Annotated in this window: 45 protein-coding genes and 1 riboswitch (2 of these 46 running past the window's edge); of the genes, 37 read left to right on the plus strand and 8 right to left on the minus strand. The window is 35.8% G+C overall.

Annotation, left to right across the window (positions count from 1 at the left end; all coding sequences use genetic code 11):
* The 9 genes from ACHRV5_RS09465 to ACHRV5_RS09505 all read left to right on the plus strand — a co-directional run.
* On the plus strand, positions 1 to 862 hold the 3' portion of the coding sequence (locus ACHRV5_RS09465; protein WP_395426574.1) for an alpha/beta fold hydrolase. Its footprint begins 122 nt before the window's first position; only the last 862 of its 984 coding nucleotides appear in the window; the start codon falls outside the window, past its left edge; it ends in the stop codon at positions 860 to 862.
* A gap of 1 nt (position 863) precedes the next feature.
* Entirely contained in the window at positions 864 to 3,278 is a 2,415-nt protein-coding gene (gene thrA / locus ACHRV5_RS09470) for a bifunctional aspartate kinase/homoserine dehydrogenase I (protein ID WP_395426575.1), read from the plus strand.
* A gap of 231 nt (positions 3,279 to 3,509) precedes the next feature.
* On the plus strand, positions 3,510 to 4,202 hold the full coding sequence (locus tag ACHRV5_RS09475) for a hypothetical protein (protein WP_395426577.1): 693 nt from the start codon (positions 3,510 to 3,512) through the stop codon (positions 4,200 to 4,202).
* A 203-nt stretch (positions 4,203 to 4,405) separates the two neighbouring features.
* A complete protein-coding gene (locus tag ACHRV5_RS09480; protein ID WP_395426578.1) occupies positions 4,406 to 5,041 on the plus strand; it encodes a LysE family translocator in 636 nt (211 codons plus the stop codon).
* Positions 5,042 to 5,068: 27 nt separating this feature from the next.
* Complete coding sequence (locus ACHRV5_RS09485) at positions 5,069 to 5,500, plus strand: OsmC family protein (protein ID WP_230004429.1); 432 nt, start codon at positions 5,069 to 5,071, stop codon at positions 5,498 to 5,500.
* Between the two features lie 137 nt (positions 5,501 to 5,637).
* Entirely contained in the window at positions 5,638 to 6,810 is a 1,173-nt protein-coding gene (locus tag ACHRV5_RS09490; protein ID WP_047772866.1) for a PLP-dependent aspartate aminotransferase family protein, read from the plus strand.
* A gap of 91 nt (positions 6,811 to 6,901) precedes the next feature.
* Complete coding sequence (locus ACHRV5_RS09495; protein ID WP_395426579.1) at positions 6,902 to 7,417, plus strand: alpha/beta hydrolase; 516 nt, start codon at positions 6,902 to 6,904, stop codon at positions 7,415 to 7,417.
* Between the two features lie 90 nt (positions 7,418 to 7,507).
* Positions 7,508 to 8,008: an RDD family protein gene (locus ACHRV5_RS09500; protein ID WP_047772869.1), complete on the plus strand. Its 501-nt coding sequence runs from the start codon at positions 7,508 to 7,510 to the stop codon at positions 8,006 to 8,008.
* 128 nt (positions 8,009 to 8,136) lie between these two features.
* A complete protein-coding gene (locus ACHRV5_RS09505; RefSeq protein WP_047772871.1) occupies positions 8,137 to 8,547 on the plus strand; it encodes an Rrf2 family transcriptional regulator in 411 nt (136 codons plus the stop codon).
* Between the two features lie 652 nt (positions 8,548 to 9,199).
* On the opposite strand, the gene ACHRV5_RS09510 is transcribed toward ACHRV5_RS09505, so the two are convergent.
* On the minus strand, positions 9,200 to 9,982 hold the full coding sequence (locus ACHRV5_RS09510; protein WP_395426580.1) for a sulfite exporter TauE/SafE family protein: 783 nt from the start codon (positions 9,980 to 9,982) through the stop codon (positions 9,200 to 9,202).
* A gap of 289 nt (positions 9,983 to 10,271) precedes the next feature.
* Between ACHRV5_RS09510 and ACHRV5_RS09515 the strand changes: the two genes are divergently transcribed.
* The 19 genes from ACHRV5_RS09515 (at position 10,272) to ACHRV5_RS09605 (ending at position 34,542) form a co-directional block, all read left to right on the plus strand.
* Positions 10,272 to 11,174 carry a sulfite exporter TauE/SafE family protein gene (locus ACHRV5_RS09515; RefSeq protein ID WP_230004433.1) on the plus strand — a complete coding sequence of 301 codons (903 nt, stop codon included), beginning with the start codon at positions 10,272 to 10,274 and terminating at the stop codon, positions 11,172 to 11,174.
* A 25-nt stretch (positions 11,175 to 11,199) separates the two neighbouring features.
* Positions 11,200 to 11,910, plus strand: coding sequence for a phosphoadenylyl-sulfate reductase (locus tag ACHRV5_RS09520; protein WP_047772879.1), 711 nt, complete (start codon positions 11,200 to 11,202; stop codon positions 11,908 to 11,910).
* A 98-nt stretch (positions 11,911 to 12,008) separates the two neighbouring features.
* A complete protein-coding gene (cysD, locus tag ACHRV5_RS09525) occupies positions 12,009 to 12,908 on the plus strand; it encodes a sulfate adenylyltransferase subunit CysD (protein WP_047772880.1) in 900 nt (299 codons plus the stop codon).
* A 107-nt stretch (positions 12,909 to 13,015) separates the two neighbouring features.
* Positions 13,016 to 14,260 carry a sulfate adenylyltransferase subunit 1 gene (locus ACHRV5_RS09530; RefSeq protein ID WP_395426581.1) on the plus strand — a complete coding sequence of 415 codons (1,245 nt, stop codon included), beginning with the start codon at positions 13,016 to 13,018 and terminating at the stop codon, positions 14,258 to 14,260.
* A gap of 93 nt (positions 14,261 to 14,353) precedes the next feature.
* Positions 14,354 to 16,444, plus strand: coding sequence for a nitrite reductase (locus ACHRV5_RS09535; RefSeq protein ID WP_395426582.1), 2,091 nt, complete (start codon positions 14,354 to 14,356; stop codon positions 16,442 to 16,444).
* Positions 16,437 to 17,213: a uroporphyrinogen-III C-methyltransferase gene (cobA, locus tag ACHRV5_RS09540; protein ID WP_047772884.1), complete on the plus strand. Its 777-nt coding sequence runs from the start codon at positions 16,437 to 16,439 to the stop codon at positions 17,211 to 17,213. The genes ACHRV5_RS09535 and cobA overlap by 8 nt, the downstream gene beginning before the upstream one ends.
* Positions 17,214 to 17,513: 300 nt before the next feature.
* Positions 17,514 to 18,095, plus strand: coding sequence for a bifunctional precorrin-2 dehydrogenase/sirohydrochlorin ferrochelatase (locus tag ACHRV5_RS09545; protein ID WP_047773254.1), 582 nt, complete (start codon positions 17,514 to 17,516; stop codon positions 18,093 to 18,095).
* A 94-nt stretch (positions 18,096 to 18,189) separates the two neighbouring features.
* Positions 18,190 to 19,242, plus strand: coding sequence for an NAD(P)/FAD-dependent oxidoreductase (locus tag ACHRV5_RS09550; protein WP_047773255.1), 1,053 nt, complete (start codon positions 18,190 to 18,192; stop codon positions 19,240 to 19,242).
* Between the two features lie 136 nt (positions 19,243 to 19,378).
* On the plus strand, positions 19,379 to 19,606 hold the full coding sequence (locus ACHRV5_RS09555; protein WP_395426583.1) for a hypothetical protein: 228 nt from the start codon (positions 19,379 to 19,381) through the stop codon (positions 19,604 to 19,606).
* The gene (locus ACHRV5_RS09560) at positions 19,597 to 19,761 is read left to right on the plus strand and encodes a hypothetical protein (protein ID WP_395426584.1); all 165 of its coding nucleotides are present in this window, start codon (positions 19,597 to 19,599) and stop codon (positions 19,759 to 19,761) included. Before ACHRV5_RS09555 ends, ACHRV5_RS09560 begins: the two co-directional genes overlap by 10 nt.
* A 129-nt stretch (positions 19,762 to 19,890) precedes the next feature.
* A riboswitch (SAM riboswitch) is annotated at positions 19,891 to 20,007 on the plus strand.
* 271 nt (positions 20,008 to 20,278) lie between these two features.
* Positions 20,279 to 21,280 (plus strand): homocysteine S-methyltransferase family protein, encoded by a 1,002-nt coding sequence (locus ACHRV5_RS09565; protein ID WP_395426585.1) that lies wholly within the window; start codon positions 20,279 to 20,281, stop codon positions 21,278 to 21,280.
* 509 nt (positions 21,281 to 21,789) lie between these two features.
* Complete coding sequence (gene metH, locus ACHRV5_RS09570) at positions 21,790 to 24,465, plus strand: methionine synthase (RefSeq protein ID WP_053004165.1); 2,676 nt, start codon at positions 21,790 to 21,792, stop codon at positions 24,463 to 24,465.
* Between the two features lie 164 nt (positions 24,466 to 24,629).
* Positions 24,630 to 25,586: a methylenetetrahydrofolate reductase [NAD(P)H] gene (gene metF / locus ACHRV5_RS09575; protein ID WP_047772889.1), complete on the plus strand. Its 957-nt coding sequence runs from the start codon at positions 24,630 to 24,632 to the stop codon at positions 25,584 to 25,586.
* 168 nt (positions 25,587 to 25,754) lie between these two features.
* The gene (locus ACHRV5_RS09580; protein WP_230004439.1) at positions 25,755 to 26,408 is read left to right on the plus strand and encodes a class I SAM-dependent methyltransferase; all 654 of its coding nucleotides are present in this window, start codon (positions 25,755 to 25,757) and stop codon (positions 26,406 to 26,408) included.
* 102 nt (positions 26,409 to 26,510) lie between these two features.
* Positions 26,511 to 27,734 (plus strand): dicarboxylate/amino acid:cation symporter, encoded by a 1,224-nt coding sequence (locus ACHRV5_RS09585; protein WP_395426587.1) that lies wholly within the window; start codon positions 26,511 to 26,513, stop codon positions 27,732 to 27,734.
* Between the two features lie 94 nt (positions 27,735 to 27,828).
* Complete coding sequence (locus tag ACHRV5_RS09590) at positions 27,829 to 29,232, plus strand: pyridoxal phosphate-dependent decarboxylase family protein (RefSeq protein ID WP_395426588.1); 1,404 nt, start codon at positions 27,829 to 27,831, stop codon at positions 29,230 to 29,232.
* Between the two features lie 301 nt (positions 29,233 to 29,533).
* Positions 29,534 to 31,897 carry a carboxypeptidase-like regulatory domain-containing protein gene (locus ACHRV5_RS09595; RefSeq protein WP_047772895.1) on the plus strand — a complete coding sequence of 788 codons (2,364 nt, stop codon included), beginning with the start codon at positions 29,534 to 29,536 and terminating at the stop codon, positions 31,895 to 31,897.
* An 85-nt stretch (positions 31,898 to 31,982) separates the two neighbouring features.
* Positions 31,983 to 33,260 (plus strand): DUF4374 domain-containing protein, encoded by a 1,278-nt coding sequence (locus ACHRV5_RS09600; RefSeq protein WP_395426589.1) that lies wholly within the window; start codon positions 31,983 to 31,985, stop codon positions 33,258 to 33,260.
* Between the two features lie 109 nt (positions 33,261 to 33,369).
* Positions 33,370 to 34,542, plus strand: a complete 1,173-nt coding sequence (locus tag ACHRV5_RS09605) for a PepSY-associated TM helix domain-containing protein (protein WP_395426590.1) — start codon at positions 33,370 to 33,372, stop codon at positions 34,540 to 34,542.
* 247 nt (positions 34,543 to 34,789) lie between these two features.
* On the opposite strand, the gene ACHRV5_RS09610 is transcribed toward ACHRV5_RS09605, so the two are convergent.
* Entirely contained in the window at positions 34,790 to 36,913 is a 2,124-nt protein-coding gene (locus ACHRV5_RS09610) for a TonB-dependent receptor domain-containing protein (RefSeq protein ID WP_395426591.1), read from the minus strand.
* A 435-nt stretch (positions 36,914 to 37,348) separates the two neighbouring features.
* A complete protein-coding gene (gene gldA / locus ACHRV5_RS09615; protein ID WP_230004445.1) occupies positions 37,349 to 38,245 on the minus strand; it encodes a gliding motility-associated ABC transporter ATP-binding subunit GldA in 897 nt (298 codons plus the stop codon).
* Positions 38,246 to 38,393: 148 nt separating this feature from the next.
* On the opposite strand from gldA, the gene ACHRV5_RS09620 reads away from it, so the two are divergent.
* The 3 genes from ACHRV5_RS09620 to ACHRV5_RS09630 all read left to right on the plus strand — a co-directional run bounded on the left by ACHRV5_RS09620 (position 38,394) and on the right by ACHRV5_RS09630 (position 41,009).
* Positions 38,394 to 38,981 carry a porin family protein gene (locus ACHRV5_RS09620; RefSeq protein ID WP_047772905.1) on the plus strand — a complete coding sequence of 196 codons (588 nt, stop codon included), beginning with the start codon at positions 38,394 to 38,396 and terminating at the stop codon, positions 38,979 to 38,981.
* Positions 38,982 to 39,113: 132 nt separating this feature from the next.
* On the plus strand, positions 39,114 to 39,575 hold the full coding sequence (locus tag ACHRV5_RS09625; protein ID WP_395426592.1) for an Lrp/AsnC family transcriptional regulator: 462 nt from the start codon (positions 39,114 to 39,116) through the stop codon (positions 39,573 to 39,575).
* 87 nt (positions 39,576 to 39,662) lie between these two features.
* On the plus strand, positions 39,663 to 41,009 hold the full coding sequence (locus ACHRV5_RS09630; RefSeq protein WP_395426593.1) for a deoxyguanosinetriphosphate triphosphohydrolase: 1,347 nt from the start codon (positions 39,663 to 39,665) through the stop codon (positions 41,007 to 41,009).
* Here the strand turns inward: ACHRV5_RS09630 and ACHRV5_RS09635 are convergent, their stop codons facing one another.
* The 3 genes from ACHRV5_RS09635 to ACHRV5_RS09645 all read right to left on the minus strand — a co-directional run bounded on the left by ACHRV5_RS09635 (position 41,010) and on the right by ACHRV5_RS09645 (position 44,727).
* Positions 41,010 to 42,014, minus strand: coding sequence for a DUF3078 domain-containing protein (locus ACHRV5_RS09635; RefSeq protein WP_047772910.1), 1,005 nt, complete (start codon positions 42,012 to 42,014; stop codon positions 41,010 to 41,012).
* Between the two features lie 44 nt (positions 42,015 to 42,058).
* The gene (locus tag ACHRV5_RS09640) at positions 42,059 to 43,840 is read right to left on the minus strand and encodes a 1-deoxy-D-xylulose-5-phosphate synthase (protein ID WP_395426594.1); all 1,782 of its coding nucleotides are present in this window, start codon (positions 43,838 to 43,840) and stop codon (positions 42,059 to 42,061) included.
* Positions 43,841 to 43,911: 71 nt separating this feature from the next.
* Complete coding sequence (locus ACHRV5_RS09645; protein WP_395426595.1) at positions 43,912 to 44,727, minus strand: energy transducer TonB; 816 nt, start codon at positions 44,725 to 44,727, stop codon at positions 43,912 to 43,914.
* 162 nt (positions 44,728 to 44,889) lie between these two features.
* On the opposite strand from ACHRV5_RS09645, the gene ACHRV5_RS09650 reads away from it, so the two are divergent.
* The 5 genes from ACHRV5_RS09650 to pbpC all read left to right on the plus strand — a co-directional run bounded on the left by ACHRV5_RS09650 (position 44,890) and on the right by pbpC (position 54,843).
* The gene (locus ACHRV5_RS09650) at positions 44,890 to 45,129 is read left to right on the plus strand and encodes a hypothetical protein (protein WP_395426596.1); all 240 of its coding nucleotides are present in this window, start codon (positions 44,890 to 44,892) and stop codon (positions 45,127 to 45,129) included.
* Positions 45,126 to 45,419, plus strand: coding sequence for a type II toxin-antitoxin system RelE/ParE family toxin (locus ACHRV5_RS09655; RefSeq protein WP_395426597.1), 294 nt, complete (start codon positions 45,126 to 45,128; stop codon positions 45,417 to 45,419). Before ACHRV5_RS09650 ends, ACHRV5_RS09655 begins: the two co-directional genes overlap by 4 nt.
* Positions 45,420 to 45,461: 42 nt before the next feature.
* On the plus strand, positions 45,462 to 45,905 hold the full coding sequence (locus ACHRV5_RS09660; RefSeq protein WP_047772918.1) for a nucleoside deaminase: 444 nt from the start codon (positions 45,462 to 45,464) through the stop codon (positions 45,903 to 45,905).
* A 796-nt stretch (positions 45,906 to 46,701) separates the two neighbouring features.
* Positions 46,702 to 52,386 (plus strand): alpha-2-macroglobulin family protein, encoded by a 5,685-nt coding sequence (locus ACHRV5_RS09665; protein ID WP_395426598.1) that lies wholly within the window; start codon positions 46,702 to 46,704, stop codon positions 52,384 to 52,386.
* Between the two features lie 81 nt (positions 52,387 to 52,467).
* Entirely contained in the window at positions 52,468 to 54,843 is a 2,376-nt protein-coding gene (pbpC, locus tag ACHRV5_RS09670) for a penicillin-binding protein 1C (RefSeq protein WP_395426599.1), read from the plus strand.
* A 394-nt stretch (positions 54,844 to 55,237) separates the two neighbouring features.
* On the opposite strand, the gene ACHRV5_RS09675 is transcribed toward pbpC, so the two are convergent.
* Positions 55,238 to 56,782 carry a ribonuclease E/G gene (locus ACHRV5_RS09675; protein WP_047772924.1) on the minus strand — a complete coding sequence of 515 codons (1,545 nt, stop codon included), beginning with the start codon at positions 56,780 to 56,782 and terminating at the stop codon, positions 55,238 to 55,240.
* 427 nt (positions 56,783 to 57,209) lie between these two features.
* The gene (locus ACHRV5_RS09680) at positions 57,210 to 57,500 is read right to left on the minus strand and encodes an HU family DNA-binding protein (RefSeq protein ID WP_007805026.1); all 291 of its coding nucleotides are present in this window, start codon (positions 57,498 to 57,500) and stop codon (positions 57,210 to 57,212) included.
* 139 nt (positions 57,501 to 57,639) lie between these two features.
* Between ACHRV5_RS09680 and mutY the strand changes: the two genes are divergently transcribed.
* Positions 57,640 to 57,671, plus strand: the 5' end (the start) of a protein-coding gene (gene mutY, locus ACHRV5_RS09685; RefSeq protein ID WP_395426600.1) for an A/G-specific adenine glycosylase. The gene runs 1,015 nt beyond the window's last position; 32 of the gene's 1,047 nt are visible here — the first part of the coding sequence; its start codon is at positions 57,640 to 57,642; its stop codon lies beyond the right edge, outside the window.

Raw genomic sequence — 57,671 nt, forward strand, 5'->3', positions numbered from 1 at the left:
TTTGGTCAATCATGCCCTGACAGGAAATGCTGAGGTAACAGGTGAAAACGGTTGGTGGAATGACCTGATCGGAGAAGGAAAAACAATTGATACTAATGTCTATACGGTATTAGCGTTTAATGTTCCTGGCAATGGGAATGATTCTTTCTTAATAGAAAATTACCAGGATTTTACAGCCCGTGATATTGCGAGGATTTTTATAAAAGGACTCGATTTCTTAAAAATAGAGCAACTTCATACCATAATAGGAGGCTCTGTAGGAGGTGGAATTGCATGGGAAATACTGGCTTTAGAACCTGCTATCACACAAAACTTAATACCAATTGCAACAGACTGGAAATCGACAGACTGGATGATTGCAAATTGTTACTTACAAGAGCAAATCCTGAACAATTCTTCAAAACCAATAGAAGATGCCAGAATTCACGCTATGTTGTGTTACCGCTCTCCCGAATCATTCAAAGAAAAATTTCAACGTACAATCAATTCAGACCTTTCTATTTTTAATATTGAAAGCTGGCTGGCACATCACGGAGAAAGATTGCAAAAAAGATACCAATTGTCTTCGTATAAATTAATGAATCAATTGTTGAAAACGATAGATATTACCAGAAACAGCGCCGATTTTGAAACGTTGTTATCTAAAACAACTGCGGCGATTCATATTATCGGAATCAATTCAGATTTGTTTTTCACAGCAAAAGAAAACAAGGAAACGTATCAGGAATTAATAAAATTCAAAGACAATGTTTTTTACAGCGAAATAGATTCAGTACACGGACATGACGCTTTTTTAATAGAGTACAAACAACTAGATTATTTACTTGCCGATATTTTTAAGGCAGAAACAATAAAAAAATAAAATGAAAATATTAAAATTTGGTGGTAAATCGTTATCAAACGGAGAAGGACTTAACAAAGTAGTTTCCATTATTACAGATAAAATCAATCAGGGTGAAAAAATTGCCGTTGTCGTTTCTGCCCGCGGAAATGCTACTGATGAATTAGAAGATATTTTAAGTATTGCTTCTAAAAACGGTAATTATAAACCGTTATTAGAAAGTTTTAAAACGTATCAGGTTTCAGATTACCCACAAGTTGATCTGTCTGAAGAATTCAGTATTTTGGATAAACTTTTTGAAGGCGTAAGTCTGATTGGAGATTACAGCAATAAAATCAAAGACCAGATTTTGTCTAAAGGTGAATTGCTTTCGGCTAAATTATTGACGGCAATTTTGATTGAAAAAGGAGTTCCGGCTAATTTTGTGGACACTAGAGATTTGTTGAAAACGGATTCGAAATTTGGTGATGCCCAGCCTTTGGAACAGCTTTCTAAGAAAAATGTCATCAATTATTTCAAAGAACATAACGGATCAACAGTGAATATTGTAACCGGTTTTATCGGTTCAAACAACAATAATGACACTACAACTTTAGGAAGAAACGGAAGTAATTATACCGCTTCGTTGTTGGCAAATTATTTAAATGCAGAAGAGCTTCAAAACTTTACCCATGTTGACGGAATTTATACTGCAAATCCTGATTTGGTTGCCGATGCTAAAAAAATCGAATATTTATCGTTTAATGAAGCAAACGAATTGGCCAATTTCGGAGCTACCATTTTGCATGCCAAAACAATAATTCCGTTGTTGGAAAAGAGTATTCCGCTTCGTATTTTGAATACATTTAACCATGAAAATCGCGGAACTTTAATCACTTCAGAGTCTGCAAAAGAAGGAATTAAAACGCTTTCTGTTTTGGAGAATTTATCTTTAGTAAATCTTGAAGGTCGCGGATTACTTGGGAAATCAGGAGTTGATGCCCGTATTTTTAAAGTAATGGGCGATCACAATATCAGTGTGAGTATTATTTCTCAGGGATCTTCTGAAAGAGGAATTGGTTTGGTAGTGGCAACAGATAAAGCTACTACTGCCATGATCGAACTGGAAAAAGAGTTTGAGAATGATTTTTATTCTAAAGACGTAAACCAAATTACAGTTACAGACAATGTTTCGGTTATTTCTATTATTGGTCAGGATCTGAGTACTTTTCATAAGCCTTACACCGCTTTAATCAAAAATAAAATTGTTCCGATTTTGTTTAACAACACGGTTACGGGTAAAAACGTGAGTTTGGTAGTTAAAAAATCAGAATTGCATAAAGCCTTAAACGTAATTCACGGAGAGATTTTCGGAGTTTCCAAAAAAATCAATATTGCCGTTTTTGGTCATGGATTGGTTGGAGGAACTTTGATCAATCAAATCTTGGAATCTACCGCTGCTATTGAAAAACGCAAAGACATCAAATTGAATGTTTTTGCAATTGCCAATTCTAAAAAGGTACTTTTAAATAAAAATGGAGTAACATCAGATTGGAAAAATGACATTCAGGATAAAGGAGTTTCGTATACTATTAATGACATTATTGCCTATGCAGATAAGCATCATTTAGAGAACTTAATTGCGATTGATAACACGGCGAGTGCTACCTTTGTTGAAAACTATATTTCGTTGATTGAGAGCAGTTTTGATTTGATTTCGTCTAATAAAGTGGCCAATACGTTAAGTTATGGTTTCTATAAAGAATTGAGAAAATCATTGGCAGATAATCAGAAGAATTATTTGTATGAAACCAATGTTGGTGCAGGATTGCCATTAATTGATACGATAAAATTATTGCACCTTTCGGGTGAAAATATCACTAAAATAAAAGGAGTATTCTCGGGAACTTTGAGTTATTTGTTTAATAATTTTTCTGCAAAAGAAGCTCCGTTTAGTGAGATCTTGCAAGAGGCAATCGATAATGGTTACACAGAACCGGACCCGCGTGAGGATTTATGCGGAAATGATGTAGGTAGAAAATTATTGATCCTGGCTAGAGAATTGGATTTGCAAAATGAGTTTGAAGAGATTTCAATTCAAAATTTAATACCGGAACATTTACGTGAAGGAAACGTTTCAGACTTCTTAACCAAACTAAAAGAATTTGATCCGATTTATGAGAAGATTAAAGCCGATCAAAAACCGAATCATGTGTTGCGATATATCGGAGAATTGTCCGGAGACTTACAAAATGACAAGGGGATTCTGGAAGTAAAATTAGTTTCTGTGCCTTCAGATACTGCTTTAGGCGGATTAAAAGGTTCTGATTCTTTCTTTGAAATTTATACAGAATCTTACGGAGACCGACCAATCGTAATACAAGGAGCCGGTGCAGGTTCTGCCGTTACAGCGAGAGGCGTTTTTGGTGATATTTTGAGATTGTCAGATAAAGAGTAAGAGATTTTAGATTTATTCGCTAACTTGTTATTTCGACAAAGAAGAAAAATTAAACACAAAAAAATATAAAAAATAACCCGTTGCGTGGAATTAATTGAAACGCATAGAGACATACTTAGGAAATTAAAATCTATGTTTCTATGTGTTAAATAACATTCAACGAGCCAAAGAATAGAAAGAATCTGAACATTACAGATTCTGATTGCCCCCCAAATGAATTAACCTATACAAATGAAAAAAATCTATTTCCTTTTTTGCCTGATCTCTTTTACGATGCAGGCAAAATACTATGAAGCTGTTCTGACTTTTGAAAACGGAACCGTTAAAAAAGGGTTCGCCGAACTTGTTGAAATAAACAGTTCTAAAGTTAAATTCAGACTCACTGAAAAAGGAGATACAGAGAAAATTTTGAGTGAAGAACTCAAAAAAGTGGAGTACGTTGACAAAGACGGAAATAAGTATGAAGCAGAAAGATTGTTTGTGCTTCAGGATAAAGGAGAAAAAGGAGTAAAAAAAAGCTCCGATAAATATTGGCTGTACGTGATTTATTCGAAAGGAATTAAACTTACGGTAGATGCGCTTCAATCGACTCTTAGATACAATCCGGCTACAGGAACTTCAACAGGCTCAGGTGGCGGTACAATGCTGTACATGGGAAAAGAGAAGGAAGATGGTGTATTTTATGTTTATATGTTGTCAGCAATGATGTCTGTGAATGTAGGGATGGATAAGGCTGTGAGGAATATAGCAGGGATTCAGTTTAAAGATTGTCCTGCTTTTTTGGAAGCGGTTAATAAAGAAAATTTCAAAAAGAATACTTTGGCCGGTCGTATAATTGAACTTTACGAGACGAATAATTGTAATAAAAAAGAAGTAGCCAAAGTGCAGGAGACAAAAGCAAAAGCAAAGACCAAAAAGAAATAAGTACGGAGGTTTTTGATTTTAGATTGAAGACTTTAGATTTTTTTGAAAACGGGTTGTTCTTGTGATTTCTATGATAGAGAATTATGATGGTTTGTAGAAGACGGATCTGAAAAACAGCTGCGAATTGTTTCGTGGTTTGGGTTAAGTTCTGAGCTTCTTTTGAAAAGACAAACTGGACTGCATATTTAAAAAAAAGAAAAAAAATGATACCATTAAACGAACTTGTTATTTTTATCCTGGCGGCTTTATTACTTGTAATTACACCGGGACCGAATATGATGTATTTGATTTCGCGCTCTATTACTCAAGGCAAAAAGGCGGGAATACTATCGTTGGCAGGAATTATTTTTGGTTTTTTTGTTCATATTATCATGGTCTCTTTTGGAATTACAGCGCTACTTTTTGCTGTTCCGATGGCGTATAATATTCTTAAAATTACAGGAGTTCTCTATTTGTTGTACTTGGCGTTTCAGGCGGTGAGACCAAACGGAAAGAATCTCTTTCAACCGAATGAAAACCTTTCTATAGATAAACCAAAAAAGCTATTTAGTATTGGATTTTTAACAAGTGTATTAAATCCTAAGATTGCGGTGTTTTATTTATCGTTTTTTCCTCAGTTTATCAAACCGGCCTACGGATCGATTATGACACAGAGCTTGGAACTTGGTGTAACACAGGTTTTGGTGAGTTTTACGGTTAATTTTATAATCGTACTAACGGCAGCAAAAATAGCTTCTTTTTTTGCTAAAAAACCAATGTGGCTAAAGGTGCAGAAATGGTTTATGGCAGGAGTTTTAACGTCAATGGCAATTAAAATGGCCTTTTCGAAAGCAAAATAATTAAAGTAAAGATTAAAATAAAAAAAAATGAAAGTAACCTTAAACAGAGTAAATGACGCATTTCATTTTAAAATAAAAAATGAGCGCGGTCATGTAATCGATGTAGACAGCAGAGCAGAATTTGGAGGAAGTGATTTAGGCGCAAGTCCAATGGAGCTTGTTTTAATGGGTGTTGCAGGATGCAGTGCTATCGATATGATTTCGATTTTAAAAAAACAACGTCAGGAAATAACTTCTTTTGATGCTGAGGTAGAAGGACTTCGCGTTCAGATAGACGAAGCAAAACCTTTTAAAGAAATCAATGTGGTTTTTTATTTAAAAGGAGACATCAATCCCGAAAAGGCCTATCGTGCAGCACAACTCTCTTTTGAGAAATATTGCTCCGTTGCCAAAACGGTTGAACCTACTGCAACAATAAAATACAAAGTTGTTTTAAACGACAAAGAATTAGAAAATTAGTCAATTAGAGAATTAGATAATTTTGACTAGCTATTAAATAATTGAAAGGCTATTAAAAGATATTTTAAAATCTTTGGTGCAACTCAGTGTTTGCTTTGTGTGACGCTGTGAAATAGTCCTCCGAAAAACAAAAAAAAATGAACGAACAAGAATTTGGTTTCGAAACACAAGCCATTAGAACACAATTAGAGAGATCTCAGTATTTAGAACATTCGGTACCTTTGTACCTGTCGTCAAGTTTTGTATTTGAAGACGCAGAGGACATGCGTGCTTCTTTTACGGAAGAAAAAGAAAGAAATATTTACAGCCGTTTCAGTAATCCAAATACAACTGAATTTGTAGATAAAGTGTGTAAAATGGAAGGGGCAGAAGCCGGTTATGCTTTTGCAACCGGAATGGCAGCAGTGTATTCTACTTTTGCAGCTTTATTAAATGCGGGGGATCATATCGTGTCAGCAAGTAGTGTTTTTGGTTCAACTCATGCGTTGTTTATGACTTATTTCCCGAAATGGAATATTGAAACTTCTTATTTTGACATTAACAAACCGGAAACAATTGAAAGTTTCATTAAACCGAATACTAAAATATTATATGCAGAGTCGCCTACAAATCCAGGAGTAGATGTAATTGATCTGCAGTTGTTGGGTGACATCGCTAAAAAACACAATTTAATTTTAATCATTGATAACTGTTTTGCAACGCCATACCTTCAGCAGCCCATTAAGTTTGGAGCGCATTTGGTAGTGCATTCGGCAACGAAATTAATCGACGGTCAAGGTCGTGTTTTAGGAGGAGTGACCGTTGGAAGTGAAGATTTAATCAGACAGATTTATTTGTTTTCAAGAAATACCGGTCCTGCTTTATCTCCGTTTAATGCCTGGATTTTGTCAAAAAGTTTAGAAACGCTTGCAATCCGTGTAGAAAAACATTGTGAAAATGCATTAAAAGTAGCGGAGTTTTTAGAAGCACATCCAAATGTGAATAGTGTGAAATACCCGTTTTTGAAATCACACCCACAATACGAAATCGCAAAAAAACAAATGCTTTTAGGAGGTAATATTATTGCATTTGAAATCAAAGGAGGAATCGAGGCCGGAAGAAAATTTCTGGACAAAATTAAACTTTGCTCTCTTTCCGCTAATATTGGCGATACCAGATCAATTGTAACGCATCCGGCTTCAACAACGCATAGTAAATTGTCTGAAGAAGATCAATTGGCAGTTGGTATTACACAAGGTTTAGTGCGTGTTTCTGTAGGTTTAGAAACCGTAAAAGATGTAATTGCAGATTTAGAGCAAGCACTTTCTTAAAGTATTATAATTTTAAAAATCTAAAAGGCTATCTGTTTTAAAAATGAATAGCCTTTTTTAGTATCTTAAATTTAGTTTTTAAAACATGATTATGGTAAAACCAAGATTGTTGCTCTTGTCTGATTTATTTGGAGGAGAAAGCCCGGAATGGATAAAATCGTATAGTAAAACCTTAGCATCTAAATTTGATGTTCACTATTATGATGTTCTGAAATTGGGCGGAATAAATGTTTCTGATTGCGATGAAAGTGGTATTCACAGTCAATTTTTAAAGGGAGGAATTGATCGTGCAGTTCAAACTTTATTGGATTTTGAAAAAGAAGAAGTGACTATTTTAGGCTTTAGCATAGGAGGAACAATTGGCTGGAAAGCTTCGTTGCTTGGTTTAAAAGTAAAGCAGTTGGTGGCGGTTTCGTCAACTAGATTGCGTTTTGAAACGGAGATTCCCAATTGCAAAATCAAGTTGTATTTTGGAGAGAATGACCGGAATAAACCGAATGCTGAATGGTTTTCGGATTTGAATGTTTCAAATTATGTTTTCGAAAATCAAGAGCATCAGTTGTATTTAATAGAAAAGAATACGGTTGTCATTTGCAGTGAACTTTAAGTTGATTTTTCTTTCTTTTTCATAATTGTTTATACAAAAAGTATATTTTTGTCGCGAACAAAACATAACCTTAATTAAAACCAATTTAACATGAGTAACACTACTTATATTCTTGATGACAATTTAATAGCTTCTAATGGAAGTCGTTTCTTAAATTACATTTTAGATATCATTTTCATTATGCTTTCTGCATTTGTCATAACTTTTATCTTTGCGATTTTGTCCAATCTGTTAGAATGGGATGGCCTGAATGAATGGTTGATTAACATAAGCGATCTGGAGTCACAACTTGTTTTTGTAATAATATCGATACTTTATTATGTGTTTACAGAAGGTCTTTTCGGAAGATCAATAGGGAAATTTATCACGGGAACTGTTGTCGTTGATGAAAATGGTGAAAAACCGGGTTTTGGAGCAATTTTTAAAAGAAGTCTATCTCGCTTAATCCCTTTTGATGCTTTTTCTTTTTTAGGCAGCAGAGGTTGGCATGATTCTTTTTCAGATACTTATGTAGTCGGTAATAAGGCTTTAAAAGAAAGCATAAAAACATTTAAAGAATTTGAATTAATCGGAGTTAAGGAAAACGAATAATAAGTTCGTCAGCGTCATACTTTTTATTCTTTTGTTATTCTTATAGCAATAGCCTATTTTTGCTGTTGAAAAATATGCTGTCATTTTAGCACAAAAAATCTAAAATCAACATTCTAAAATCTTAATAAGTGCTTTCAAAGAAAACAAAATACGGAATTAAAGCTTTGACGTTTTTAGCAAGACGCGAGAATAATGATCCTGTGCAAATTGCTGAAATTGCAAAAAGCGAACATATTTCGATTAAGTTCCTGGAAAGTATATTGTTGCTTTTAAGGAATTCCGGTTTCTTGGGAGCAAAAAAAGGAAAAGGAGGCGGTTACTATCTGATCAAAGATCCAAAAGATATTAGCATGGCCAAAGTATACCGAATTTTGGAGGGACCGATTGCACTACTTCCGTGCGCGAGTCACAATTTCTACGAAAAATGCGATGACTGTGATGATGAATCTACCTGTGCAGCCCGTCGTTTAATGACGGAAGTGAGAGATAATACATTAAAGATATTAGAAAGTAATTCGTTGGCAGATATCGCTTTTTAGAACACATAATTTTTTTTAAACCATATAAGTGATGTAAGTTAATATAAGTTTAGTTTGAATGGACTTATATGACTTATTTTCGATCAATTCTAAAGCTGACAGGTTTTTAAAACCTGTCAGCTTTAATTTTTAAAAATGGAGGAAATTAGTTTGTTTGGAACGTATAATTTTTTAAACCATATAAGTGATGTAAGTTAATATAAGTTTAGTTTGAATGAACTTATATGACTTATTTTCGATCAATTCTAAAGCTGACAGGTTTTAAAAACCTGTCAGCTTTAATTTTTAAAAACGGAGGAAACTAGTTTGTTTGGAACGTATAATTTTTTAAACCATATAAGTGATGTAAGTTAATATAAGTTTAGTTTGAATGAACTTATATGACTTATTTTCGATGAATTCCAAACCTAACAGGTTTAAATTATAAAAACGAAGGAAACTAGTTTGGAACATATAATTTTTTTTAAACTATATTAAGTGATGTAAGTTAATATAAGTTTAGTTTAAATGAACTTATATGACTTATATGGTTTAATATCGCCAAGTATGAATCAATAAAAAAACCATTTCCTTGAGCGGACTCACTGAAATGGTTTTTTGGGTATAGAGAACTTTTTTCTATTGTTTTTAGGAAAATGAAATAGTAAAAGACTTAAAAAACTAATTTGTAGCCTACCATAAACAGCATTATGGCAATGGCGTTTCTAAGGAATAAATCAGGTACTTTTCCGCTTAACATGCTTCCCATGTAAATTCCGGGAAGGGATCCTAATAGCAATTGACCCAGTAGTCCCAGATCTAAATTCCCCATTGAGGCATGTCCGATTCCGGCAACAAGAGTTAAGGGAACGGCGTGGGCGATTTCAGTTCCGACCAATTTTGGAGTTGGTAAAAGCGGGTATAGAAAAAATAAAGTTACAGTTCCCAGGGCGCCGGCACCAATCGATGTAAGCGTAACAGTGGCGCCTAATAATACACCAATAGCAACCGTTAAGATATTCTGAGTAGTGCTTTCGTAGTGGAATTTATCTCCGGCATGTTTTTGAGAAAATTGCATGATCTTCTTTTTAAACAAAATCGCTATCGAAGTAAAAAGCAAAGCCCAGCCCAAGCTGTATTTGATTAAGGCATTTAAAGCGGTAACATCGGTTTTGATGCTTTCTAATATCCATAAGGTAAATAAAGCCGCCGGTACACTGCCTAAAGAAAGCCAACCTGTGATTTTCCAGTTGATGTTTTTCTTTTTATTGTGAACATATACCCCTCCCATTTTGGTAAAAGCGGCATACAATAAATCGGTACCTACAGCGGTTGTTGGAGGAATGCCAAACCATAATAAAATAGGAGTCATGAGCGAACCGCCGCCAACACCAGTCATTCCTACCACAAAACCAACGAATAAACCTGCCACTACAAGACCTATCTGAAAATCCATAAATAAAAAATTTTGCCAAAAATAAGAAGTAATTTATAATAATCCTATCGATGTGATAGACTATTTCATAAGTGCTTGTTAAATCTTTGTTTTGTAATTGTTTGCGTGTTTTACAGTTTTTAAATTTACCTTTATTTTGTCAAAATAAGTAAGTTTTGTTTTAATTGTTTGGAATGCGGTTGTTAATTAAAGTAAAAAATCAAAATATTGTTTTGTTATTTACAAATAAATACTAATTTTGCATAGTAATCTAGTAAGCCGATAGGGTAATGGATTTTTTAAAAGAAATATGGAAAAAGGAATAGAAGTACGTACAGTTGCATTAAAAGCCGAAGTGTCTTTAAAAGAAAGATTATGGGTGCTTGTACCGGTTGTATTGTTAGTAGGTCTGCTGCTAACACTTGGTTACAATCACTATGCTGAGTTTTCCTGGAATGGATTTGTAGAAGGTCTTAATCAGGAGCTTTTAGTTTTTTTTCTAATTGGTGTTTTTGCTCAGTTGGTAGACGGAACTTTAGGAATGGGATACGGAGCGACTTCCACTTCTTTTTTATTAGCCTACGGAGTACCGCCTGTAATTAGTAGTACAGGAGTTCATGTCGCTGAAATGTTTACGACAGGAGCATCAGCTATTTCGCATCACCGTTTTGGGAACATTAATAAAAAACTGGTAAAGAATTTATTGATTCCGGGTGTTTTGGGTTCAGCTATAGGAGCGTATTTATTGTCAGATGTAATTGACGGAGAAGTTATAAAACCATTTATTGCCGTTTACATGATTGTTTTGGCAATAATTATTATTAGAAAAGCATTGTTGAAAAACATCATTAAAAAGAAAACTAAAAAATTAGGTTTTTTGGCCACTTTTGGAGGATTCATGGATGCAGTAGGTGGCGGAGGCTGGGGACCAATTGTAACTTCTACCTTATTAGGAAGAGGCAGAAACCCGAGATACACGATTGGATCTGTAAATGCTGCCGAATTTGCGGTTTCATTTGCAAGTGGTATTACTTTTATGCTTTTTGGAGGAATCCACGGATGGCAGGTTATTATAGGACTAATTTTAGGAGGGGTGATTTCTGCTCCATTAGCGGCTTATTTGGTCAATAAAATTAAAAGAAAACCAATGATGATCGCAGTGGGAATACTAATCATTTTATTGAGTTTAAAAACATTGTCTAAATTATTGTAAAATATTTTAGAAAGGGAAAGAGAATATGAGCACAGCAATTATAGCGTCATTAGAAGCAAAAACAAAAGATTTTTCACTGGAAGAAACATTAGCTTTTCTGGCTGAGGAATATCCGGAGAAAGTTATTTTTTCAACTTCATTTGGACAGGAGGATCAAGTAATAACTGATTTTATCTTCAAAAATGATGTGGCAATCAAGGTGTTTACTTTAGATACCGGAAGATTGTTTCAGGAAACATACGATGTTTTTCACAGGACATTAAAAAAATACAAAAAACAGATCGAAGTTTATTTTCCGGAAGCAGCAGCAGTAGAAAATTTACTTCAGACAAAAGGACCAAACAGTTTTTATGATTCGGTTGAAAATAGAAAAGAATGCTGTTTTATTAGAAAAGTGGTTCCGTTGCGAAAAGCTTTAGCAGGAAATTCAGTTTGGATTACAGGTTTAAGAGCTGAGCAGTCAGAAAACAGACACGACTTAAATCTGTTTGAATACGATGGAGGTTTCGAAATTATAAAATTCAATCCCCTGTTAAAATGGACTTTAGAAGAAGTGGAGAATCATCTGAAAGAATTTAATGTCCCACAGAATGCCCTGCACAAAGAAGGTTTCGTAAGTATTGGATGCGCGCCTTGTACAAGAGCCATTTTTCCCGGAGAGGATATCAGAGCCGGAAGATGGTGGTGGGAATCAAGCCATAAAGAATGTGGTTTGCATGGGGCTAAGAAAGAGTAAAGAGAATAGAGCAAAGAATAAAGAGAATAGATAGTAATAGTTTACGAGATTTTAGGAGTAATCAGACCCCTGAAACTTGAAACATTAAACAAAATACAATGAGTTCAGTATTAAAAACAAACGCTTTAGAGAGCGAAGCAATATACATTTTCAGAGAAGTAATTTCACAGTTTGACAAACCGGTTTTGCTTTTTTCTGGAGGAAAAGATTCTATAACCTTAGTACGTTTAGCGCAAAAGGCATTTTTCCCTGCAAAAATTCCGTTTCCTCTTTTGCATGTTGATACAGGACATAATTTTCCTGAAACAATTGCTTTCAGAGATAAATTGGTTGAAGAATTAGGATTAGAATTAATTGTTCGTAATGTTCAGGATGCTATTGACGAAGGAAAAGTAGTAGAAGAAACCGGAAAATATTCCAGTAGAAACAGCTTGCAGACTACGACACTTTTAGATGCAATCGAAGAATTTAAGTTTGATGCTTGTATTGGTGGAGCACGTCGTGATGAGGAAAAAGCAAGAGCAAAAGAACGTATTTTTTCGGTACGTGATGATTTCGGTCAATGGGACGAGAAGAATCAACGTCCTGAATTATTTGATATTTTGAATGGAAAAATAGAAAATGGTCAAAACGTTCGCGTTTTCCCAATTTCAAACTGGACGGAATTAGATGTTTGGAGTTATATCGAGAAAGAACACATCGAGATCCCATCAATCTATTTCTCACATAAAAGAAAGGTTTTTTTGAGAGACGGTTTGATCTGGTCACATTCTCCTTTTGTGTACCAGGAAGAAGACGAACAAATCGAAGAACGAATTGTTCGTTTTAGAACCGTTGGAGATATGAGTTGTACTGCTGCTGTTGAATCTTATGCAGAGACCATTGAACAAGTAGTGGGAGAAATCAGAACTTCTACTATTTCTGAAAGAGGCGCCAGAATTGATGACAAACGTTCTGAAGCGGCAATGGAGAAAAGAAAACAACAGGGATACTTTTAATCCAATTAAAAATTAAAAGTAGAGAAAAGTAAAATTCAAAAAAACAGACAGATTTATAAGTTTTCAGAAGAACCTGAAACTTGAAACCTGAAACAAAACAATACAGAATGGACGTTTTAAAAATAGCAACAGCAGGAAGTGTAGATGACGGAAAAAGTACTTTGATCGGAAGGTTATTGTACGATACAAAATCATTGACAACAGATAAAATCGAAGCAATCGAAAAAAGCAGTAAACAAAAAGGATACGATTATCTTGATTTTTCGTTAGCAACAGATGGTTTGGTGGCAGAAAGAGAGCAGGGAATCACGATTGACGTAGCGCATATTTATTTTTCGACTGCTAAGAAAAGTTACATTATTGCCGACACTCCGGGGCACGTAGAATATACCAGAAACATGGTTACGGGAGCTTCGACTTCACAAGTTTCGATCATTTTGATTGATGCCAGAAAAGGCGTTATCGAGCAAACGTATCGTCACTTTTTTATCAATAATTTATTGCGTGTAAAAGAGGTAATCGTAGCCATCAACAAAATGGATTTAGTGGATTATTCGGAAGAAGTTTTCAATAAAATCAAAACCGATTTTCAAGCTTTAAATGCTAAAAGTACTTTCAAAGAACAAAATGTAAGTTATATTCCATTAAGTGCAATCAATGGCGGAAACGTAGTGGATAAATCAGAGAATATGACTTGGTACGACGGACAAACGGTTTTGGAGCATTTAGAAGGTTTGCATTCTCATGATGTTTACGAAGCAGGAAAAGCACGTTTTCCGGTTCAGACTGTGATTCGTCCTAAAACAGAAGAGTACCACGATTTTAGAGGTTATGCCGGAAAATTATACGGAAACTCAATTAAAGTTGGGGATGCAGTAACTGTTTTGCCTTCACTAACAGAATCAAAAGTGAGTAAAATTCACTTTTTCGATAAACAATTTGACGAAGCCGTTGCAGGTTCTTCGGTTACAATCGAATTAGAAAATGATATCAATGTGACAAGAGGGGATATGATTGTAAAATCATCAGAACTTCCAAAAATTGAAAAAGACATCAACACAACCGTTTGTTGGATGGACAGTAAAAAACTGGTTGCGGGAACAAAATACATTGTGCAACACAACACAAACCGAGTTCTGGCAAAGGTAGAAAGTATCAAAAATACAATTGCAACCGATTATTCAGGAACCACTCCGGCGACCCAGTTAGCGATAAATGAAATTGGAGAAGTAAGCATTAAATTAAGCAAGCCTTTATATTTTGATGCCTATAATGATAATAAATCAAACGGTGCTTTTATCTTAATTGATACCGCAACCAACACAACGGCAGGAGTAGGATTTATTCGATAAATGCGTTAGGCTTTAAGCAATAAGCCTTAAGCGAAAAAAACAAAGTTAAAAAAGCTCAAAGCGCATAGCCTAAAGCCTAAAGCAAAAAAGAAAATGGAAAGTTTTAGAACAGAAATAGAAAATCCGATAGTTCAGAAAGAAATTATCGATCTTGAAAAAAAGATTCACTTATTCCGTGGAGGAAAAATTGATGATGAGCGTTTTCGTAGCCTTCGTTTAGCGCGAGGAATTTACGGTCAGCGTCAGGAAGGTGTTCAAATGATTCGTATTAAATTGCCTTACGGTAAAGTAACGAGCGAACAGTTGGTACGTATTACGAAAGTTTCAGATGAATATTCTACAGGACGTTTGCATATTACAACGCGTCAGGACATTCAGATTCACTATGTAAGTCTGGACCGAACTCCGGAACTTTGGGCTAATCTGGCTAAAGATGATATTACGTTGCGTGAAGCTTGTGGTAATACCGTTAGAAATATTACAGGAAGCGAATTAGCAGGTGTAGATGTAAACGAACCATTTGATGTTTCGCCTTATGCACACGCCTTATTTCAATACCTGTTAAGAAATCCTATTGGTCAGGAAATGGGACGTAAATTTAAAATTTCGTTCTCTTCTTCTGATGAAGATACGGCTTTGAGTTACCTGCATGATTTAGGGTTTATTCCAAAAATCGTTGACGGACAACGCGGTTTTAAAATCGTTTTTGGTGGTGGATTAGGTTCACAGCCGGCTCACGCTGAATTGCTTTCAGATTTTGTACCGGCAAACCAAATCATTCCAACAGCAGAAGGGATCATTCGTATTTTTGACCGATACGGTGAACGTGCCAAAAGAATGAAAGCACGTATGAAGTTTTTGATCAAAGAAATGGGTAGAGATGTCTTTTTGGATTTAGTCGAAAAAGAGAAAAAAGCACTTGCTTTTCAAACCTATGAAATTGATACTACAGCTTTTGATGGTCCAATTCCAGAACCTTTGTTAGAAGTACCGCAAGTTACTATTGAAGATACGGCTGCTTATGAATTGTGGAAAGAATCAAATGTAATTGCACAAAAACAAAAAGGATATTATTCGATTGGAATCAAAGTTTTATTAGGTGATTTTTACACAGATAAAGCAAGATTACTAGCCGATTTAATTAAAAATTATGCAGCAAATGAATTGCGATTTTCATTACGCCAAAATATAGTACTTCGCCATATAAAAGAAGAGAATTTACCTTTCTTTTATCAGGAATTAGCCAAATTGGACTTTGTTCATTTAGGCTATAATTCTACGGCGGATATTACTGCGTGTCCAGGTACTGACACTTGTAATTTGGGGATTGCGAGCAGTACCGGGATAGCAGAAGAATTAGAAAGAGTGATTAATGCAGAATATCCACAATACAGAAACAACCGTGAAATTGAAATAAAAATCAGTGGTTGTATGAATGCTTGTGGACAACATAATATGTCAGCCATTGGTTTTCAGGGAATGTCGATAAACTCCGGTAAATTGGTAGCGCCGGCCTTACAGGTTTTATTAGGCGGTGGAAGATTAGGAAATGGAGAAGGACGTTTTGCCGATAAAGTAATCAAAATTCCAAGCCGTAGAGGACCAGATGCCTTGCGTACTATTTTGAATGATTTTGATGCCCATGCAAACGGACAGAAATTTCTAAATTATTACGATGAAAAAGGAGAAAAATACTTCTACGAAATATTAAAACCTTTAGCAGATGTAACCAATTTAACAGAAGGTGATTTTGTAGATTGGGGTAATGCAGATAATTATGTAAAAGCAGTTGGAGTTGGAGAATGTGCCGGTGTTGTGATAGATTTGGTTGCTACTTTGTTATTAGAAGCAAAAGACAAATTAACATTCGCACAAGAATCATTCGACGAAGGAAAATGGTCTGATGCTATTTATCATGCTTATGCAGGATTCGTAAATGGGGCAAAAGCCTTATTACTTTCCGAAAATGAAAAAACAAACAATCACGCAGGAATTGTTGATTTGTTTGACAATGTATTTGTTGTAACGGCTAAAATTAAATTGGCAACAACATTTAAAGAATTAGTATATCAAATCAATCAGACAGAGCCTTCAGAAGCTTTTGCAAAACAATACATTCAGGAAGGAATTGCTTTTTTTGATACCATAGAAAAATATAGAGCTCAAGAATTAGAAAATGCTTAATACAATCAAACCCAAAGTAACTTTAGTAGGCGCCGGTCCCGGAGATCCGGATCTGCTTACGCTAAAAGCCGTTAAAGCACTTGCTGAAGCGAATGTGGTTTTGTATGATGCATTGGCAAACGAGGAAATTCTTTCTCACGCTTCAAAAGATGCGATTACGATTTTTGTCGGAAAAAAAATGGGGAACCATGCCTATACGCAGGATCAAATCAATCAGTTGATTGTAGATAATGCCTTAACGTATGGAAATGTAGTACGTCTAAAAGGCGGTGATCCCTTTGTTTTCGGACGCGGGAGTGAGGAAATTGAATTTGTGGAAAGTTTCGGAATTCCAACTTTTGTTGTTCCGGGAATCTCATCGGTAGTTGCGGTGCCTGCCAGTCAGGGAATTTCGATTACCAAAAGAGGTGTTTCTGAAAGTTTTTGGGCCATTACAGGAACAACATCAGACAGAAAATTATCTTCAGATGTAGCACTGGCGGCGCAATCTTCTGCAACCGTGGTAATTTTGATGGGAATGCATAAATTGTCTCAGATTATTCATTTGTTTCAAAAAGAAGATAAAGGAAATTTGCCGGTTGCGATTATTCAAAACGGAACCACTGCCGATGAAAAAGTAGGCGTAGGAACGGTAGATTCTATTTTGAATATTGTAAAAGAAAAAGGATTAAGTTCGCCTGCCATTATCGTTCTTGGAGAAGTCGTCCGCGAAAGCAATAAACTAAAAGGATGCTACGAAGAATTTCTATCAAAAGAAATCATCATGTAGCGTACGGCTTCAACCCGACAAAAAATAAAAAGATCAAAAAAAATAACTTGTAGCGTCGGGTTTCAACCCGACAAATGAAAGGTAATAAATAAAAAAGATTCAAAGAAGCTTTTTTTATCAAAAGAAATCAAAGAAATTAATTTGTAACGTAGGGTTTCAACCCTGCGTACGAAAGGTAATAAATAAAAAAAATAAATGTATACCGTCGGATTTCAACCCGACAAAAATGAGCAATAAGCCAAAAGAAATTGCACAATAAAGAGAAAACATCGTACTTTCATGCGATGTAAAGGAATTAAAATGGAACAAAACGAATTATATCCAATATTTTTAAAATTACACAATCTGAATGTTCTTATTGTGGGCGGTGGAAATGTTGGACTGGAAAAGCTTTCTTTTTTATTGAAATCGAGTCCAAATGCCAATGTTGAGGTGGTGGCAAAACACTTTCATCTTGAGATTAAAGTTTTGGCAGAAAATCATCCTTCGCTTAAATTGACCCAAGCGAAGTTCAAAAAAAAGATGCTCAAAAAACGCAATATGGTGATCGCCTGTACCGATGATTTAAAAGTCAATAAAAGAGTATACGATTTGTCCAGAAAGCGCTATTTGATTTGCAATATTGCCGATACTCCGGATTTGTGTGATTATTATTTAGGCGGAATCGTAACCAAAGGAAATGTGAAAATTGCCATTTCGACCAACGGAAAGTCTCCTACCACAGCCAAAAGGCTAAGAGAGTTTTTTGAAGAAGTTATTCCGGACGATATCAATAAGATGGTTGAAAACCTAAATGAATACAGGAAAACGCTGAAAGGCAACTTTGAAGATAAGGTTAAAAAGATGAACGAAATTACCGCTTCATTAAAAAATAAAGAGTAAAAAAAACAGAAGAAATGAATGATATAAATCATTGAAAATAGAATAAATTATTCGTTTCTTTGCATTATTAAGAATGATTATAAACAACAGTGTAATGATTAAAACAGATATACTAATTATTGGAGCAGGACCAACAGGTTTATTTGCCGTTTTTGAGGCAGGATTACTAAAATTAAAATGCCACATTTTAGATGCACTGCCACAGGCAGGAGGACAACTTTCAGAATTGTATCCAAAAAAGCCTATTTATGACATTCCAGGATTCCCGGAAGTATTAGCAGGGGATTTAATTGATAATCTACAGGAGCAAATTAAGCAGTTTGAGCCAGGTTATACTTTAGGAGAGCGTGCTGAGACCATCGAAAAACAAGAAGACGGAAGTTTTATCGTTACTTCAAACAAAGGAACCAGATTTCATGCGCCGGTAATTGCCATCGCAGGAGGATTAGGAAGTTTCGAGCCTCGTAAACCACTTATAGAAGATATCGAGTTTTATGAAGATAAAGGAGTAAAATACTTCATTAAAAATCCGGAAAAATTCAGAGATAAAAAAGTTGTCATTGCAGGAGGAGGAGATTCAGCATTAGACTGGAGTATTTTCTTGGCCAATGTAGCTTCAGAAGTAACTTTAATTCACCGTAGAAATGAATTTAGAGGAGCTTTAGATTCTGTAGAAAAAGTACAGGAATTAAAAACAGCAGGAAAAATTAAATTAATTACTCCGGCAGAAGTAATCGGAATCAATGGTGCGGAACATGTTGAATCTTTGGACATCGAAGAAAACGGAGCACACCGTAAAATAGAAACCGATTATTTTATTCCACTTTTCGGATTGACTCCAAAATTAGGGCCAATCGCAGACTGGGGATTAGAAATCGAGAAAAATGCGATTAAAGTAAATAATGCATTAGATTACCAAACCAATATTCCCGGAATTTTCGCTATCGGAGACGTGAATACGTACCCGGGGAAATTAAAATTAATCCTTTGCGGATTCCACGAAGCGACTTTAATGTGTCAAGCGGCTTATGCAATCATTAATCCAGGTAAAAAATACGTTTTAAAATACACTACCGTTTCCGGTGTTGACGGCTTTGACGGAACTCGTAAAGAGGCTCCGAAAGCAGTTGTTAAGGCAATCGTGTAGTTTATGATACTGATTTTCTCTCCCGATAGCTGTGGGATAGAGATTTTTAGATTTTAATTTGTAAAGCTCAAACTTGTAATTATAGTTTGAGCTTTTTTTTTATTTGTGTCTTTGTTTATATAAAAGTTTAATTATTATGGATTTAGAAGCTAGAAAAAAGCAGTTTATTCAGCAATTGGGTAAGGTTGAAGGGGAGCGTGTTTTAGAAAAGCTGGAATCGGTTTTGAAAGCAAGTCAAAGTGATTGGTTTGATGCGTTATCCGAGGCAGAGCAAGCAGAAATTCAAATTGGACTGGATCAGGTGAATAACGGAGAATTTACAAGTCATGAAGAGGTTATGAAAAGATTTTCAAAATGGCATTAAAATTTATTTGGACACCACAGGCTATTAAAGGTTTTAATAGCGTTGTTGATTACTTGGAAGCCAAATGGACCGCAAAAGAAATCTTGAACTTAGAGATAAAAATGCAACAGGTTATTGATCAAATTAGTCTTAATCCCGAACAATTTCCAATATAGTGTTTTAGACCCGCAGCCCTCTGGAATCTTAGTCACTCAGACCCTTAGAAACTTAAATAAAAAAATAGCGTTAATACTTGCAAGTATTAAGGTTATGTCTTTACTTTGCACTGTTCATAATTTTATTGACAGTTATCACGAAAGGCGGAGGGAAAGACCCAATGAAACCTTAGCAACCCTTTATCATAAAGAAGGTGCTACATTCTACTTAATACCAACAAACACGGTATTTAAGATAGATAACACAAATACATAAAGTATTTCTCAAAACTTTTCCTGACAACCTTATAATATTATTTTACCGAATTCATTTTGGTATCATGAGCGAATCATTGACGTCTTTTTTGCCGTCATGGGTTCCCGCTTTCTGTTGCAATCTTTTGTTTTTAAAGAAAAAACAAAAGGATTTCCACTTCAATCGGGGCTAAAGAGTCACAATAGTGAACTTTTGGAATTATTAATAAGAAGCTAAGCCTGAAAGGTTTTAAAAACCCGTCAGGTTTAAATAAAATACGATATGTCAACAATACAAGAAGCAATAAAAAAAAATATCCTAATCCTTGACGGAGCAATGGGAACCATGTTACAACGCTATAATTTCTCGGAAGAAGATTTTCGCGGAGAGCGTTTCAAGGATTTTCCACATCCCTTAAAAGGAAACAACGACTTACTATCCATAACACAACCACAAGCAATTCGAGATGTTCACGCCGCTTATTATGAAGCAGGCGCGGACATCGTCGAGACAAACACTTTCTCAGGAACTACAATTGGTATGGCCGATTATTTTCTGGAAGATTTAGTTTACGAATTAAACTACGAATCAGCAAAAATTGCCAAAGAAGTAGCCGATGAATTTACCGCTAAAAATCCGGACAAGCCTCGTTTTGTGGCCGGTTCAATCGGGCCGACAAACAGAACGGCAAGTATGTCACCCGACGTAAATGACCCGGGATACAGAGCCGTAACTTTTGATGATCTGCGAATAGCCTACAAACAACAAGTAGAAGCCTTAATGGATGGCGGATGCGATTTGCTTTTAGTAGAAACGATTTTCGATACACTAAACGCAAAAGCAGCACTTTTTGCTATTGAAGAAGTAAAAGACGAACGCAATATTGATATTCCGATCATGGTTTCGGGGACGATTACAGATGCTTCAGGAAGAACACTTTCGGGACAAACTGTAGAAGCCTTTTTGATTTCAGTATCACATATACCGTTATTAAGCGTAGGATTCAATTGCGCCTTAGGAGCCGATTTATTGAAACCGTATTTAAAAACATTATCACAACATACACAGTTTAATGTTTCAGCACATCCAAATGCTGGCTTGCCAAACGCATTTGGAGAATACGACGAAACGCCGGAACAGACGCAAGCCTTAATCAAAGAATATTTAGACGATAATTTGATCAACATTATCGGTGGATGTTGCGGAACAACTCCGGATCATATTCGATTGATTGCTGAGGTTGCGAAGGGGTATAAACCGAGAATAGCACCGGTTATTGCGTAATTAACAAGCATAAATTTTCTTGCTAACATAAGCGTATTGCTCGTGCCAGAAAAAACATAAAACGCGGAATGACAAAAATGAGGAGTCGATCGTATGAAATGTTGGACGAGATTACTTCGTTTCTTATAATGACAATTGGAACGTTAAATGAAAAGAGATAAAAAGGTAGCCTGAACTGGCAGATTGAATATAAAAAGGTATAATAAGTTCAGGAGGAACAAAATATATAATTAGGTTCAAAGATTTGAAAAACGATAATTGAAATCGTGGAAACATAAAGTTCTTATAAAACCGAGATTGCGTGAGGGATAGAAGTGGATAGCCCACAGCCTGACGAAGGAAGAGCGAGGACTTGGAACGGATAGCCCGGTTCGCCGCGGCGAAACACGCCCAAAATAAAATAATTAGAACACAGATACCTACAAGGTTTTGGAAACCTTGCAGCACACAAATAAAGAATAAAAACTCAGGACCTAAGAACCTTAGGACCTCAGTAACTTAAAAAGAAAATGGCAGAAAATAGAAGAGACCTTGTATTAGCAGGATTAGAACCGTTGATTATTACACCTCAAAGTGTTTTTGTAAACATTGGAGAACGTACGAATGTAACCGGTTCAAGAAAATTCCTTCGTCTGATCAAGGAAGAGAAATATGACGAGGCACTTGATATTGCAAGACAACAAGTAGAAGGTGGAGCGCAAATCATCGATATTAATATGGATGAGGGAATGCTTGATGGTGTTCAGGCAATGACAAAATTCCTGAATTTAATAGCATCAGAACCGGATATTTCGAGAGTTCCAATTATGATCGACAGTTCAAAATGGGAAATCATTGAGGCGGGTCTTAAAGTAGTACAAGGAAAAAGTGTGGTCAACTCCATTTCATTAAAAGAAGGAGAAGAAGCATTCATTCATCATGCCAAATTAATCAAACGTTACGGAGCAGCGGCAATCATCATGGCTTTTGACGAAGTGGGTCAGGCCGATAATTTTGATCGTAGAGTCGAAATCTGTCAGCGTTCGTACGATATTTTAGTTAATAAAGTCAATTTTCCTCCGCAGGATATCATTTTCGATTTAAATATTTTCCCCGTTGCAACCGGAATGGAAGAACATCGCTTAAATGCTTTGGACTTTTTCAGAGGAACAAAATGGGTTCGTGATAATTTGCCTCACGCACATATCAGTGGTGGTGTAAGTAACGTTTCATTCTCTTTTAGAGGGAACGATCATGTTCGGGAAGCCATGCACTCGGTGTTTTTATATCATGCCATTAAAAACGGAATGACAATGGGAATCGTAAATCCTGAAATGCTTTCGATTTACGATGATATTCCAAAAGACCTGCTAGAACACGTAGAAGACGTAATTTTAGACAGACGAGATGATGCTACAGAAAGACTTTTAGATTTTGCAGAAAATGTAAAAGGAGAAGTAAAAAGCGATGAAAAAGCAATTCAGGAATGGCGTTTAGGAACCGTTCAGGAACGTATTACGCATTCATTAGTAAAAGGAGTTGATGCTTTTATTGAAGAAGATGTAGAAGAAGCCCGTTTAGCAGCCGTAAAACCAATTGAAGTTATCGAAATCAATTTGATGACAGGAATGAATGTCGTAGGAGATTTATTCGGAAGCGGAAAAATGTTCCTGCCACAGGTAGTAAAATCGGCACGTGTAATGAAAAAAGCTGTTGCTTATTTATTGCCTTATATTGAAGCCAGCAAACAAGCCGGAGATAAATCAGGAAATGGAAAAATCCTAATGGCAACCGTAAAAGGAGACGTTCACGATATTGGTAAAAACATTGTATCGGTCGTATTAGCCTGTAACAATTACGAAATTGTTGATTTAGGAGTAATGGTGCCTCCGGAAAAAATCATTGCCGCAGCAATCGAACACAATGTAGATATTATCGGATTGAGCGGACTGATTACACCTTCGCTTGATGAGATGGTTTATCTGGCAAAAGAGTTAGACAAACAAGGCATTAAAATTCCGATTATGATCGGGGGAGCAACGACTTCGCGTGCGCATACCGCGGTGAAAATTGCGCCACAATACAGAGAAACCGTAATTCACGTAAACGATGCTTCAAGAGCCGTAACTGTTGCCGGAAATCTGTTAGATCATAACCGAAAAATATACGCGAGCGATATTCGTGCAGAATACGATTCTTTTAGAGAAACGTTCTTAAACCGTTCAAGAGACAAAAATTTCTTAACGATCGAGCAAGCCCGTAAAAATAAATTACAATTGGATTGGGAAGAATACAAACCCGTAACGCCAAAAGTAATCGGTAAGCAAATTGTCGAAGTAGAATTGGACGTTTTGGTACCCTACATTGACTGGACACCATTTTTTAGAACCTGGGAATTGTTCGGAAAATATCCGGCCATTTTAACCGATGAGGTAGTTGGAAAAGAAGCAACATCTGTTTTTGCAGATGCTCAGGCCATGTTGAAAGTAATTTTAGAAGAGAAAAAATTATCTGCAAAAGGGATTTACGGAATTTTTCCATGCAACCAGGTAGATGATGATGATATTGAATTGCGTGATGAAAACGGAAAAGTGTTGGAGAAATTCTTAACACTTCGTCAGCAGTCACAAAAAACGAAGGGAGCACCAAACATTGCTTTGTCGGATTTTATTTTGCCAAAAGATTCCGGAGTTACCGATTATATGGGCGCTTTCTGTGTGACAACAGGTTTTGGAGTAGACGAGTGGGCTGCCGAATTCGAGAGAGATTTAGACGATTACAACTCGATTATGGTAAAAGCATTGGCCGATCGTTTTGCTGAAGCTTTCGCCGAATATTTACACGAGCAGGTTCGTATGGCTTATTGGGGTTATGATCCCGGTGAAACCTTATCAAAAGAAGATCTGATCGAAGAAAACTATAAAGGAATTCGCCCGGCTCCGGGATATCCAGCATGTCCGGATCACTTAGAGAAACCAACAATTTGGAAACTTCTAAATGTAGCCGAAGAAATTGGAGTAACCTTAACAGAAAGTATGGCGATGTGGCCGGCTTCATCTGTATCAGGATATTATTTCGGAAACCCAAAAAGTAAATATTTTGGACTAGGAAAAATAAAAGAAGATCAGGTTATTGATTACGCCAAAAGAAGAAGTGTACCAACCGATTATGCCATGAAGTGGCTTAATCCAAACATAGCAGATTAGGGGGGAGTTATTTTTAGTTTCAGGTTTCAAGTTTCAGGTTCGCCTATAACTTGAAACCTGAAACCTGAAACAAACGAAACCTAGAACCAACGCAGCCAATTGATTTACGTTTTTTGATTTAGATTTTACTCAAAATTCATAATTCATAACTCATAATTTTTAAAATGAAAGTAACAGAACATATAGAAAACGCTAAGGGAAAAACATTATTTTCATTTGAAATTATTCCGCCTCAAAAAGGAAAAAGTATTCAGGATTTGTATGATAATATCGATCCGTTGATGGAGTTTAATCCGCCGTTTATTGATGTAACGACTTCACGCGAAGAGTACATTTATATCGATAAAGGGAATGGACTTTTAGACAAAAAACTGACTCGTATGCGTCCGGGTACACTTGGAATTTGCGCTTCTATAAAACATAAATATAATGTTGATACTGTACCGCACTTGCTTTGTGGCGGATTTACACAGGAAGAAACAGAATACATGCTGGTAGATTGTCATTATTTAGGAATCAATAATTTAATGGCGCTTCGTGGTGACGCGATGAAGGACGAACAATCCTTTGTGCCAAAAGCAGGAGGAAATAGTTTTGCTATAGATTTAGTAAAACAAATCAATGAGTTAAATCAAGGGAAATACCTGCATGAAGTAATGGATATCGACAACAAAGCTGATTTTTGTATTGGTGTTGCAGGGTATCCGGAGAAACATTTAGAATCTCCTTCTTTACAATCTGATTTAAGAAGATTAAAAGAAAAAGTAGATGCAGGAGCAGATTACGTGGTAACGCAGATGTTTTTTGACAATGCAAAATACTTCGAATTTGTAGCAAAAGCCAGAGAAATGGGTATTACAGTTCCTATTATTCCGGGGATAAAACCAATTGCTGTACAAAAGCATTTGCAGATTTTGCCACAGATTTTTCGTATTGATCTTCCTGAAGATTTAATTCATGCCGTAGATCAATGTAAAAACAATGCCGAAATCAAACAAGTAGGAGTAGAGTGGGCGATCCAACAATCCTTAGAGTTAAAAGCGGCCGGAGTACCTGTATTGCATTATTATTCAATGGGAAAATCAGAAAATATTCGCCAAATCGCGAGCCATATTTTTTAGAAAAAGTATATTTTGTTATATTCTTTTCAATTTGAACGAAGGAAACCCGAGCGACAACGAATAGAAGAAGTAATTCGGATGCTATGGAACTTGAGCCTCCTTCGTTAAAATAACAACTCCAGTTTGGAATTTGGAATTTTTAATTTTTGGAATTTAATTTTAAACATTATGAAACAAGAAGAATTACAGGCGATAGCCGCTCAGTTAAAACATCCAACAGGAGAAAAAGGAATTGAAATGGCCAACATGATGCATGAAACCAACATCAACATGACGCACCATTCTATTCAAAATCTGAATGTTTCAAAAGAAAATAAAATTCTGGAATTGGGTCACGGAAATGCGGGACACTTAGAATTTCTAATGGACCAAGCGGAGAGTCTGGTATATTATGGACTCGAAATGTCTGAGTTAATGTTTCAGGAAGCCAGACAAATCAACAGGAATTATGTTTCTCAAAAACAAGCCTTCTTTTTGCTTTACGATGGAGGTGTAATCCCGGCTACAGACGCCTTTTTTGATAAAATCTTCACTGTAAATACGATTTATTTCTGGCAAAAACCGGAAGAATTACTTTTAGAAATTTACAGAGTTCTAAAACCAAACGGAACATTCTGTTTAACCTTTGCAGAAGAAAGTTTCATGAAACAACTTCCGTTTACAGAATATGAATTTACACTGTACAGCACTGAAAAAGCACAGGAATTAATCGAAAAAACAGCTTTTAAAATGGTCTACAAAGAAACGCTGACCGAAAAAATAAAAAGCAAAACAGGCGAATTAGTCGACAGAGCTTTTACCACTATTGTGTTAGAAAAATAACAAAAAAGAAGGCGATTGCTTTTGGCGCTCTTTTTTTGAGTACTTTAATTGCTTTTTCTATTTTGAGTTTCTATTTCTGAACCCTAATACTTTTTTAAAATTATGGAGGTTAAAAAAATCAATTTCCTAAAAAGCTACAGTAGTATTCTATTGCTTTTAGGAGGTATCATTGCAGGAAGTATTTTGGGGTTGTTGTTTGGTAAAGATGTTGAGGTAATCAAACCACTGGGAGACATTTTTCTTAATTTGCTTTTCACGGCAATTATTCCGCTTATTTTCTTTACGATTGCTTCTTCAATTGCCAATTTAGAAAAAACAGAAAAACTAGGGAGACTATTTGTTATTATGGTCCTTGTTTTCCTCGGAACCCTATTGATTTCGGCTATTGTAATGATTGTTGCCGTTTATATTTTTCCGATTCATCAAGATATAATTATTTCCAAAGTTCCATTAGAAAACATAAAATCCGGTAGTATTGGCGAGCAAATTGCACAGTTGGTTACGGTAAATGATTTCTTCGAATTATTGTCCCGAAAAAGTATGCTGGCGCTGATAATTTTCTCTTTTTTAATAGGTTTTGCCAGTTTGCAGTCCGGTGAGAAGGGAAGTAGTTTCAGAAGCTTTTTAGATTCGGGTAACGAAGTGATGAAACAGTTATTGAATCTGATTATGAAACTGGCTCCAATTGGTTTGGGGGCATATTTTGCCTATCAGGTTGGTGTTTTTGGTCCGCAGTTATTTGGTGTTTATGCAAAACCTTTGGGAATTTATTACGGAGCGTGTATTTTTTATTTCTTTACATTCTTTAGTTTATACGCCTTTATTGCCGGAGGAAAAAGAGCATTTGTGGTATTTTGGAGTAATAATATAACACCCGCTTTGACAGCAGTGGGAACTTGCAGCAGTATTGCAACGATTCCCGCAAATTTGGAAGCAGCAGAAAAAATGAACATTCCAAATCATGTCCGGAACCTGGTCATTCCGCTTGGTGCGCCCTTGCACAAAGACGGATCGAGTATGTCTTCGATACTTAAGATCACGGTTCTTTTTGCCATGTTTGGAAAAGACTTCACAGAACCTTCTACCATTCTTTCAGCATTGGGAATTACAGTAATCGTTTCGATTGTTGAAGGCGGAATCCCAAACGGAGGTTATATTGGTGAAGTTTTAGCCATAACAGTTTATGGACTTCCAATGGAGCAGGCCTTACCGGTAGCGATGATTTTAGGGACACTTGTGGATCCGATTGCGACGCTGCTCAATGTCAACGGTGATTTAATCTGTTCGATGATGATTTCCCGTTTTTCCGAAAAAACCAAATGGTAACCTACTTATTTTTAGTTTAAAATCTTTTATTAATTCGCTCCATCTGTAAACGCTGCGCGCTGTTTTTTCAGATGAGGACATAAATAACAATAGCATGAATTCAGTACTTCAGCATGATTTAAACAATTTTGAAAATATACTTGAAAAAGCAAAACAACACGGGATTGGTTTTTTGAATAATCTTGAAAATATCCCGACATCTACTAAAGCGACAATTGAACCGGATCGTACCTTAAACGAATTAGGTTTAGGTTCTTTAGAAGCTTTAAAAGAATTCAATGAGCGAATGGCTCCGCTAATGGTTGCTTCGCCGGGACCCAGATATTGGGGATTTGTAACTGGTGGATCTACTCCGGCTTCTATTGTTGGCGATTGGTTGGCTTCGGTTTACGATCAAAATGCACAATCGATAAAAGCACAAGGAGGCGCTTCAGCTTTAATAGAGTTTGAAACTATAAATTTGTTATTGCAGTTATTGGGCTTACCAAAATCGTTTATGGGTGGATTTGTAACAGGGGCAACCATGTCTAATTTTACCTCTTTGGGCGTGGCAAGGCAATGGTTTGGAGCTCAATTTGGGAAAGATTTTGCTAAAAACGGAATTACAGAAACTATAAATATCTTTACTGCAACACCACATTCTTCTGCTGTGAAGTCATTAGCAATGCTCGGAATCGGAAGCCAGAAGTATAGTGTTGTAAAAACGCTGGAAGACAACCGTGAAGCCATTGATGTTGTCGATCTGGAAGAAAAAATTAAAGCTTTAAACGGAAAACCGTTTATCTTAATTTCAAGTGCCGGAACAGTCAATACAGCTGATTTTGATGATTTTGTGGCTATTGCTGAATTGAAAGAAAAATACAACTTTTGGTGGCATATTGATGCTGCTTTTGGTGCTTTTGCAGCCGTTTCAGATAAGTTTAAACCTTTAGTTGAGGGTTGGGAAAATGCGGATAGCATTACCGTTGACTGTCATAAATGGTTAAACGTACCTTATGAAAGTGCTTTTTATTTGATTAAGAAAGACCATGTGAATTTACAAATTGAAACTTTTCAGAATTCTAATGCACCCTATTTAGGAAATCCGTTGGAGAATTTTAATTATTTGAATGTGTTGCCTGAAAATTCACGTCGTTTAAGAGCGCTTCCGGTTTGGTTTTCTTTATTGGCCTATGGAAAGGAAGGTTTCTGTGATATTGTGGAAAGTAGCGCGTCATTGGCCCTGCACTTTGGAAATGCGCTTATCGAAGATGATAGTTTTGAACTCCTGGCACCGATCCGTCTTAATAATGTTTGTTTTACTTTGAAAGGAGATCACAATCAGGAAAAAGTAGCGTCGTTTTTGACACTGCTAAATGATGGAGGAAAAGTATTTATGACCCCAACCGTATACCAAAACCGAAAAGGAATTCGTGCTTCCTTTGTCAATTGGAGAACAACTGAAAATGATATTAAGATTGTAATTGAAGAAATGAGAGTTACGCTGTCAGAAATATAAGAGTATTATTTTTTTAACTTTTTAAAAATCCCGTTTAGTTATGTAAACGGGATTTTTTATTGGTTTTTTGTAAGTTTTTTAATAAAACAGCTTGTTTGAATTTAACGGTTTTTAATATTTATTTTTAAGAATATTCTAATTTTAAATTAATGTTGCCTTAAGATTTGATTAATTTTTAAGGATTTCTCATTTTAAACGTTAAATACTATCCTTATTTAGAATAATTAAAAATAATTTGGAAATAGCATTTTCTGAAGTTAATTTTGTGCCAAATTTTAACATTCACCACAAATTTTAACTGATGCAAATAAATAGAATAGTAATCTTGATATTGGTTTTCCTCACTTCAATACAAGGTTTCTCACAAAAAAACAAAGTAAACTTAACGGGTATTGTTCTAACACAAAGTGGTCAGCCGGCAGAAGGTGTTTCAGTTGCATTAAAGGGAACGCGTTATGCTACTTTAACCAATGAAAAAGGAGAATATGAAATTGCTGCCGAACCGGGTAACTATACATTATCAATAAGTTTTGTTGGATATAAACCTAAACTAACGAAAATAAGCTTAGAAGAATCCAATAAAGAGGCTCCAAGTATAACGATAGAAGAAGATACCGCTGCTTTGGATGAAGTTCAGGTAGTAGGTAAAACGAAGGTGCAGCGCGTTAAAGAAGAAGCTTTTAATATTACAGCAGTAGATTTAAAACAATTGTACAATACTTCAGCTGATTTGAATCAGGTTTTGAATAGAACGACTGGTGTCCGTGTTCGTGAAACCGGAGGGATGGGATCGCAATTTAATTTCTCCTTAAATGGGTTTTCAGGTGATCAGGTTAAGTTTTTTATGGACGGAATTCCTTTGGATAATTATGGGCCTTCGTTTACATTGAATAATATTCCAACCAATATGGCGGAACGAATTGATGTATATAAAGGAGTTGTACCGATTGAATTAGGTGGAGACGCTTTAGGTGGAGCAGTAAATATTGTGACCAATAAAAGTGTTAAGAGATATATTGATGCATCTTATAGTTTTGGGTCTTTTAATACTCATAAAGCAGCATTAAATACACGTTTTACAAGTAAGAATGGTTTGGTGACTAATTTTAATGCCTTTCTTAATTATTCTGATAACAGCTATAAAGTTGAGGCTGAGGTTCCAGATCCTTTTACAGGACTTTTTGGTCCAAAAGAAGAATTAAAACATTTTCATGACGGATACAAACAAGGTGCAATTATCGCCGAAGTAGGGGTGAAAGATAAAAAATATGCAGATTATTTATTGGTTGGGATCGCAGTAAGCGCTAACAAAAAAGAAACACAACAAGGAAGAACAATGTTTAGGGTAGTTGGTGATGCTTTTGAAGATAGCCAGAATTTTGTACCCTCTTTAAAGTATAAAAAAACAAATCTATTTACTAAAGATTTAACGGCAACTTTGGCGGCATCTTACAATATTGCAGAAGAAAGAACGGTAGATACTTCATCAAGAAGATTTACATGGAGAGGCCCTCGAACTGATGTACCCGGATATAGTAGTAGTGGGGAGCTTAATTCGGAAAAAGTATTAAATGTATTTAAAGTAAAGTCTTTTCAAAGTAATACAAATTTTAAATACAATATAAATGAAAATAATAGTCTACTCTTAAACTATACTCATTTGGGTTATCGACGTAAAGAAGATAATGAGTATACAACCAAGGATGTACCAAAGGAACCGGTAGTCAATAAAAATATAATTGGTTTTTCGTATAGTTTATCAGCCCTTCAAAAAAGATTGTCTTATACCGCATTTGTCAAAATGCTGGATTTACAAGGCAAAATAGTAGAGAACCCAAAAACTATAAATGAGAAAGTAATAAAGCCATCTTATAATTTTACAGGTTATGGTACAGCAGCAGCCTATTTTTTAATTCCGGAACAATTGCAGGTTAAAGCTTCTTTTGAACATGCATATAGACTTCCAGCTGCGGTAGAATTGTTAGGAGATGGAGGAATTAATATTATTCCTAATCCTTATCTTATGCCGGAGTCTAGTGATAATATGAATATTGGATTGTCTTATAAAAAAACTTTTGAGAAACATTCATTTGCCATAGAAGGAAACTTTCTTTATCGAGAGGCAAAAAACTTTATAAATTCTGTTCCCTATCAGAATAAGAGTCAATATCAAAACACTAAAAATGTTCAGGTAACAGGATTTGATGGAATTGTACATTATGGTTATAAACAATGGCTTAGTTTGGATTTGAATGCTACTTATCAAAAAACTTTAAATAAGGATAACAGCGTCTCAGTTGGTTCTGATCAAATTAACTACTTGTACAATAAGCAAATGCCTAATATTCCAATTTTATACGGAAATGCGAATTTAGGATTCTCTTTCAAACATATTAAATATGCAGATGATCTTTTTTCTGTAAACTTATTAGCCAGTTATTCCGATAGTTATTACTTGAGGAATCCTAAATTAGGAGAGACTGGTAAAAAAGAGATTCCTGAACAACTTTTTTATTCAGCATCTGTAGCCTATTCACTTAAAAATGGCCGTTATAATATTGCGTTGGAATGTTATGATATTACTGATGTTAATTTGTACGATTATTTTAATGTGCAGAAACCGGGAAGATCCTTTACGATAAAACTTCGATATTTCTTCATGTAGTCCACAATTCAAAACAATAATAAATTCTTATTCTCCAAGCCTGTATTTTAATTACAGGATCCAATTAATTAAAAATTCAATAATTATGAAAACAATTAAAATTAAAAATCTATTAGCTCTTATGCTAATGTCAGTTACTATATTTTCTTGTAGCAGTGACGATTCTCCAACAAATGAAGAACCTGTAGTTGTTACACCGGAACCAGTTGTAATAAGTAAATATGCAATAGGTTACCAAACCGGAACATGGAATGAAAATTACATGTGGAGCTTTAATTCATTAGATGAATTAATGACCGGAACAATTGATATGACTGGAAAAGGAATTGAACAAGGAGGTTCTTATATTCCTCTTGCGAATACGATGTTTGCATTGGATAGTGAAGCGGAAGGTGCTGCTCCTTATGCTTTAAACGCTGCGGGTCAGTTAATTGCCGGGAGTCGTGTTTTTATAGAATCGCCTTTTGCATATGGTGTTACAGACGACAATAAATTATTAATTATTGGTGCTTCATGGGAAGGTGCATCTTCAAATAATGAATTGGTTGTTTATGATCCTACAAAACAATATATTACAGGTCGTAAGTTTGATAATTTTGCAACAACTGCCGGACGCTTTGATTTTCCTACTGGAGTAACAGTTGTTGGAGATAAAGTATTTGTTTCTGTTTTCAACAGAGATGCAAGTGAAGATTGGAATATTGATCAAACAAAAGCATACATCAGAGTTTATGACTATCCTTCTTTAACATTTGTGAAAAGAATTGAAGATCCTCGTACTACAGCAGCTGGGATGTACTATACAAACACAGGTATTGTACGTACGGAGTCTGGTAACGTATATACTTTTTCTTCAAATGCTAAGGCTGGAGGTTACAAGGCACCTTCAACAACAATTGGTTCCGGAATTCTTCGCATCAACAAAGGTCAAACAGAATTTGACGCTTCTTATTTCTTTGATCTTGAGGCAAGCTCAATTAATGGTAAAGTGTTAGCGGCGTATCCACTTGGAGGAGAAAAAGCCTATATCGTTTACATACCTACAGCAGATGACACAGTACTTTGGGGATTCCTTAATCATTCTTCTTATAAATTTAAATCGGCAATTGTAGATTTACCATCTAAAAAAATAACTCCGGTAACAGGATTGCCTGGACATGCTGGTGATAGTTACTTTGGTGTTGGAAGCTTGTATTATGAAAACGGAAATGCTTATAAGGCTTTTGTAACTAATACAGAGGTTCGTGTTTACAAAATTAATACGGAAACAGGTTTAGCTACTGCAGGTGCAAAAGTAACCGGAGGAGGAACTGATATCTCTGCTATTACTAAATTAACACATACAACAAAAGGGACTAAATAAATTAGACTTTTTTGCTTTGATTTTTAACCATATAATCAATTTTTTTACAAGAATTGATTATATGGTTTTTTAAAATAATTAAAATTACTGACAGATAGACAATTCTATAATGAGTATTATCAAACAACAAATTTCTAAACCACAAAAAAAAGGAAAATCTCGTTTCAGTAAAGTCAATGCCTGGTTGCATTTATGGTTGGGACTTGCTTCCGGAATTATTGTTTTTATAATGGGAATTACGGGTTGCATATTGGTTTTTGAAGAAGAAATCAGGCAATTTACTTCACCGTGGTTGTATGTTGAAGCTCAAGAATCAGAGCAATTATTACCTCCTTCTAAGATTTACAGTATAGTTCAGAAAGCGGTACCGGAAAAAGAAATACATGGTTTATGGTACAATGGATTGGATAAATCAATAAAGGTCGATATCGAATCGGATTCATTGCTTTATGTAAATCCATACAATGGTAAAATTACCGGAATTGTACATCATGAAGACTTCTTCCATTTCGTAGACGAAGGACATCGTAATCTCTGGTTAGAGCGTGAAATTGGAGCACAGATCACAGCTTGGGCAACCTTTATTTTTTTCTTTTTGTTAATCAGCGGACTTATTCTCTGGTTGCCAAAAAAATGGAATAAAACCACTGTAAACAATAGTTTTAAGATAAAATGGGATGCAAAGCTCAAACGTTTAAATTATGATCTTCATAACGTAATGGGGTTTTATGTGATTGTTTTAGCCGTCCTTATCTCTTTTACGGGCATGCTGATGAGTTTTCATTGGCTCAGAGAAAGTACATATTGGATCAGCGGTGGCTGGGCCGATGTAAAAGATAAGAAAGAACAACCTGTACCAATAAAAAAAGATACATTATCCAGGCAACAAATGACGAAACTGGCTGCTGCCGATTTTATTTGGAAAAAAGTACGTACCGAAATCGCCAAAGAGAATAAAGAAGCCGTGATTATTCATTTTCCCGATGATCCAAAAGAAGATTTTTATGCCTGTACCGATATGCATAAGGGAATTTGGAGAGATTTATACTTTGATTCAAAAACCTTAGAGCTACTTCCAAAATCAGAAAAATATATTAGTAACGAACGTTTCTCAGATTGGTTAATGCGTTCCAATTACAGTCTTCACATAGGGGCGATCGGAGGATTGCCAACCAAAATTATCTATTTTATTGGCAGTTTAATCTGTGCCAGTTTACCAATTACCGGATTTTATATCTGGTGGGGAAGAAAGAAAAAAAAGCCTGTGGGCAGTAAGCCTTAAATCATTTTTTTGATCTGTTTTGTGTTAGTTGTAAAAAGTCTTTTGAAAGAAGTAAAACTCTTTTCGAAAGGCTTTTTTTAGTGAAAAGTAATAAGTGGTATGTGAAAAGTAATAAGTAATTTGATATTATGTACTCAATTGAAGTTGCGGTGATAGTTGTAAAAGCAGATTTCTGATCGATGCAAAATAAAGAACCCCCATAAAATTAGTATTTTATGGGGGTTCTTACGGGGGCAAAAAGGCAATTTTAGATTCTGTAGGTGAATGCTAGTGTTGCAATGCGATTATCAAGATCGTATCTTTTATCGATACTTGTTTGTCTGATAACCGAATTGATATAAAAGTTATTAGTGTTGAAAATATCGGTAACATTAAGTTTGATGCTTCCTTTATTGGCTAAAACCTGTTTAGAAATTCCGATACTGAAGTCAAAGAAACTGTCACGCTCGTAAATACCAAGATTTGATTTCGATTGGTATTGTGCATTTGCTTCCGCTTTCCAGGTTTCTGTAATGGTGAATGAATTCTGAACGTTCATGTTTAGCGTTACTATAGGATCGATTTTTTCTGTGTTTACGACTTTCCCCATAAACTTATTTTCGAAAACATTAAGAAGCGTATTCACAGACCACCATTTGTAGATTTCGGCCGTATTGGTGATATTTACACCATAATTATACGATTTGTCAACGTTAATCTGCGAAGTCACGGTAGTATTATCTGCCGGATTATAGACGTAAACTTCTGTAAAAACGTCTTTGGTTTTGTTGAAATATACAGTAGCCATAAAAGCGCTTTTCCAGGCATAACCTATTTCTGCTGCATGTGTTATTTCAGGAATCAAATTTGGATTTCCTTGTGAATAATTGAACGAATCATCATAAAAGCGGAATGGATTCAGGTCAAACTGGCTTGGTCTGTTGATTCTTTTGCTGTAAGAAGCGTGCATCGCATGGTTTTCGGTGAATTCATATTTTAACGAAAGACTTGGAAACCATTTCAGATAATCGTCTTTATGTTCCTCATTCATGGTTTTTTGCAGAATATTTATAGCCGTATATTCGGTTCTGATACCTCCTTGGATATTTAGTTTTTCCAATTGATATTTATAGTTAATGTATGCGGCGTAAATTTGCTCTTTATATTCAAAGTGATTGGTGGATTTAAGATCAGTTATCCACACATTATTCTGTGAATATTCATAAATCGAAGGGTTGTCGTTGTTTTTTATACTCCCTTTAAAACCCCATTCTATGCTTTGTTTTTCTTTTAAAGGATTGACAAAATCAACTTTTCCTGTAAAGACTCGCAACTGAGAAGGAATAAAACCCCTGCGGTCATCGATTTCAACCATACTGGCAGGGTCTATATTTTTGGCACTCTGAAACTGATTTGATCTGAATTTCGACGTTTCATATTCAAAATCAAAAGACATCGTTTTGCCTTCCGTATCGAATTTGTGGACTCCCGAAAATGCATAGGTGTAATCGTTCCATTTTTCTTTGCTGTCATTGTAAGTGGCAGCATCAAATTGTAATTGATTCATTGCATTAAACAGCGTATTTCTACCATCCGCTATATTTTGATAGCGACCGATTTTAGCATCAACGTAGACCTCTAAATTCGTTTTCGGAGAGATTTCGTATTGCGTTCCAATTTTGAAATTGTTTGACGTAAGCGGTTCGTCAGTCACAGAAGTTTGATGGTTTTTAGAAGAAATCGTTTGTCGGGTTTCATCTGTATATTGCAGTTGATTGAATTTTTTGCGTTCCTCTTCTCCTCTGAAAGTGTAACTGTAATTACCATAAACACCCCACTTATCTTTGTTGTAGTTTAAATTAAATCCGGAATTGGTTCGGTTTTTTCGCCCTCTGGCATAACTTGTAAAAGCTGTTCCCTTAAGACCGGATGAATTTGGTTTTTTTAATACAATATTGATGATTCCGGCCTTTCCTGTAGCGTCGTATTTTGAAGAAGGATTCGTAATAACTTCAATTTGTTTGATATTAGAGGAGGCTGTAGATTTTAAATAATTGGCAAGCTCTTTTTGAGAAAGCTGCGTCAGTTTACCATTTATCATAACGGCAACCCCTTGTTGTCCTCTTATCGATAAATCGCCATCCTGAGAGACAACAACGCCCGGAGCACGCGACAAAACGTCTAAGGCAGTTCCTCCTTCAGAAATAATACTGTTTTCGACATTAAATACAAGTCGATCTGACTTTTGAGTATATAAAACCTTCTTTTTGGTGATTACAATTTCTTCTAAAGCATTAATAGTGGTTTCGACAACACTATCGGTTTCTTTTTCGGTTTGGGAATAACTGTACACCGAAAAGACAAGCATAAGGGAGGTTATAATATTTTTCATATTATTTATTTTAAATTAGAGCATAATAAATAGTTTCGTAAACTCAGGGAGCTCGAAAACGGAGACAATCGGATACCGATGAAAAGTAAAAGGGATGTTTTACTGCAGGATAATTTCTTCCAGTTGATTCGTTATTTTTTGCTGAAAACGAGAAGTTTGTTCTAGTAACTGCTGAAGTAAATTTTTGATAAAGCTAAAGGAGGGAGGCATTGGATGTTTTTTTGGAGTTTCAATCTTCAAATATAATACTATTTATATCAAGTCTAAATAAAAACAAAATAAAAATGACTGTTAAAATAACAAAGTGCTGAAGGTTAGTTGTTTTTAAAAAGGAAAGAATAGATTTCAAAACAAAAAAATCGCCCTATAGCATAATAGAGCGATTTTGTGAACTTGCAAAGCAAGATATATAAGGTGCAACCTGAGACTGAAAACTTATTTAGTAATTTCTCTAAACACAGCCTCCAGGTTTTTGTTTTTCTGATTTAGTTGTAACGTTTTTAACCCATTTTCATTGGCGAAATCAAAAAGGGCAGGGCGCATGTCTTTTTCAGTAACAAAAGTAAGTTCCCAGATCATGTCATGCGTATTAACGTAAGAGCTGATATTTTCGAGTTTGGCTAGTAATTGCGGCTCTACCTGATAATCAAATTCCACTTCGATTACCTGTTGTTTGTCTTCAGAAATTAATTTGTCTAACTTTTTATCCGCTACAATTTGTCCTTTGTCAATAATTATGACACGATCACAGATGGCTTCGACCTCTTGCATGATGTGCGTTGACAGAAAAACGGTTTTATTTTTCCCTACATTTTTAATTACATTTCGGATTTCCATTAACTGGTTAGGATCCAGACCGGTAGTTGGTTCGTCCAAAATCAAAACATCAGGATTGTGTAGTAAAGCATTGGCAAGTCCCACACGCTGGCGGTATCCTTTTGACAACTGACCTATTTTTTTATGACTTTCAACTGACAGTCCTGTCAGTTGTATTACTTCTTCGATTCTTGCTTTTTCTACCTGATAAACATCAGCGTTAAAAGCCAAATACTCACGAACATACAAATCCAAATATAAGGGGTTGTGCTCCGGTAAGTAGCCAATAGAAAGTTGTACTGCCTTAGTGTTTGTCATGACATCATGACCATTTACAAGGGCTGAGCCGCTATCGGCAAGTAAATAAGTAGTCAAAATTTTCATCAGAGTAGATTTTCCGGCTCCGTTTGGACCAAGAAATCCAACGATTTCACCCTTTTCAATCTTAAATGAAACTTCATTAAGCGCTTTTTGCGTTCCGTAACTTTTTGATATACTGTTTACTTCTATCGACATAACTTTTTATTTGCCACAAAAGTAAACAGAAATAACTTTGATTGCTAAAAATTAGCATTCAAAGAATTCTTAAAATAAATATAAAACCCAGCAATGACGGCATCGTTCTTGCTTAAGGGACAATACAATTTAAATTAAAACCCAAATTATGAAAAAATTTTTAATTATCGCTGCTTTGGCGATGACTAGTTTTGTAAGCGCGCAAAAAGGAACTGTATTAGTAGGTGGAAACATTGGTTATGCTTCTGAGACTACAGATTTTGGAGGAGTAGAATCAAAAGAAAGCGAATTTAGCTTTTCTCCTAGAGTAGGATACCAATTTAATGACAATTGGACTGTTGGAGGTGAATTTACAGTTGCTTCTTCAAAAAACGATCAAGGAGCAGGATCACCAGAATTTAAAACAAACAGTTCTAGATTTGGAGCATTTGTACGTTATTCAGTGCCATTGAGCCAAACTTTTTCTGTTTTTGCTGATTTAGGAGCTGGTTTCCAAAATCAAACAAACAAAAGAATTGATAACAATGGTTTTTCTACAAAAACTAAAGCGGATGGTATGTATGTTGGTGTAACTCCAGCTCTTTTCATCAATATGAAAAAAGGTTTCGGTTTAAACTTCAGTATTGGTGGTTTAGGATACGAAACATTAAGCTACGATAACAACGGAGCAGATGTTAGTAAATTCTACTTTAACTTCGGACAAACATTTAATATTGGAATTTCTAAGAATTTCTAATCTTAAATTAGTTTTCAATCTTAAAAAGCACTCCAATCGGAGTGCTTTTTTTGTTTCAACTTGCTTGGTATGGCTAAAAGATTTTATTACTGATGAATTGTTTGAAGCGAACCTTTAGCCGTAAAAATTACTATGGAAAACTTAGATAAAACCGATTTACAGATCCTCAGACACCTCCAGGAAGACTCGAATATCAATACAAAAGACCTCGCTGCGAAGTTATTTCTTATAGTTACACCGGTTTATGAACGTATAAAAAGATTGGAACGTGACGGATATATTACAAAATATGTAGCACTGTTAGACCGGAAAAAAATGAATTGTGGGATGACCGTTTTTTGTAATGTCCGTCTAAAAGAACACGCCAGAAACGTGGGAAGTAATTTTGTGAAAGATATTGTGGCGCTTCCTGAAATTATCGAGTGTTACAACATTGCCGGCGACTATGATTTTATGTTGAAAATTTTAGTTCAGGATATGACTAGTTATCAGGATTTTGTAATGAACAAACTGTCGACTATCGAGAATATCGGGAACACCAACAGTATTTTTGTAATGGGTGAAATAAAACACAGTACGGCATTGGAGTTTTAATAGCTGTTAACCACTCCAAGAAAGTCCTAAAATTAGCGTATTTTTGGCATTCAATCTAAAATCTAAAATCACCAATCTATAATTATAATGAACTGGGAACAACTTTTATCTCTTAAGAAACAAGGCGACACAAGTAAAAGATTACGTATAGAACAAGATGATACCCGCTTAGGTTTTGAGGTAGATTATGACCGAATTATCTTTTCGGCAGCCTTTAGATCGTTGCAGGATAAAACGCAGGTCATTCCGCTTTCTAAAACCGATTTTGTCCACACCAGATTAACACACAGCTTAGAGGTTTCCGTTGTCGGACGTTCATTAGGGCGTTTGGTTGGAAAAAAAATCATAGAAAAATATCCGTATCTGAAAGAAGTTCACGGGTATCATATGAACGATTTTGGGGCTATTGTGGCCGCAGCTTCTCTGGCGCATGACATTGGGAATCCTCCCTTTGGACATTCGGGAGAGAAAGCAATTGGGGAATACTTTTCTATCGGAAACGGAAAACAATATAAGGAGCAATTGACTGCTAAAGAATGGCAGGATTTAATTGATTTTGAAGGAAATGCCAACGGATTTTCGGTACTGACAGCAAGTCGTCCGGGGATCGAAGGTGGTTTGAGAATTTCGTATGCCACTTTAGGCGCTTTTATGAAATATCCAAAAGAAAGTCTGCCTAAAAAACCAACACAAAACATTGCCGATAAAAAATACGGTTTCTTCCAGTCCGATAAAGCATTTTTTGAAGAAGTAGCGGAGGATATGGGAATGATCACCAATAAAACCGGTGAGGATGTTGGTTTCGAAAGACATCCATTGGCCTATTTGGTAGAAGCGGCAGATGATATTTGCTATACCATTATAGATTTTGAAGACGGAATAAATCTTGGTTTGGTTTCGGAAGATTATGCTTTAGAATATTTGATCAAATTGGTAAAGGATAATATCGGAGTGGCTAAATACAAAACTTTAACCACAAAAGAAGACAGAATCAGTTATTTGAGAGCATTGGCCATCGGTACTTTAATTAACGATGCCGTAAATGTTTTTATTGAAAATGAAGAAGCGATTCTGGCTGGAAAATTTCCTTTTGCATTAACAGATAAAAGTAAATACAAAGCTCAGATGACAGATATTATCAACTTAAGTGTTGAAAAAATCTATCAGAGTAGAGAAGTTATCGAGAAAGAAATTGTGGGATATCAGATTATCCAAACCTTACTTGATAAGTTTATTACGGCTTTCAATAACGACTATGAAGGAAAAGCATCCAATTACGATAAATTATTGCTGAAAATGCTTCCTGAAAAACACCGTTTAGAGAAAACCAGTTTATACGATCGTTTGCTTCACATTTGCCATTATGTTTCTCTTTTAACAGATGGAAATGCGTTAGAATTATTTGAAATGATTAACGGAAGAAAACCGAATTAACTATTGAAAGGCATATACCAGACCCACACCTAAAACTTGTCTCAGCTGCGCTCTAGGGCCATCGTTAACCTGACTTGTTGTGCCGGTTGTTGGGTCTACAAAGTCTTTTTTGGTTTTAATATCATCGTCATAAACTAAGTGAATACCGATATTCGCTTTTACATAAGCATTTACAACAAGATCTAAACGGGTATCGTAATCAACATCGACATTCCCAAATCGGTTCAGATAGTCTGTATATAAACTCAGTCTGTTCTCGTAAAAAATGTTTTTGAAGATTTCATTTTTCATGTATCCGGTAAGTAAAATACCAAATTCGGCTTTTACTTTTTGACCTCTTTCAACTAAAATCTTACTGTTCGGATCAAGAGGGTCAGGAGCATAGACGGCTTTTTTAACACCAAAAGATCCTTGATCGGCTAAATATTGATCCAATACCAACGTTGTCTTTAACGTGATTGGTGAGAAATAGAAGGTTCTGTTTTTTGCTTTATTTGAATTTTCCGCTCCAGCTCCTAAGAATACATAAGCTGGTGCAAAGGGTTTGGAAATAACGATGTCTTTGTTCGGATAATTGTAACCGTTGGTAAATTGAGTATTAAAATTAAACTTAGCCGAATAATACCAATTTGATAAGGTATCTTGTCTAAAACCGTAAGTTGAGTTAAGCAAAAGAGCATCGTCTGTTTTTCTAAGTTCCGTACCGTCTTGTTTGTTTAAACCGTACTTAACAATTAACTCGTTAAACCATTTGTGGTTTCCTTTTGCATAAGTTCTGGCAAATTCACCTTTAAATAACCCTGAAATAGAACTCGTTCCCCCCGCACTCCAGTTCACGAAAGCAATTTCGGAAATGTCAAAACCAAGCTGATTTTTTTTAGTCCAGTTGGAAGGAGCCTCCGGAATTTGATTGGGCTCTAAGGTCGTTTTGATAATACTTTGAGCAGAAATTGTAGTGGTGAAAGTGAAAAGTAAAAACAATAAGGAGAATCGAAATAATTTCATCAGGCGTAACTTTTGGTTGTATTGGCCTTGCAAAATAATTCTTTTCAATGATTTGAAAAAAGTTTTGTCAAATTTTTAACGTCAATTTTACACAATTGTTGTAATTCAAGAACAGTTCCATGTTCTATAAATGTGTCAGGAATCCCTAAAATTTTCACTGAATTGGTGAAATTATTTGCAGCAGCAAACTCTAAAATGGCGCTTCCGAAACCGCCGTTTATAGTACCGTCTTCAATTGTGAAAATAGTCTCGTAAGTATTGAATATTTCTTGTAACGCATTGTAATCCAGTGGTTTAATGAATGGAAAGTCAAAATGAGCTATTTCACTGGCATTAGAACATTCATTTAATGCTGCTAATACATTATTACCAATAGTTCCGGTAGATAAAACAGCTTTTTTTGTTCCTTTTTTAAGACAATTTGCTGCGCCAATCACAATATTTTTGTAGTGTCCGAAATTTTCTACTTTCCAATTGGGCAAAACCCCTTTTCCTCGCGGATATCGGATCGCAATGGGGTGATCCAGTCCCAATTGTGCGGTGTAAAGAATGTCTTGCAATGCAATTTCATTAATTGGAGCATAAATAATCAGGTTCGGAATGGATCGCAGATAGGCAATATCAAAAACACCGTGATGTGTTGCTCCGTCTTCGCCAACCAGACCTGCCCGGTCTAAACAAAAGATTACAGGTAGATTCTGTAAAGCTACGTCGTGAATTACCTGGTCGTAAGCACGTTGTAAAAACGTGGAGTAAATATTACAATACACGATCATCCCTTGTGTAGCCATTCCGGCAGCAAGGGTTACAGCGTGTTGTTCTGCAATTCCAACATCAAAAGCACGTTCCGGAATTTCATCCATCATAAACTTTAGCGAACTTCCCGATGGCATTGCCGGTGTGATTCCGATAATCTTCGGATTCTTTTTGGCTAAATCTAAGAGGGTTAAACCAAAAACATCCTGGTATTTTGGAGGTTGGTTTTCTTCCGATTTTAAAAGAATTTCTCCTGTTGAAGCATCAAATTTTCCGGGAGCATGGTATTTTACCTGGTTCTCTTCGGCTTGTTGCAGGCCTTTGCCTTTTGTTGTAACAATGTGAAGAAATTTGGGTCCTTTTATTTTCTTTAAACGATTTAATTCTTTTATCAATCCAATTAAATCGTGACCGTCGATGGGTCCTGAATAGTCAAAATTCAGTGATTTAATCATGTTATTCTTCTTCGGATTCTTTCCTTCTTTTACCGCAGTAAGATATTTTTTTAAAGCACCAACACTGGGATCAATTCCGATCGCATTATCATTTAGAATGACCAATAGATTAGCGTCTGTTACTCCGGCGTGATTTAACCCTTCAAAAGCCATTCCCGATGCGATAGAGGCGTCACCAATTACAGCAATATGTTGTTTGTAGGTTTCTCCTTTTAAGTGAGAAGCAATGGCCATTCCAAGTGCTGCCGAGATGGAAGTAGAGGAATGTCCTACGCCAAAAGTATCGTAAATGCTTTCGCTTCTTTTAGGAAATCCGGAAATGCCACCAAGCTGTCTGTTGGTATCAAAGTTTTCTTTTCTTTCGGTAAGGATTTTGTGTCCGTAAGCCTGATGTCCAACATCCCAAACCAGTAAATCCTCAGGTGTGTTAAAAACATAATGCAAAGCAATTGTAAGCTCGATAACGCCTAAACTGGCGCCTAAGTGCCCCTCTTTTACCGAAACAATATCAATAATAAAATCACGTAATTCCTTAGCCAATTGGGGTAATTGAGTTTCGTCGAGTAAACGTAAATCGGCCGGATTGTTTATGTTGGAGAGTAGATTGCTTTTCATTTTTCTATAAAAAACAAATTTACAATTTTAAAGTTAAAATTTAGTTCAATAAAGCGGCTTATGAGATTTTATTATTTAATTGTGATTGGTAAAATGTAAGAGGATCGGACAATCGTATTGTTTATTTTTCCGGGAATCCAATTGGGAGCGGTTTTTAGAATTTTAATAACCTCTTCTCCGATTTCTACAGGAGTATTTTTAACTATGTTGAAATTATTCAAACTGCCGTCTTTCTCTATTACAAATAGAATAAATATTTTTCCTCGATATTTTTCTGTCGTGCCTGGGGCTGTATAATTTTTATTGAAAAACGAATAGAATTTTTTCATCCCCTCTTCCGGAACGGGTAAAACATCTAAGTCATTGGAGTTAAAAACGATATCATATTTAAGTGGGATTTCATCATTTTTCGGAATCACTATTCCCATTGTGGCTCGTGGAGTACATTTTTCGTTACTTTTTTTTGAGTCTGTTTCTGAAGCGGAATCATTTCTAATAATAGATTTTCCTGTCGAAGCATTGTCGACAATTTCTATGGTATCAATTTTTTGTTTGTTTCCGTTTTTATCCGAACAGCTAAACAAAGTAGTCCCCATAGCAATAAATAGTGCCAACAAGAACATTTTGTGATATTGCGTTTGCGAGTACAATACACGATTCGGAATCTGAATAATGATTTCGTCCAATTGCGTGTTTTTAAACCTGCCGCAAATGCTTTTATTCTGATTTGAAATAAAATAATGCTGAACCTCTTCGGGTAACATGGTGGTGAAGTCAACCACAGTTTTGGTACAACTCAAACAGAATCTGCCGTTGTCTTTTGGTGTCATTTTGTCCCAGTTTTCTGTACAGGGTTCTGGAATAGAGATTTTATATTTTGTTTCCATTATTTAAATTACAAAGGACTAAATATAATAAAAATAAGGACTAAAGATGTATTTTTGCGTTATGATAAACCCTTTTACCGACGAGCTCTGATGAAAAGGGTAAGAACGATTGAATTTTATAGTTAGAAAAATTGTATAACTTTGAAGTAAATCCTGAATGATATGAATGTAGAAGCGCAACGTAGGAACATTGTACACAGAATCCTGGATACTGACAATGTGCAATTATTGAATCAGATTGAAGATTTACTAAATAATGATATTTATACCCATTCAACCAATGGAAAACCATTAACAGTAAAAGAGTATGAAAATCATTTGAATGAAATCATGAATCTTTCCGATGCCGGCGAACAGGGCTACAGCACCGAAGAAGCAAGAAAAAAGATCATAAAGAAATGAAGCCGGTTGTCTGGTCTGTAAATGCGATACAATCGATTCAGAACAGTTATGATTATATTTATTCTCAAAGTCCGAAAAATGCGGATTTGGTGGTAGAAACTTTATTTGATTTGGGTGAAAAACTCAATTTGTTTCCGGAGAAAAATCCAATAGAACCGTTGTTCAATTCAAAAGACATCAGGTTTTTTCCTAAATGGAATTTTAAAATAGTCTACAGAATTGAAAAAAGCAGAATTTATATTCTGGATATTTTTTCTGTATCTCAAAATCCTAAAAATTACAGATTATAGTTTTGAAACTAATTTGTAAATTACTTATAGCATAAAAATTTTATGATAAATCCTTTTACCGACGAATACTTCATGAAAAAAGCTTTACAAGAGGCAGAAATGGCTTTTGATAAAGGTGAAATTCCTGTTGGAGCCATAATTGTTGTAGCCGATAAAGTTATAGCAAGAAGTCATAACCTGACGGAATTGCTTAATGATGTTACCGCCCATGCCGAAATGCAGGCCATTACCGCGGCGGCAAATTTTCTGGGTGGAAAATATTTAAAAGATTGCACCTTGTACGTAACACTGGAGCCTTGCCAGATGTGTGCGGGGGCTTTGTATTGGAGTCAGATTACAAAAATTGTTTTTGGAGCCCGTGATGAACAGCGCGGTTTTATGACAATGGGTACAAAATTACACCCGAAAACTACTGTAGTTTCAGGAATTATGGCCAATGAAGCAGCCGATTTAATGAAACGTTTTTTTGCTTTAAGGAGAAAATAATACAAGTCATTTAGTGTGATAGGACACGGATTATGCGGGTTCGCTGGTGCGAAGACGCGGATAAACGCGGATTTTATTTTTTTTCTATACTTTACGACAAGAGTTTTTTTAGTACTTGTTTTAACTTTGGTAAAACAATCTTCTAAGTGTCTATCAAAATGATAAAGACAAAGCAACTTTAAGCATACGCTATAAAAAAATCCGTTTCTATCCGCGTCTTCGCGCCAGCGAATCCGTTTCATCTACGTCCAGATCCGCAACAGTGTTATAGAGTAATTTTAAGCAGAAGCTATAAAAAAAACCGTTTTTATCCGCGTCTTCGCACCAGCGAATCCGTTTCATCTGCGTCCGTATCCGTAACAGTGTTATAAAGTAATTTTAAGTATACCCTGTAAAAAAAATCCGTTTGCTATCTGCGTCTTCGCGCCAGCGAATCCGTTTCATCTGCGTCCGTATCCGTAACAGTGTTATAAAGTAATTTTAAGCAGAACCTATAAAAAAAATCCGTTTCTATCCGCGTCTTCGCACCAGCGAATCCGTATAATCCGTGTCCCTATCCGTAACAGGATTAAGAAGGAAGTTTTCTATCTGTGTCCTTGCATTAGCAAATCCATTTCATCTTCATATTAATTTCAGATAATTGTTATTTCTAATGAATTTTCTGCTTAATTGTAAAATAAAAATACGCTACTTTTACTATAATATAATTAACATTTCTTCAGTTATACTTTAAGTTGTGTGAAGTGTTACGACCTTATATCGAATCTTAAATTTCTAACCATTAATTCTATTTCAAGTGAAGGCAAAAAGATTAGTTTACGTATTTCTTGTGTTTTTTATTCTTCAGGCGTGTGGCAGAAAATCAGCTGCAGATTTCAATTCTGATTTTTCATTATTCAGAGCGTACATCACTAGTTTTACGGGAGGAATTGTCCCGTCGCAGTCGGACATACGTGTGGTTTTGGCTTTCGAGAAAAAAGAATGGAAGGTTAATGAGGAATTGGATGATGATTTATTTGATATCTCGCCAAATGTACATGGTAAAGTTGTAGCGCTTTCGAGTAATACGATTGCCTTTATCCCTGAGAAAAAACTAAAACCCGGAACAGAATATCAAGTTACTTTAAACTTAGATAAACTAATTACATTGCCTAAGGAAGAAGAAAAGGAACTTTCTAAATTCAATTTTACCGTTAAAACCATTAAACAGGATTTTACGATAAATACGTTGGACATTCAATCGCACAGTAAAGAATACCAATATCTGAATTGCGTATTGAAAACTGCAGATGATATTGATCTGGAAACCGCTCAAAAATTGGTTGAAGCCAGTCAAAAAGGAAATAAATTAAAGATTAAGTTCGATAATTCAGTAAAGTCAGGTAAAGAATTCAAATTTATTATTGACAGCATTCAGCGCTTTTCTGAGCCAAGTGAACTTGAAATCGCTTACGACGGAAATGATTTCGATATAGATCAGAAAGGAAAAATAGACTTTCCGATTACAGGAATAAATGAATTCAAAGTGATAAAAGTTGAAATTCCGGACGAAAACAATCAGTCGGTTTCTATCAATTTTTCAGAACCTCTTGAAAAAGGACAGGATTTTGCGGGTTTGGTAGCCATTCAAAATACGAATAATTTAAAATTTGCAACACAAGGGAATGTACTAAAAGTATATTTCAGTAATGAAAAAGCAGCGCCAAAAGTAGTTCATGAAGCTGTAGTAGCAGATACAATTGCAGCTGCCGTTGCCGTAGATTCTGCAAGTGTTGTTGTAGATAGTGCAGCTGTAGCCGTGTCGGAAGTAACTGTTGAGGCAGAACCGGAAGTAGTAGCAGAAGAGCCCGAATCAGACCAAAATATAACCGGAGAGTTATTGCTGGAAGTTTTTCAGGGAATAGAAAGTCAGTACGGTAAAAAAATGGAGCAAAGTTATTCCCAGAAAATCTCTTTTGACCAGATAAAACCAAATGTACGTTTTGTGAAAAACGGAACGATTTTACCAAGTTCCAATAATCTAAAACTCAATTTTGAAACGGCAAACCTAAGTGCGGTAGATGTAAAAGTCTATAAAATATACAAAAACAACATACTGCAATTTCTTCAAAATAATGAATTAAACGGAGCGCAAAATTTAAAACGAGTTTCTCAGCCCGTCGCCAAAACGACGATAAATCTTAAAGAAAACACGTTGGTTAATTTAAGCAAATGGAACACTTTTGCCTTAGATTTATCGAAGATTATTAAACCCGAACCGGGTGCTATTTACAGGGTAGAATTCTCGTATAAAAAGAAATATTCTTTATACAAATGCGAAACGACCGAAAGTGATGCAGAAGAAAATGAAGAGGAAGAAGTTGATGAAAAGGATGTGAATTATAGCGGAAACTCCTATGATGATTATTACTATGATGATTACGAATGGAGAGAAAGCCAAGATCCATGTGCAGGATCGTATTATTACAATGCAAGAATTGCGACCAATATTCTGGCTTCAGATTTAGGAGTAATAGCCAAAAGAGGAGAGAATAAATCGTATTTGTTTGTCGTAAACAATATCCTTACAACAGATCCGGTTTCGAACGCGAGAGTAGATTTATACAACTTTCAACAGCAAAAAATCGCCACAACAGCCACGAGTAGTGAGGGAATAGCATCCTTCCAAATCGATCGATTTGCTTATTTTGCTATCGTTACGTTGGGAGATCAATCGACTTATGTAAAGCTTGATGACGGAAATTCGTTATCGGTCAGTAATTTTGATGTTGCCGGAGAAACACTTCAAAAAGGACTGAAAGGATTTATTTATGGGGAGCGTGGCGTTTGGCGTCCCGGAGATAATTTGTATTTGTCTTTTATTTTGAATGATGCTGCGAATAAACTGCCAAAAGCACATCCGATAAAATTCAGATTAACAGATCCGAACGGAAAGGTAACCTATCAAACCGTTCAGAAATCAAATGAATTGAATCATTATGCTTTTATTGTACCAACAGATCCCGACGCGCCAACAGGAAGTTGGGAGGCAATGGTAAGCGTTGGAGGAGCTAAATATTATAAAAGCATTAAAATTGAAACGATAAAACCAAATCGTTTAAAGATTAAAAACAGCTTCCAAAGAGCCATATTATCGTCATCTTACCCTAACTCAAGTAATCTGGAGGTGGCCTGGCTTCATGGAGCAATTGCCAAGAATTTGAATGTAGAAATGCAAGCCAAATTCTCAGAGCAAAAAACTACTTTTAAAGGCTACGATAAATATACTTTTGATGACTTAGTACGTAAATTCAGTACAGAAGAGGTGAATATATTTTCAGGAAAATTAGATGCTAACGGAAGAGCGTCGGTAAGTATCAATCCGAAATTACAAGGTCAGGCTCCGGGAATGTTGCGAGCATCCTTTATTACCAAAGTATACGAAGAAGGCGGGGATTTCAGTATGGATGCAATGGCGACAACCTATTCTCCATACAAAACCTATGTGGGTGTAAAAGCACCGGAAGTAAATCGATATGGAATGCTCGAAACGAGAACCAACAATCGTTTTGATATTGTAACCGTTGATGAAAACGGAAGACCAAAAGCGGTTAGAGATCTGGAAGTAAAAGTTTATAAAGTAGAATGGCGCTGGTGGTGGGATGCTTCGAGTGATAATTTATCGAATTACAATTCTTCAGAAGCGACCACTTCCTATAAGACATTCAAAGTAAGTACAAATGCAAGCGGAAAAGCAAGCATACAATTTGCTTTGGAAGATGAAGAATGGGGACGTTATATGATTCGGGTTTCAGATGAAACGGGTGGACATGCAACAGCTTTAACAGTAAATATCGATTGGCCAATCTGGTCCGGAAAAACCAGAAATACGGATGCTTCAACAGCTAATATGCTTGTTTTTTCGACCGATAAAAAAGAGTATGCAGTAGGAGAAAAAGCGCAGATTTCTTTCCCTTCAAGTGAGGGTGGACGTGCTTTGGTTTCTATCGAAAATGGTTCAAGAGTAGTACAGACACTTTGGGTAAAAACGCAGAAAGGGGAAACTAAAGTAGAGGTGCCAATTACGGCAGCGATGGCTCCCAATGTCTATTTTAATATCACACTTTTACAACCTCACGCATCGACCAAGAACGATTCTCCGATTCGCATGTACGGAATTGTTCCGATTGGGGTTGTTGATAAAAACACCAAATTAGAGCCGACACTTACTATGCCTGATGTTTTAAGACCGGAACAATCCTTTCCTGTAAAAGTCAGTGAGAAATCAGGTAAAGAAATGACCTATACCATTGCTATTGTAGACGAAGGTTTATTGGATTTAACCCGATTTAAAACGCCAAATGCCTGGGATAGTTTCTATGTACGGGAAGCTTTGGGTGTAAAAACCTGGGACGTATATGACGATGTGATTGGTGCTTACGGCGGAAAAGTAAATCAGATTTTCAGTATTGGTGGAGATCAGGATTTAGGTGGAGGAAAAGCTAAAAAAGCCAATCGTTTTAAACCGGTTGTAATTTATCTGGGACCATTCAAATTAGAGAAAGGACAAACAAAAACACATCAGGTTACATTACCAAAATATATTGGTTCAGTGCGAACGATGATTGTGGCGGGAGATGCAACAACAAGTGCTTACGGAAGTGCAGAGAAAGCAACTCCGGTTCGCAGTCCGTTGATGGTGTTGGCTTCGTTGCCAAGAAAAATTTCTCCGTCAGAAAAAGTAACGATTCCGGTTACGGTTTTTGCAACAGAAAAAAATATTAAAAATGTAAGAGTTCAGATTAAAACTAGCAATGGCTTGCAGGTGATCGGAAGTACCGTTCAAAATGTAGCCTTTGCACAGCCGGATGAAAAAATGGCGTATTTTAATCTGGTAGTAGGTAGTCAGACCGGAATTGCAAAAGTGCAGATTACTGCTACTTCGGGCAGAGAAAAATCATCCTATGAGGTAGAGATCGATATGACAAACCCGAATCCGGTGACCAATACGTATACCGATGTGATTTTGCCGCCGAACAGTTCTAAGACTATCGCCTGGAAAACCTTCGGGGTTTCGGGAAGTAATAAAGCCAAATTGGAGGTTTCTTCGATGCCAACGATTAATCTAAATGGAAGATTGCAATATCTGATTCAGTATCCACACGGTTGTGTAGAGCAAACGACTTCATCTGTTTTCCCACAATTGTTTTTGACTGATGTTGCGGATGTTGATGCAACCCGTCAGCAACTTATTCAGAAGAATGTAGCGGCTGGAATTACAAGATTAGGAAGTTTTCAATTGTCAAACGGAGGACTTTCGTATTGGCAAGGAAATACAATTGCAGATGATTGGGGAACTTCTTATGCCGGACATTTTATAATTGAAGCAGAGAAAAAAGGGTATGTTTTACCGATTAACTTTAAATCAAAATGGATTTCCTACCAACAAAAAGAAGCTAAAAAATGGCGTTTTGAACAACGTTACGGAAATGATATGGCACAAGCGTACCGTTTGTATACATTAGCCTTGGCTGGTTCTCCTGATTTGTCTTCTATGAACAGGCTGCGTGAAACAACCGGAATATCAAACGAAAGTAAATTGCGATTGGCTGCGGCTTATGTTTTAGCAGGTCAGAAAAGTGCAGGATTAACGTTATTATTGCGCAGTAAAATTGACGATAATTCAGGTGAGTATAACTATTACTATTACGGATCAGGTGATCGAAACAGAGCAATGGCACTGGAGACTTTATTGTTATTAAACCAAAAAGAGAATGCTTTCTTAATGGCAACAAAATTGGCAAAAAGTATGGCAAGCGACCAGTGGATGAGTACACAGACCACGGCCTATTGTTTGTATGCGATGTCTAAATTTTCATTGAATAATGGTCCGAAAGGAGTTGATATTCAGTTTAGCAAGGATGGAAAAGCACAGCAAATAAAAACAGCTAAAACAGTTGCTGACAGAAGTTTGGTAGTGAAATCCGGAAGCAATAGTATTACTTTAAAAAACAACAAAAAGAATACGATTTATGTTCGGGTATTAAATACGGGAATTTTACCAATCGGTCAGGAAAATGCGATTCAAAGCAATCTTTCTGCCGGAATAGTTTTCAAAAACAGAAAAGGTGGTGTAATTAATGTTTCCAGAATTACACAGGGAACGGAGTTTGTAGCTGAGGTAACAATTAAAAATCAGAAAAATGAATATGTGCAGAATGTAGCCTTGTCGCAGATTTTGCCATCCGGATTTGAGATTGTAAACACGCGTTTTACAGATTACGGTGAAGCAATAAGTAATACGGCTGATTATATTGACATTCGTGACGATAGAACAAATTTCTATTTTGGTTTAAAAGCCGGAGAAACCAAAACATTCAAAATTTTACTTAATGCCTCTTATCTGGGAAGTTATTATTTACCGGGATTACAATGTGAAGCGATGTACGATCATACGTTCCTAGCAAGAACAAAAGGATTCTGGGTAGCAGTTATAAAATAATTGATTATTTTTTTTAAACCTGACAGGTTTCTAAAACCTGTCAGGTTTGAAAAAATGGATTAGAATATTAAAATTGTAAAATTGAAAAATAAATTAAAAGCGCTTTTTCAGCGCTGTGTCAATTGGATAAAAAGAAATAAAATTAAATCACTAATTGCGTTTTTGCTGTTAGTGATTTATTATTTTTCGTTACCCGGAACTTTATTTAAAGAGCCTTACTCGACTATTATAGAAAGTAAAGAAGGGGAATTATTAGGAGCTAAAATTGCTCGTGATGGACAATGGCGTTTTCCGGCACAGGACAGTGTTCCGGATAAATTTAAAAAATGTATCGTTTATTTTGAAGACGAGTATTTCTACAAACATCCTGGTTTTAATCCGGTTGCAATGGTAAATGCCATTAAGCAGAATAGAAAAGCGGGAAAAGTAGTCCGTGGAGGAAGTACACTTACACAACAAGTGATCCGATTGTCCAGAAAAGGGAAAAAGAGAACTTATTTTGAAAAAGCAATAGAAATCATTCTGGCAACCCGACTGGAATTAGGGTATTCAAAAAACGAAATTCTCGAGTTATATGCCGCACATGCCCCGTTTGGAGGAAATGTGGTGGGGCTCGAAATGGCTTCCTGGCGTTATTTCGGAGTGCAGTCCAATCAATTGTCATGGGCGGAAAGCGCTACTTTGGCGGTTTTACCCAATGCTCCGAGTTTGATTTACCCGGGAAAAAATCAGATAAAATTATTAGAAAAGCGTAATCGGTTATTGCTAAAACTACACAAAGAAGGGAGTATTGACAAACAGACCTACGAACTTTCTATTGAAGAACCCTTGCCTCAAAAACCTTATGATTTACCACAGATTGCCCCACATTTATTACAGCGAGTGGCAAAGAACGGAGAAGGTACGCGGGTTAAGACAACTGTAGATGTTGCACTGCAAAACAGGGTCAATCAGATTGCGAAATATTATTACAATCAATACAAGCAAAATGAAGTCAATAACCTGGCAATTCTGGTAATTGATGTTCAAGACCGCAGTATCATAAGTTACGTTGGGAATTCGCCAACAGATCGTGACCACCAAAAAGACGTTGATATTATTGGAGCACCAAGAAGTACAGGAAGTATACTTAAACCTTTGTTGTACGCCGCAATGCTCGACGATGGAGAATTGTTACCAAACACCCTGGTTGCCGATGTTCCTACCCAGATTGCAGGTTACACACCTCAGAATTTTAATTTGACTTTCGACGGAGCTGTTCCGGCACATCGGGCTTTGTCACGTTCTTTAAATATTCCGTCGGTATTGATGTTGCAGGATTTTGGAGTCAATAAATTTTATGAGGAGCTGCAAAAGTTTAAATTAAAAGACATTAATAAATCACCGGATCATTATGGTTTGTCTCTTATTTTGGGAGGTGCCGAAAGTAATTTATGGGATTTGTGCCGAACCTATTCCAATTTATCTTCAACAGTAAATTATTTTAATAAAAGCCACGGTAAATATAGAACTCAAGAATTTGCAGAATTAAATTACGACACCGATTTTAAGCCCGATTTTGGATCAGAAAACGAGCAGAAGAACATATTAGGTGCAGGGTCAATTTGGTTGACGTACAATGCCATGGAAGAAGTAAATCGACCGGAAGGAGATGAGGCGTGGAAATTTTATGACAGCTCACTTAAAATTGCGTGGAAAACAGGAACAAGTTTTGGTAATCGTGATGCTTGGGCAATTGGAACCAATTCCAGATACGTTGTGGGAGTATGGGTCGGCAATGCGACAGGAGAGGGAAGACCAACTTTGACGGGAGTTACAAGTGCTGCGCCAATTTTGTTTGACGTATTTAATTTGCTTCCAAGACAGCGATGGTTTGAAATCCCTTATGAGGATTTAAATGAAGTAGAAGTTTGTCGTTTAAGCGGGCATTTGGCTAAAGAAGGTTGTCCGAAAATAAAACAATTAGTTACAAAAAAGGGAAAGACAACAACGGTTTGTTCGTATCATAAAATAATTCATTTAGACCAAACCGAACAATTTCAGGTAAACAGCAGTTGCGAAAGTGTCGATAAAATGATTACTAAGAACTGGTTTGTACTGCCTCCAGTGATGGCCTGGTATTACAAAAGCAAGCATATTGAGTATGTTCCGCTACCTCCTTTTAAAGAAGATTGTATCGGTACACAAACGGGTTCCATGGACTTTATTTATCCGAAAGCGAACAGTAAAATTTATTTAACGAAGGATTTTAATAGTGAAGTACAGCCAGTGATTTTTAAAGTGGCCTATTCTCAAAGAGAAAAACAATTGTTTTGGTACGTCGACCACGTTTATAAAGGCGTCACTAAAGTTTTTCACGAAAAACCAATTATAATGAGCGCAGGGTTTCATTACATCACTGTTGTTGACGAATCCGGAAATGAAATTAACAGAAGAGTTGAGGTAATAAGAGAATAGTATCGGATCAAGACTAAAAGTTACTAAGCTGACCTATGAGCAAAGAAAAAGCCACAGATTAAAGGATTAAAAAGATTAAATAATCTGTGTAAATCTTTTTAATCAGTGGCAAAAAAAGTCGTGCCAATTCGTGAAATTCGTGGCAAAATGATAAAGATGGTCAAAATAAAATGGCACGCAGATTTGCTTCGCCAGTTCGCTATCGCTCGAGTAGCAGATTTTCGCAAAAGCAATAAAAGAAAATCTGTGCAAATCTTTCTAATCCGTTTAATCTGTGGCACTATTTTTCAACAAAACACTTCAAAAATAATTCGTGCCAATTCGCGAAATTCGTAGCAAAACACTAAAAAAAAGACACAAAAAAACCGCTAATCTTTCGAAAAGCGGTTTTTGTTTATTCTGAAATAACATTTCCTTTTTTATCATAGAAATGGTATTCTAAGTACGTGTAAGCGTCACGAGGTATGATTTTCACCCATTTCTTATGTTCAAAAAACCATTTTGAACGTAATGATGGAAAACCTTTACTGAGGTATGCAGCCACAAACGGATGTGTATTAAGTACAACTTTATTGTGGGTTTTTAAAATTCTTTCTAAATCAGAGGTGATTTTATCAATGATTAAAATTGGTGCTTCAATTTCACCATGCTCATTGTTTGGATCTTCTTCTCTAGTTTTAATGTTAACTTCTGGTCTTACGCGTTGTCTTGTAATCTGGACTAGCCCAAATTTACTCGGTGGTAAGATTTTATGCTTTGCTTTATCGTCGCTCATTTCTTCTCGCAAGAAGTCGAACAGGACCTTCCTGTTTTCAGGATTAGACATATCAATAAAATCAACTACGATTATTCCACCCATATCACGCAAACGAAGTTGTCTGGCAATTTCGGCGGCAGCAATCATATTCACTTCCATGGCAGTGTCTTCCTGATTAGTTGCTTTATTCGAACGATTTCCGCTGTTTACGTCAATGACGTGTAGAGCTTCCGTATGTTCGATTATCAGATAAGCGCCTTTGCTCATTGAGACCGTTCTTCCAAATGAAGTTTTGATTTGTCTTTCTATATTGTATTTCTCAAAAATTGGAGTGTCATTTGATTGATAAAACTTAACAATCGATTGTTTGGAAGGTGCAATTTCTTGCAAGTATTCCTTTGTTTGATGGTACAACTCTTCATCATCTATCTGAATACCGCTGAAGGTATCATTGAATACATCTCTTAATATTGAAGAAGCTCTGTTAAGCTCTCCTAATACTTTTGATGGATGATGAGCAGTTGGTAATTTTTTACACATTGCAGTCCATCTGCTAAGCAGGTTCTGCAAATCTTTTTCTAATTCGGCTACGTTTTTGCCTTCGGCTACTGTGCGAACAATAACACCAAATCCTTTAGGTTTGATCGATAATACAAGTTTTTTTAGACGATCCTTTTCCTTTTTGTCTTCTATTTTTTGTGAAATAGAAACACGGTCAGAAAACGGAACGAGAACAATAAATCTTCCTGCCAAGGAAAGCTCAGCGCTTATTCTTGGGCCTTTGGTAGATATAGGTTCTTTTACGACTTGTACTAAAACAGATTGATTGGCACTTAAAATATCAGTAATGATGCCATCTTTGTCAATCTCTTTTTCAAACTGAAAGGTTTTTAGGGAGAAATCTTTTATTTTACCTGCGCTTACAAGTTTTATGAATTTCAGTTGGGAAGCTAAGTTAGGTCCTAAATCATGATAATGTAAAAAGGCATCTTTTTCGAAGCCTACATTTACAAAAGCAGCATTAAGTCCAGCAACTGGTTTTCGTATTTTGGCAATAAATATATCACCAACTTGAAAATTGCTTTTCTCTTCTTCTTTGTGTAATTCAATTAGTTTTCCATCTTTTAATAAGGCAAAATCTACGGCTTCAGAACTAGATCTAATGATTAATTCTTTATTCACACTGTAAATTTTTATCTGTTTTTTCAGAAAATAGAAGAAAGAGAAAAGAAAATGGATTTTTTTAAAGAAATCTAAAGTCTAAAATCTCAGGTCTAAAATCTTATTTACAGATGGATTAAACAATATTTTTTTAACAGGTATTGAACCCGGGAGGGAAAAGTTAAATCTCAAGTTTTAAAACTCCAAATTCCAATTGAAACCTATAGAGATTCCTCTTTTTTTGGATTTTGGATTTTATTTTTTGGAATTTTTGAAATTTCCCAAATTTCAATGAACGTTTAAAAAGAAAAAAGTAGTTTAAAACTACTTTTTCTTCTTGTGACGGTTAGCTCTCGCTCTTTTTTTTCTTTTGTGAGTAGCTACCTTATGTCTCTTTCTTTTTTTACCACTTGGCATATCGTATCGATTTTATGATTAATTAATAATGTTATTTAGCTTCGTTGTTTGTTTTAACCCCTTCTACAAATACTTTTGCAGGTTTAAAAGCAGGAATGTTGTGTGCTGGAATTTTGATAGTGGTGTTTTTAGAAATGTTTCTTCCAGTTTTTTCAGCTCTAGTTTTTACAATAAAACTACCGAAACCTCTTAGGTAAACATTATCTCCAGTCTCTAGTGAAGTTTTAACTTCTTCCATAAAAGTTTCTACTGTTGCTTGAACATCTCCTTTTTCAAGACCAAGTTTCTCTGAAATTTTCGCTACGATATCTGCTTTCGTCATTTTCTTTCCTATTTTATTTTATAAATGGTGTACTATTTTTTGAGTTTGCAAATATAGGAATTAAAAAAATAATTAATCAAGCTAAATCGTTAAATTTTAATTACATAAACATTTACTTTTGTAATCTAAGTATTTTGCAATGAATTTTCATAACATATTGATAAATTGGTA

Source organism: Flavobacterium sp. FlaQc-52 (assembly GCF_044007495.1).
In the GTDB taxonomy this organism is placed as follows: Bacteria; Bacteroidota; Bacteroidia; order Flavobacteriales; family Flavobacteriaceae; genus Flavobacterium; species Flavobacterium cupriresistens.

Excerpts from the sequence above, each read along its gene's own strand:
- ACHRV5_RS09680 (WP_007805026.1), bottom strand. The coding sequence starts at position 57,500 with ATGACGAAAGCAGATATCGTAGCGAAAATTTCAGAGAAACTTGGTCTT.
- ACHRV5_RS09635 (WP_047772910.1), bottom strand. The coding sequence starts at position 42,014 with ATGAAATTATTTCGATTCTCCTTATTGTTTTTACTTTTCACTTTCACC.
- ACHRV5_RS09485 (WP_230004429.1), top strand. The coding sequence starts at position 5,069 with ATGAAAGTAACCTTAAACAGAGTAAATGACGCATTTCATTTTAAAATA.
- ACHRV5_RS09530 (WP_395426581.1), top strand. The coding sequence starts at position 13,016 with ATGGACGTTTTAAAAATAGCAACAGCAGGAAGTGTAGATGACGGAAAA.
- thrA (WP_395426575.1), top strand. The coding sequence starts at position 864 with ATGAAAATATTAAAATTTGGTGGTAAATCGTTATCAAACGGAGAAGGA.
- ACHRV5_RS09545 (WP_047773254.1), top strand. The coding sequence starts at position 17,514 with ATGGAACAAAACGAATTATATCCAATATTTTTAAAATTACACAATCTG.
- ACHRV5_RS09660 (WP_047772918.1), top strand. The coding sequence starts at position 45,462 with ATGATAAATCCTTTTACCGACGAATACTTCATGAAAAAAGCTTTACAA.
- ACHRV5_RS09500 (WP_047772869.1), top strand. The coding sequence starts at position 7,508 with ATGAGTAACACTACTTATATTCTTGATGACAATTTAATAGCTTCTAAT.
- ACHRV5_RS09610 (WP_395426591.1), bottom strand. The coding sequence starts at position 36,913 with ATGAAAAATATTATAACCTCCCTTATGCTTGTCTTTTCGGTGTACAGT.
- ACHRV5_RS09600 (WP_395426589.1), top strand. The coding sequence starts at position 31,983 with ATGAAAACAATTAAAATTAAAAATCTATTAGCTCTTATGCTAATGTCA.
- cobA (WP_047772884.1), top strand. The coding sequence starts at position 16,437 with ATGCTTAATACAATCAAACCCAAAGTAACTTTAGTAGGCGCCGGTCCC.
- metH (WP_053004165.1), top strand. The coding sequence starts at position 21,790 with ATGGCAGAAAATAGAAGAGACCTTGTATTAGCAGGATTAGAACCGTTG.
- ACHRV5_RS09515 (WP_230004433.1), top strand. The coding sequence starts at position 10,272 with ATGGAAAAAGGAATAGAAGTACGTACAGTTGCATTAAAAGCCGAAGTG.
- gldA (WP_230004445.1), bottom strand. The coding sequence starts at position 38,245 with ATGTCGATAGAAGTAAACAGTATATCAAAAAGTTACGGAACGCAAAAA.
- ACHRV5_RS09625 (WP_395426592.1), top strand. The coding sequence starts at position 39,114 with ATGGAAAACTTAGATAAAACCGATTTACAGATCCTCAGACACCTCCAG.
- ACHRV5_RS09510 (WP_395426580.1), bottom strand. The coding sequence starts at position 9,982 with ATGGATTTTCAGATAGGTCTTGTAGTGGCAGGTTTATTCGTTGGTTTT.
- ACHRV5_RS09580 (WP_230004439.1), top strand. The coding sequence starts at position 25,755 with ATGAAACAAGAAGAATTACAGGCGATAGCCGCTCAGTTAAAACATCCA.
- ACHRV5_RS09560 (WP_395426584.1), top strand. The coding sequence starts at position 19,597 with ATGGCATTAAAATTTATTTGGACACCACAGGCTATTAAAGGTTTTAAT.
- ACHRV5_RS09480 (WP_395426578.1), top strand. The coding sequence starts at position 4,406 with ATGATACCATTAAACGAACTTGTTATTTTTATCCTGGCGGCTTTATTA.
- ACHRV5_RS09550 (WP_047773255.1), top strand. The coding sequence starts at position 18,190 with ATGATTAAAACAGATATACTAATTATTGGAGCAGGACCAACAGGTTTA.
- metF (WP_047772889.1), top strand. The coding sequence starts at position 24,630 with ATGAAAGTAACAGAACATATAGAAAACGCTAAGGGAAAAACATTATTT.
- ACHRV5_RS09640 (WP_395426594.1), bottom strand. The coding sequence starts at position 43,840 with ATGAAAAGCAATCTACTCTCCAACATAAACAATCCGGCCGATTTACGT.
- ACHRV5_RS09605 (WP_395426590.1), top strand. The coding sequence starts at position 33,370 with ATGAGTATTATCAAACAACAAATTTCTAAACCACAAAAAAAAGGAAAA.
- ACHRV5_RS09655 (WP_395426597.1), top strand. The coding sequence starts at position 45,126 with ATGAAGCCGGTTGTCTGGTCTGTAAATGCGATACAATCGATTCAGAAC.
- ACHRV5_RS09645 (WP_395426595.1), bottom strand. The coding sequence starts at position 44,727 with ATGGAAACAAAATATAAAATCTCTATTCCAGAACCCTGTACAGAAAAC.
- cysD (WP_047772880.1), top strand. The coding sequence starts at position 12,009 with ATGAGTTCAGTATTAAAAACAAACGCTTTAGAGAGCGAAGCAATATAC.
- ACHRV5_RS09630 (WP_395426593.1), top strand. The coding sequence starts at position 39,663 with ATGAACTGGGAACAACTTTTATCTCTTAAGAAACAAGGCGACACAAGT.
- ACHRV5_RS09585 (WP_395426587.1), top strand. The coding sequence starts at position 26,511 with ATGGAGGTTAAAAAAATCAATTTCCTAAAAAGCTACAGTAGTATTCTA.
- ACHRV5_RS09595 (WP_047772895.1), top strand. The coding sequence starts at position 29,534 with ATGCAAATAAATAGAATAGTAATCTTGATATTGGTTTTCCTCACTTCA.
- ACHRV5_RS09555 (WP_395426583.1), top strand. The coding sequence starts at position 19,379 with ATGGATTTAGAAGCTAGAAAAAAGCAGTTTATTCAGCAATTGGGTAAG.
- ACHRV5_RS09495 (WP_395426579.1), top strand. The coding sequence starts at position 6,902 with ATGGTAAAACCAAGATTGTTGCTCTTGTCTGATTTATTTGGAGGAGAA.
- ACHRV5_RS09490 (WP_047772866.1), top strand. The coding sequence starts at position 5,638 with ATGAACGAACAAGAATTTGGTTTCGAAACACAAGCCATTAGAACACAA.
- ACHRV5_RS09520 (WP_047772879.1), top strand. The coding sequence starts at position 11,200 with ATGAGCACAGCAATTATAGCGTCATTAGAAGCAAAAACAAAAGATTTT.
- ACHRV5_RS09650 (WP_395426596.1), top strand. The coding sequence starts at position 44,890 with ATGAATGTAGAAGCGCAACGTAGGAACATTGTACACAGAATCCTGGAT.
- ACHRV5_RS09475 (WP_395426577.1), top strand. The coding sequence starts at position 3,510 with ATGAAAAAAATCTATTTCCTTTTTTGCCTGATCTCTTTTACGATGCAG.
- ACHRV5_RS09565 (WP_395426585.1), top strand. The coding sequence starts at position 20,279 with ATGTCAACAATACAAGAAGCAATAAAAAAAAATATCCTAATCCTTGAC.
- ACHRV5_RS09535 (WP_395426582.1), top strand. The coding sequence starts at position 14,354 with ATGGAAAGTTTTAGAACAGAAATAGAAAATCCGATAGTTCAGAAAGAA.
- ACHRV5_RS09620 (WP_047772905.1), top strand. The coding sequence starts at position 38,394 with ATGAAAAAATTTTTAATTATCGCTGCTTTGGCGATGACTAGTTTTGTA.
- ACHRV5_RS09590 (WP_395426588.1), top strand. The coding sequence starts at position 27,829 with ATGAATTCAGTACTTCAGCATGATTTAAACAATTTTGAAAATATACTT.